Annotated in this window: 58 protein-coding genes (2 of these 58 running past the window's edge); 31 read left to right on the top strand and 27 right to left on the bottom strand. The window is 68.3% G+C overall.

Annotation, left to right across the window (positions count from 1 at the left end; genetic code table 11):
• Positions 1-370, bottom strand: the 5' portion of a protein-coding gene (locus EL337_RS27990) for a TetR/AcrR family transcriptional regulator (RefSeq protein ID WP_048631422.1). It extends 212 nt beyond the left edge of the window; the window shows 370 of its 582 coding nt (coding positions 1-370); its start codon is at positions 368-370; its stop codon lies off the left edge, out of view.
• 82 nt (positions 371-452) lie between these two features.
• Here EL337_RS27990 and EL337_RS27985 point away from each other — a divergent pair, with 82 nt between their 5' ends.
• The 3 genes from EL337_RS27985 to EL337_RS27975 all read left to right on the top strand — a co-directional run bounded on the left by EL337_RS27985 (position 453) and on the right by EL337_RS27975 (position 3,594).
• Entirely contained in the window at positions 453-1,349 is an 897-nt protein-coding gene (locus EL337_RS27985) for an SDR family oxidoreductase (protein WP_048631421.1), read from the top strand.
• An 11-nt stretch (positions 1,350-1,360) separates the two neighbouring features.
• A complete protein-coding gene (locus EL337_RS27980; RefSeq protein WP_048631420.1) occupies positions 1,361-2,227 on the top strand; it encodes a class I SAM-dependent methyltransferase in 867 nt (288 codons plus the stop codon).
• Between the two features lie 86 nt (positions 2,228-2,313).
• On the top strand, positions 2,314-3,594 hold the full coding sequence (locus tag EL337_RS27975; RefSeq protein WP_126316714.1) for an ammonium transporter: 1,281 nt from the start codon (positions 2,314-2,316) through the stop codon (positions 3,592-3,594).
• On the opposite strand, the gene EL337_RS27970 is transcribed toward EL337_RS27975, so the two are convergent.
• Together EL337_RS27970 and malQ are read right to left on the bottom strand one after the other, a co-directional pair.
• Positions 3,591-4,886, bottom strand: coding sequence for an HNH endonuclease signature motif containing protein (locus tag EL337_RS27970; protein WP_126316712.1), 1,296 nt, complete (start codon positions 4,884-4,886; stop codon positions 3,591-3,593). The genes EL337_RS27975 and EL337_RS27970 overlap by 4 nt on opposite strands.
• A gap of 53 nt (positions 4,887-4,939) precedes the next feature.
• A complete protein-coding gene (gene malQ / locus EL337_RS27965; RefSeq protein WP_232786749.1) occupies positions 4,940-6,925 on the bottom strand; it encodes a 4-alpha-glucanotransferase in 1,986 nt (661 codons plus the stop codon).
• A 161-nt stretch (positions 6,926-7,086) separates the two neighbouring features.
• Between malQ and EL337_RS27960 the strand changes: the two genes are divergently transcribed.
• Positions 7,087-8,217: a ferredoxin reductase gene (locus EL337_RS27960; RefSeq protein ID WP_053086824.1), complete on the top strand. Its 1,131-nt coding sequence runs from the start codon at positions 7,087-7,089 to the stop codon at positions 8,215-8,217.
• Between the two features lie 10 nt (positions 8,218-8,227).
• A complete protein-coding gene (locus tag EL337_RS27955; protein ID WP_048631417.1) occupies positions 8,228-9,451 on the top strand; it encodes a fatty acid desaturase family protein in 1,224 nt (407 codons plus the stop codon).
• A 15-nt stretch (positions 9,452-9,466) separates the two neighbouring features.
• Here the strand turns inward: EL337_RS27955 and EL337_RS27950 are convergent, their stop codons facing one another.
• Both EL337_RS27950 and EL337_RS27945 read right to left on the bottom strand, forming a co-directional pair.
• On the bottom strand, positions 9,467-9,889 hold the full coding sequence (locus EL337_RS27950) for a pyridoxamine 5'-phosphate oxidase family protein (RefSeq protein WP_048631569.1): 423 nt from the start codon (positions 9,887-9,889) through the stop codon (positions 9,467-9,469).
• Positions 9,886-10,722, bottom strand: a complete 837-nt coding sequence (locus EL337_RS27945) for an NmrA family NAD(P)-binding protein (RefSeq protein WP_048631416.1) — start codon at positions 10,720-10,722, stop codon at positions 9,886-9,888. The genes EL337_RS27950 and EL337_RS27945 overlap by 4 nt, the downstream gene beginning before the upstream one ends.
• Before the next feature lie 82 nt (positions 10,723-10,804).
• On the opposite strand from EL337_RS27945, the gene EL337_RS27940 reads away from it, so the two are divergent.
• Positions 10,805-11,734, top strand: a complete 930-nt coding sequence (locus EL337_RS27940; protein WP_048631415.1) for an AraC family transcriptional regulator — start codon at positions 10,805-10,807, stop codon at positions 11,732-11,734.
• Here EL337_RS27940 and EL337_RS27935 read toward each other — a convergent pair.
• Together EL337_RS27935 and EL337_RS27930 are read right to left on the bottom strand one after the other, a co-directional pair.
• Positions 11,731-12,969: a sensor domain-containing phosphodiesterase gene (locus EL337_RS27935; RefSeq protein ID WP_048631414.1), complete on the bottom strand. Its 1,239-nt coding sequence runs from the start codon at positions 12,967-12,969 to the stop codon at positions 11,731-11,733. The genes EL337_RS27940 and EL337_RS27935 overlap by 4 nt on opposite strands.
• Positions 12,970-13,022: 53 nt before the next feature.
• Entirely contained in the window at positions 13,023-13,523 is a 501-nt protein-coding gene (locus EL337_RS27930; protein WP_048631413.1) for an STAS domain-containing protein, read from the bottom strand.
• 326 nt (positions 13,524-13,849) lie between these two features.
• Here EL337_RS27930 and EL337_RS27925 point away from each other — a divergent pair, with 326 nt between their 5' ends.
• Entirely contained in the window at positions 13,850-16,087 is a 2,238-nt protein-coding gene (locus EL337_RS27925) for a glycoside hydrolase family 3 C-terminal domain-containing protein (RefSeq protein ID WP_048631412.1), read from the top strand.
• On the opposite strand, the gene EL337_RS27920 is transcribed toward EL337_RS27925, so the two are convergent.
• The gene (locus EL337_RS27920) at positions 16,053-16,658 is read right to left on the bottom strand and encodes a TetR/AcrR family transcriptional regulator (RefSeq protein ID WP_048631411.1); all 606 of its coding nucleotides are present in this window, start codon (positions 16,656-16,658) and stop codon (positions 16,053-16,055) included. The two genes, EL337_RS27925 and EL337_RS27920, sit on opposite strands and share 35 nt — an antisense overlap.
• Positions 16,655-17,455 carry an alpha/beta hydrolase gene (locus tag EL337_RS27915; protein WP_048631410.1) on the bottom strand — a complete coding sequence of 267 codons (801 nt, stop codon included), beginning with the start codon at positions 17,453-17,455 and terminating at the stop codon, positions 16,655-16,657. The genes EL337_RS27920 and EL337_RS27915 overlap by 4 nt, the downstream gene beginning before the upstream one ends.
• Positions 17,456-17,997: 542 nt before the next feature.
• Between EL337_RS27915 and EL337_RS27910 the strand changes: the two genes are divergently transcribed.
• Together EL337_RS27910 and EL337_RS27905 are read left to right on the top strand one after the other, a co-directional pair.
• Positions 17,998-19,392, top strand: coding sequence for a uracil-xanthine permease family protein (locus EL337_RS27910; protein WP_048631409.1), 1,395 nt, complete (start codon positions 17,998-18,000; stop codon positions 19,390-19,392).
• The gene (locus EL337_RS27905; protein ID WP_048631408.1) at positions 19,389-20,090 is read left to right on the top strand and encodes a cysteine hydrolase family protein; all 702 of its coding nucleotides are present in this window, start codon (positions 19,389-19,391) and stop codon (positions 20,088-20,090) included. Before EL337_RS27910 ends, EL337_RS27905 begins: the two co-directional genes overlap by 4 nt.
• 4 nt (positions 20,091-20,094) lie before the next feature.
• Here EL337_RS27905 and EL337_RS27900 read toward each other — a convergent pair whose 3' ends face one another.
• Positions 20,095-21,282 carry an ROK family protein gene (locus tag EL337_RS27900; RefSeq protein ID WP_083443002.1) on the bottom strand — a complete coding sequence of 396 codons (1,188 nt, stop codon included), beginning with the start codon at positions 21,280-21,282 and terminating at the stop codon, positions 20,095-20,097.
• Between the two features lie 105 nt (positions 21,283-21,387).
• Between EL337_RS27900 and EL337_RS27895 the strand changes: the two genes are divergently transcribed.
• On the top strand, positions 21,388-22,518 hold the full coding sequence (locus tag EL337_RS27895; protein ID WP_048631567.1) for an MFS transporter: 1,131 nt from the start codon (positions 21,388-21,390) through the stop codon (positions 22,516-22,518).
• Between the two features lie 59 nt (positions 22,519-22,577).
• Positions 22,578-23,606 (top strand): GlxA family transcriptional regulator, encoded by a 1,029-nt coding sequence (locus tag EL337_RS27890; RefSeq protein ID WP_048631407.1) that lies wholly within the window; start codon positions 22,578-22,580, stop codon positions 23,604-23,606.
• 7 nt (positions 23,607-23,613) lie between these two features.
• Here the strand turns inward: EL337_RS27890 and EL337_RS27885 are convergent, their stop codons facing one another.
• Positions 23,614-24,561 (bottom strand): GlxA family transcriptional regulator, encoded by a 948-nt coding sequence (locus EL337_RS27885; protein WP_048631406.1) that lies wholly within the window; start codon positions 24,559-24,561, stop codon positions 23,614-23,616.
• A 210-nt stretch (positions 24,562-24,771) separates the two neighbouring features.
• Here EL337_RS27885 and EL337_RS27880 point away from each other — a divergent pair, with 210 nt between their 5' ends.
• From EL337_RS27880 to EL337_RS27860, 5 genes are read left to right on the top strand one after another with little or no spacing between them, the layout of a single operon-like run.
• Positions 24,772-25,296 (top strand): DUF1097 domain-containing protein, encoded by a 525-nt coding sequence (locus EL337_RS27880; RefSeq protein ID WP_048631405.1) that lies wholly within the window; start codon positions 24,772-24,774, stop codon positions 25,294-25,296.
• Positions 25,293-26,030, top strand: a complete 738-nt coding sequence (nthB, locus tag EL337_RS27875; protein ID WP_048631404.1) for a nitrile hydratase subunit beta — start codon at positions 25,293-25,295, stop codon at positions 26,028-26,030. Before EL337_RS27880 ends, nthB begins: the two co-directional genes overlap by 4 nt.
• A complete protein-coding gene (gene nthA / locus EL337_RS27870) occupies positions 26,027-26,647 on the top strand; it encodes a nitrile hydratase subunit alpha (RefSeq protein WP_048631403.1) in 621 nt (206 codons plus the stop codon). Before nthB ends, nthA begins: the two co-directional genes overlap by 4 nt.
• Entirely contained in the window at positions 26,644-26,952 is a 309-nt protein-coding gene (locus EL337_RS27865; protein ID WP_048631402.1) for a nitrile hydratase accessory protein, read from the top strand. Before nthA ends, EL337_RS27865 begins: the two co-directional genes overlap by 4 nt.
• 24 nt (positions 26,953-26,976) lie before the next feature.
• Positions 26,977-27,654: an energy-coupling factor ABC transporter permease gene (locus EL337_RS27860; RefSeq protein ID WP_048631401.1), complete on the top strand. Its 678-nt coding sequence runs from the start codon at positions 26,977-26,979 to the stop codon at positions 27,652-27,654.
• Between the two features lie 9 nt (positions 27,655-27,663).
• Here EL337_RS27860 and EL337_RS27855 read toward each other — a convergent pair whose 3' ends face one another.
• Complete coding sequence (locus tag EL337_RS27855) at positions 27,664-28,131, bottom strand: hypothetical protein (protein ID WP_048631400.1); 468 nt, start codon at positions 28,129-28,131, stop codon at positions 27,664-27,666.
• Between the two features lie 223 nt (positions 28,132-28,354).
• Here EL337_RS27855 and EL337_RS27850 point away from each other — a divergent pair, with 223 nt between their 5' ends.
• The 3 genes from EL337_RS27850 to hadA are packed head-to-tail and all read left to right on the top strand — an operon-like array spanning position 28,355 to position 30,431.
• Positions 28,355-28,762: a YciI family protein gene (locus tag EL337_RS27850; RefSeq protein WP_048631399.1), complete on the top strand. Its 408-nt coding sequence runs from the start codon at positions 28,355-28,357 to the stop codon at positions 28,760-28,762.
• Positions 28,763-28,776: 14 nt separating this feature from the next.
• Positions 28,777-29,925, top strand: a complete 1,149-nt coding sequence (locus EL337_RS27845) for an RNA polymerase sigma factor (RefSeq protein ID WP_048631566.1) — start codon at positions 28,777-28,779, stop codon at positions 29,923-29,925.
• 56 nt (positions 29,926-29,981) lie between these two features.
• The gene (gene hadA, locus EL337_RS27840; RefSeq protein ID WP_048631565.1) at positions 29,982-30,431 is read left to right on the top strand and encodes a (3R)-hydroxyacyl-ACP dehydratase subunit HadA; all 450 of its coding nucleotides are present in this window, start codon (positions 29,982-29,984) and stop codon (positions 30,429-30,431) included.
• 13 nt (positions 30,432-30,444) lie between these two features.
• On the opposite strand, the gene EL337_RS27835 is transcribed toward hadA, so the two are convergent.
• The 4 genes from EL337_RS27835 to EL337_RS27820 are packed head-to-tail and all read right to left on the bottom strand — an operon-like array spanning position 30,445 to position 32,966.
• The gene (locus EL337_RS27835; protein WP_053086823.1) at positions 30,445-31,419 is read right to left on the bottom strand and encodes a helix-turn-helix transcriptional regulator; all 975 of its coding nucleotides are present in this window, start codon (positions 31,417-31,419) and stop codon (positions 30,445-30,447) included.
• Between the two features lie 59 nt (positions 31,420-31,478).
• Complete coding sequence (locus EL337_RS27830; RefSeq protein WP_048631398.1) at positions 31,479-32,252, bottom strand: enoyl-CoA hydratase/isomerase family protein; 774 nt, start codon at positions 32,250-32,252, stop codon at positions 31,479-31,481.
• 17 nt (positions 32,253-32,269) lie between these two features.
• A complete protein-coding gene (locus tag EL337_RS27825) occupies positions 32,270-32,593 on the bottom strand; it encodes a DUF202 domain-containing protein (protein ID WP_048631397.1) in 324 nt (107 codons plus the stop codon).
• Position 32,594: 1 nt separating this feature from the next.
• A complete protein-coding gene (locus EL337_RS27820; protein WP_048631563.1) occupies positions 32,595-32,966 on the bottom strand; it encodes a YidH family protein in 372 nt (123 codons plus the stop codon).
• A 134-nt stretch (positions 32,967-33,100) separates the two neighbouring features.
• Here EL337_RS27820 and EL337_RS27815 point away from each other — a divergent pair, with 134 nt between their 5' ends.
• Complete coding sequence (locus EL337_RS27815) at positions 33,101-33,829, top strand: SDR family NAD(P)-dependent oxidoreductase (RefSeq protein ID WP_197724155.1); 729 nt, start codon at positions 33,101-33,103, stop codon at positions 33,827-33,829.
• Between the two features lie 206 nt (positions 33,830-34,035).
• Here EL337_RS27815 and EL337_RS27810 read toward each other — a convergent pair whose 3' ends face one another.
• A complete protein-coding gene (locus EL337_RS27810; protein ID WP_048631396.1) occupies positions 34,036-34,581 on the bottom strand; it encodes a TetR/AcrR family transcriptional regulator in 546 nt (181 codons plus the stop codon).
• Positions 34,582-34,763: 182 nt separating this feature from the next.
• Between EL337_RS27810 and EL337_RS27805 the strand changes: the two genes are divergently transcribed.
• The 3 genes from EL337_RS27805 to EL337_RS27795 all read left to right on the top strand — a co-directional run bounded on the left by EL337_RS27805 (position 34,764) and on the right by EL337_RS27795 (position 38,003).
• Complete coding sequence (locus tag EL337_RS27805) at positions 34,764-35,624, top strand: SDR family NAD(P)-dependent oxidoreductase (RefSeq protein WP_048631395.1); 861 nt, start codon at positions 34,764-34,766, stop codon at positions 35,622-35,624.
• 17 nt (positions 35,625-35,641) lie between these two features.
• Positions 35,642-37,111: an amidase gene (locus EL337_RS27800; protein ID WP_048631394.1), complete on the top strand. Its 1,470-nt coding sequence runs from the start codon at positions 35,642-35,644 to the stop codon at positions 37,109-37,111.
• 61 nt (positions 37,112-37,172) lie between these two features.
• Positions 37,173-38,003 carry an LLM class F420-dependent oxidoreductase gene (locus EL337_RS27795; protein ID WP_048631393.1) on the top strand — a complete coding sequence of 277 codons (831 nt, stop codon included), beginning with the start codon at positions 37,173-37,175 and terminating at the stop codon, positions 38,001-38,003.
• 16 nt (positions 38,004-38,019) lie between these two features.
• On the opposite strand, the gene EL337_RS29135 is transcribed toward EL337_RS27795, so the two are convergent.
• The 4 genes from EL337_RS29135 to EL337_RS27775 all read right to left on the bottom strand — a co-directional run bounded on the left by EL337_RS29135 (position 38,020) and on the right by EL337_RS27775 (position 43,586).
• The gene (locus tag EL337_RS29135; RefSeq protein WP_235666605.1) at positions 38,020-39,783 is read right to left on the bottom strand and encodes an HNH endonuclease signature motif containing protein; all 1,764 of its coding nucleotides are present in this window, start codon (positions 39,781-39,783) and stop codon (positions 38,020-38,022) included.
• 168 nt (positions 39,784-39,951) lie between these two features.
• Positions 39,952-40,095, bottom strand: a complete 144-nt coding sequence (locus EL337_RS28855) for a hypothetical protein (protein WP_170216943.1) — start codon at positions 40,093-40,095, stop codon at positions 39,952-39,954.
• A gap of 173 nt (positions 40,096-40,268) precedes the next feature.
• Complete coding sequence (locus EL337_RS27780; RefSeq protein ID WP_048635463.1) at positions 40,269-41,027, bottom strand: SHOCT domain-containing protein; 759 nt, start codon at positions 41,025-41,027, stop codon at positions 40,269-40,271.
• Positions 41,028-41,051: 24 nt separating this feature from the next.
• Entirely contained in the window at positions 41,052-43,586 is a 2,535-nt protein-coding gene (locus EL337_RS27775) for a DEAD/DEAH box helicase (RefSeq protein WP_048635462.1), read from the bottom strand.
• 53 nt (positions 43,587-43,639) lie between these two features.
• Here EL337_RS27775 and EL337_RS27770 point away from each other — a divergent pair, with 53 nt between their 5' ends.
• Entirely contained in the window at positions 43,640-44,515 is an 876-nt protein-coding gene (locus tag EL337_RS27770; RefSeq protein WP_048635461.1) for a lysophospholipid acyltransferase family protein, read from the top strand.
• A gap of 9 nt (positions 44,516-44,524) precedes the next feature.
• Entirely contained in the window at positions 44,525-44,959 is a 435-nt protein-coding gene (locus EL337_RS27765; RefSeq protein ID WP_048635460.1) for an SRPBCC family protein, read from the top strand.
• 3 nt (positions 44,960-44,962) lie between these two features.
• Here the strand turns inward: EL337_RS27765 and EL337_RS27760 are convergent, their stop codons facing one another.
• Together EL337_RS27760 and EL337_RS27755 are read right to left on the bottom strand one after the other, a co-directional pair.
• A complete protein-coding gene (locus tag EL337_RS27760; protein ID WP_048635466.1) occupies positions 44,963-45,790 on the bottom strand; it encodes an acyl-CoA thioesterase in 828 nt (275 codons plus the stop codon).
• Between the two features lie 14 nt (positions 45,791-45,804).
• Positions 45,805-46,998 (bottom strand): metallophosphoesterase, encoded by a 1,194-nt coding sequence (locus EL337_RS27755; protein WP_048635459.1) that lies wholly within the window; start codon positions 46,996-46,998, stop codon positions 45,805-45,807.
• 73 nt (positions 46,999-47,071) lie between these two features.
• Here EL337_RS27755 and EL337_RS27750 point away from each other — a divergent pair, with 73 nt between their 5' ends.
• The 6 genes from EL337_RS27750 to EL337_RS27725 are packed head-to-tail and all read left to right on the top strand — an operon-like array spanning position 47,072 to position 51,707.
• Complete coding sequence (locus EL337_RS27750) at positions 47,072-47,911, top strand: SDR family oxidoreductase (RefSeq protein WP_048635458.1); 840 nt, start codon at positions 47,072-47,074, stop codon at positions 47,909-47,911.
• 19 nt (positions 47,912-47,930) lie between these two features.
• Positions 47,931-48,797, top strand: a complete 867-nt coding sequence (locus EL337_RS27745; protein ID WP_306316170.1) for an EamA family transporter — start codon at positions 47,931-47,933, stop codon at positions 48,795-48,797.
• Positions 48,798-48,804: 7 nt separating this feature from the next.
• Positions 48,805-49,458 (top strand): TetR/AcrR family transcriptional regulator, encoded by a 654-nt coding sequence (locus tag EL337_RS27740; protein WP_048635457.1) that lies wholly within the window; start codon positions 48,805-48,807, stop codon positions 49,456-49,458.
• 19 nt (positions 49,459-49,477) lie between these two features.
• Positions 49,478-50,782 carry a hydroxyacid-oxoacid transhydrogenase gene (locus EL337_RS27735; protein ID WP_048635456.1) on the top strand — a complete coding sequence of 435 codons (1,305 nt, stop codon included), beginning with the start codon at positions 49,478-49,480 and terminating at the stop codon, positions 50,780-50,782.
• Positions 50,779-51,207, top strand: a complete 429-nt coding sequence (locus tag EL337_RS27730) for an acyl-CoA thioesterase (protein WP_048635455.1) — start codon at positions 50,779-50,781, stop codon at positions 51,205-51,207. The genes EL337_RS27735 and EL337_RS27730 overlap by 4 nt, the downstream gene beginning before the upstream one ends.
• Positions 51,204-51,707 (top strand): MarR family winged helix-turn-helix transcriptional regulator, encoded by a 504-nt coding sequence (locus EL337_RS27725; RefSeq protein WP_048635454.1) that lies wholly within the window; start codon positions 51,204-51,206, stop codon positions 51,705-51,707. The genes EL337_RS27730 and EL337_RS27725 overlap by 4 nt, the downstream gene beginning before the upstream one ends.
• A gap of 7 nt (positions 51,708-51,714) precedes the next feature.
• Here EL337_RS27725 and EL337_RS27720 read toward each other — a convergent pair whose 3' ends face one another.
• The 4 genes from EL337_RS27720 to EL337_RS27705 all read right to left on the bottom strand — a co-directional run.
• Complete coding sequence (locus tag EL337_RS27720; protein ID WP_048635453.1) at positions 51,715-52,461, bottom strand: SDR family oxidoreductase; 747 nt, start codon at positions 52,459-52,461, stop codon at positions 51,715-51,717.
• Between the two features lie 263 nt (positions 52,462-52,724).
• The gene (locus tag EL337_RS27715; protein ID WP_053086876.1) at positions 52,725-53,708 is read right to left on the bottom strand and encodes a glycerophosphodiester phosphodiesterase; all 984 of its coding nucleotides are present in this window, start codon (positions 53,706-53,708) and stop codon (positions 52,725-52,727) included.
• A 42-nt stretch (positions 53,709-53,750) separates the two neighbouring features.
• Entirely contained in the window at positions 53,751-54,863 is a 1,113-nt protein-coding gene (locus tag EL337_RS27710; RefSeq protein ID WP_048635452.1) for an MBL fold metallo-hydrolase, read from the bottom strand.
• Positions 54,864-54,884: 21 nt separating this feature from the next.
• Positions 54,885-55,554, bottom strand: partial view of a cutinase family protein gene (locus tag EL337_RS27705; RefSeq protein WP_048635451.1) — the 3' portion only. 56 nt of this gene lie beyond the right edge of the window; the window shows 670 of its 726 coding nt (coding positions 57-726); the start codon falls outside the window, past its right edge — the gene reads right to left on this strand; the stop codon is at positions 54,885-54,887.

Here is a 55,554-nt window from a genome sequence, read left to right as displayed (position 1 = left end):
CAAGCTTGTGCTCCTCGCGTTCCTGCAGTGCTGGGTTCTTGTCGATGACGGACTGGCGGACGCGCGAATGCGGCCGCCGGTCATCGGGAAAGAACGTCGACGCCGACCGCAGGGCCTGGACGCCGACCTCCATCGGCGACGCGGTCGGCGGCGCACCGTCGACGCCGGCGAGGAAGGCGTCCGCCAGCACCTGTTGACCGTGGAACAGGACCTCGCGCTTGTCGGTGAAGTGGCGATAGAAGGTGCGTTCGGTGAGGCCGACTGCTGCGGCGATTTCGGTGGCCGTGGTCTGTTCGTAGCCGTGGGCAGCGAACAGCTCGAGCGCGGCCTCCTGCAACCGCTCGGGAGTGCCCGGAGCCCACCGCACCATGCCGCGAAGTCTAGTGATGACAGCAACTGACTTCAGGTGTACGGTCATGTCAGTACCTGACATCACTAAGGGGAGAGACCTCATGCACGTTTTCGTCACCGGGGCATCCGGCTGGATCGGCACCGCCGTGGTCGAGGAACTCCTGGCCTCGGGGCACGACGTCACCGGCCTGGCACGCTCGGACACGTCCGCACAATCTCTGGAGCGCAAAGGCATTCGTGTGCGCCGCGGTGATCTTGACGACCTGGCAGGGCTTCGCGCCGGGGCGGAGGACGCCGATGCGACCATTCATCTGGCGAACAAGCACGACTGGGCGAACATGGCGGCGTCGAATGCCGCGGAGCGGGCCGCGACGCAGACGATCGGCGACACCCTCGCCGGGACCGGCCGCCCCTTCCTGATCGCGTCGGGCGTCGCCGGACTCGCCGAGGGCAGAGCGGCCACCGAAGACGACCCCTCGCCGTTCCACGGGCCCGAATCTCCGCGGGGCGGCAGCGAGAACCTGGCCCTGGACTTCGTGACACGCGGCGTGCACTCGGTGAGCCTGCGCTTCGCCCCGACTGTCCACGGCGCCGGCGACCACGGGTTCGTCTCCAGGCTGTGCCGAATCGCCCGAGACACAGGGGTTTCAGGCTATCCGGGCGACGGATACAACCGCTGGCCGGCGGTGCATGTGGCCGACGCGGCCCGCATGGTGGTGCTCGGCCTCGCCAAGGCTGCCGCCGGCGCCCGGCTGCACGCAGTTGCCGAAGAGGGTATTCCGACACGAACCATCGCCGAGGCGATCGGGCGGGCGTTGGACCTCCCCGTCGCCCCTGTGCCGGCCGACCGCGTGCCGGAGCATTTCGGTTGGATCGGAGGCTTTTTCGCTCTCGATGCACCGACGAGCAGTGCCGCAACGCGGGAACTTCTCGGCTGGACACCGACCGGCCCACGCTTGATCGACGATATCGACGCCGGGGCCTATCGGGAGAACTAGGCTCGGAGCCCATGGGTACCGAGGGGCAGGACGGATCACCGACGACACCCGTGTCGAACGTCTCCGACACCGCCCGCTGGGTGGCGGTGTATCGCGCCGTCGAGTCGGCGCGGCCGGACGCCGTGTTCACCGACCCCTATGCCGACAGGTTGGCCGGCGAACGGGGCCGGGAAATCGTCGCGACAGTACCCCGGCTGATGCGTTCCGGCTGGTGGATGGTGGCGCGCACCAAGACGATCGACGACCTCATCATCGAGTCGGTCCGTGCCGGCTGCGACCGGATCCTCAACCTTGCCGCCGGTCTCGACACCCGGCCCTACCGCTTGGACCTACCTGCCGAATTCGGCTGGGTGGAAGCCGATTTGCCTGGATTGATCGCCGAGAAGGAACAACTGCTCGCGGGCGACACACCGCGTTGCCGGGTGACGCGATTCCCGGTGGACCTGGCCGACCCTGTCGCCCGAGACCGATTCCTCTCCGAGGCGCTGGCGGGTGCGACCAAGGCTCTGGTCCTCACCGAAGGGCTGTTGATGTATCTCGAACCCGCCGACGTCGATGAGCTGTCGCGCGCGCTGGTCCGTCCCGAGGTGACCTGGTGGATGCTGGACCTGGCAGGCCCCGGCCTGCGGAAGTGGATGAACGACAAGAGCGGAGGCCTGCTACGCAACGCACCGTTCAAGTTCGCTCCGCCCGACGGCGTCAGCTACTTCGAGGACCGTGGCTGGCGCGTAGGCGAAGTGGAGTCCGTGGTCGTCGTCGCGCGTCGGCTGCGCCGGCTGCCATTACTCATGCGGCTGCTCGCCCTACTGCCCCAGCCGGACCCGCGCCGGCCACCGCAGGACAGACCATGGAGCGCGGTGGTCCGTCTCAGCCGGTGAGTTCCGAAACATGCCGGAAACACGATCGTCGCGCGGCTGAAACCTGAGCCCTACATTCTCGTCCGGACCGTCGAAGGAGCCGGATTTTGGACCAGATCGATCCCGCCGCCACCGCCTGGCTGTTGGCCAGTACCGCCCTCGTGTTGCTGATGACCCCGGGCCTGGCCATCTTCTACGGCGGCATGGTCCGCACCACGGGCGTGCTCAACATGATCATGATGAGCTTCATCGCGATTCCGCTGGTCACGGTGTCGTGGCTGCTGTTCGGCTACACCCTGGCGTTCTCCGGAAACAGTCCGGGAGGAGTGATCGGTGGCCTCTCGCACGTCGGCCTGAGCGGCATCGGGCCGGACGCCGTGCACGGGCAAGTCCCCGAGCTGTTGTTCGTCACCTTCCAGCTCAGCTTCGCCATCATCACCGCGGCGCTGGTCAGCGGGGCAATCGCCGACCGAGCCAAGTTCGCCGCGTGGGTGGTGTTCGTGCCGGTCTGGGCGATTGTGGTGTACGCCGTTGTGGCGCATTGGGTCTGGGCGCCGGGCGGCTGGTTGATGGAACTCGGGGTGTTGGACTACGCGGGCGGGCTGGTCGTCGAGATCGTCTCGGGCGCTTCGGCGCTGGCGCTCGCACTGGTGCTCGGCCCGCGCATCGGGTTCAAGCAGGACGCCATGCGGCCGCACAACCTGCCCTTCGTCCTTCTCGGGGTCGGCCTGCTGTGGTTCGGGTGGTTCGGATTCAATGCCGGCTCAGCTTTGGCGGCCGACGGTACCGCCGCGGCGATCTTCCTCAACACGTTGGTCGCCGGTTGCTTGGGCATGCTGGGCTGGCTGACGGTGGAACAGGTGCGCGACGGCAGGCCGACGACGTTCGGCGCGGCGTCCGGGGTCGTTGCCGGTCTGGTGGCGATCACGCCGGCCTGCGGCACGGTCAGCACGGTGGGTGCGGCCGTGGTCGGCGTGGCCGCAGGCGTCGTGTGCTCGTTCGCGATCGGCCTCAAATTCCGCCTCGGATATGACGATTCGCTCGATGTCGTCGGCGTGCACTTTGTGGGCGGCGTGGTCGGCGTGCTGCTGATCGGGTTGCTGGCCACCGACGTGATGACCGGCGGCCCGCGTGGGCTGCTCTACGGCGGCGGACTCACGCAGCTGGGCAAGCAGGCGCTCGCTGTCGTCGTCGTGGCCGCATACGCGTTCGTCGCGTCCTACCTGCTGGCGAAGCTCATCGACCGCGTGATGGGTTTCCGGATCAGCGCCGAGGACGAAACCTCCGGCGTCGATCTGTCTCAGCACGCCGAAACCGCCTATGCCGAAGGCGTTCACGGTCACGCTGCGCCTCGCCGGCCGGGACCGGAGCCGCACCGGCCACACTAGTTGTTCGTCGGTGGTGGTCTGCGGTAGGGGTGGTACCACTTCCATTGGGCGCGTTCGCCGGTCGGTCCGCGGTACGGCGGAACGTGAGGTGGGGCGGTGGTGGGTGGCCGGGCCAGTGAGGCCCCGCTGAGTGGACGACCTCGGGCGTCGGCAACGACGAGGGTATGCGCCGGGCCGGTGAGGGTGATGACCCCGCGGTGATGCGCCCGATGATGAAACGGGCAGACGAGCACGAGGTTGTCGAGTTCGGTCACGCCGCCGTCTTCCCGGTGGATCAGGTGGTGGGCGTGCAGGCCGCGGGTGGCGCCGCAGCCGGGGACCACACAACAGCGGTCGCGGTGCTCCAACGCCCGCCGTAGCCGCCGGTTGATGGTGCGGGTGGCCCGCCCGGCCCCGATGACCTGCCCGTGGCGTTGGAACCACACCTCGCAGGTGGCATCGCAGCTCAGGTAGCGGCGCTGCTCGTCGGTGAGCACCGGACCCAGATGCAGCGCCCCCACCTTGGTGTCCACATCGACGTGCACGACGACGGTGGTGTGCTGGCCGTGCGGTCTGCGGGTGGCTTCGGCATCCCAACTGGACTCGACCAGCCGGGTGAACGCCCCCAGCATGCTCGGAAACGGCGGCACCTGCGCCCCGTCGCGGCCCTCGATCCGGTGGTCGTCTTTCCACTCGGCGATCAACGCATCACGGTGGGCGGATAAGGCGGCGTCGAACGCGGCAGCCTCGGGATTCGCCAGCCGGATCCGCCAGGTCGTGAACCCCGCCTCGCTGATCTTGGTGATCGACGGCCCGGACGCACCGGGATCCGGACCAGGCCCGTCGTCGGTGCCGCCGTCGTCCTCTTCGTCGTCGTTGTCGGGGGTGGGGTCGGGTTCGGGAGGCAGTTCTTGTGTGACCGCGGTGCGTAGCTGGGTGACCGTCGCATACCGCGCCAACCCCACATAGTGGTCATCGGAGCCGTCACCGGCGCGCTCAGCGATCACCCCCACCTGATCCAGCGACAACCAGCCCTGCCGCAGGCCGGTGGTGCAGCGCGGAAACTGCTCGGCCCGATCAGCCACCGCGACGATGGTCTCGGCGTTGCGCGGGGAAACCCCCAGCTTCCACGCCATCAGCGAGGCAATCGATTTCGCCCCCGTCATGCCCCACAGCCGGTCACCATCGAGTTCGGCCACGATATCGACGATGCGCCCATCGATCGCGTTACGCTGACCCGCCAACTCCGACAACTCCTCGAACAACACCTCAAGACGCTCCTTAGGTCCCAAAGATGTTGCCGCCAAGGCCATAACACCATCACACCACAAGCCACCGACAAACTTCGGGCTGCAATCCCTCGATGTCAGTCGCGGAAGGCGGCCGTGATCTCGGCGACCCTGGGGTCGGTGCGCAGCTCCTCCAGAGTCACCGGCAGCGGGAGCCGCCAGTTCGGATATTCGTCAACTGTCCCAGGCAGATTCGGCTGCCGGGGTTCGTGGACGACGTCATACGGCGAGACCAGTTTGAGTTGGCCCGGAGTCGCCGCCAGAAACCGGTGCATCGCGACGATGATGGCCGACTCGTCGGGTTCGGTCGAGGAGTCCAGCAGTCCCTCGGCCTTCAGCATCGACACCCACTCGGCCCGCTCCTTGTCGGCGTTGGCCTGCTCGGCGGCCGGGTCGTCGAGCAGACCCAGGTCGGCGCGCGCCCGCACATGTTCACCGCGCAGGAAGCCTGCCGCGGTCGGCAGATCGTGGGTGGAGATGCTGGCGGCTGCTCTGGGCGGCCAGTTCGCAGGTGCCAGAAGCGGTTCGTCCGGCGCGGACTGGTCACGGGTGAACCAGGACACCGCGCATCCCAGCATCCCGTTGTCGGCAAGTGCGGCCGTGACTTCCGGCTCCACGGTGCCGAGATCCTCGCCGACGACGGTGGCGTTCGCGCGATGCGCTTCCAGCGCCAGCACCGCGAGCATGGTGTCGGCGTCGTAGTGCACGTAGGTACCCCGATCCGGACCGTCGCCCGGCGGAATCCACCACAGTCGCCACAGCCCGGCGACGTGGTCGATGCGCAGACCGTCGGCGTGCACCAGCACCGCGCGCAGCATGTCGCGCAACGCCGCATAGCCGGTGGCGGCCAACCGATCCGGGCGCCAGGGCGGCAGACCCCAATCCTGGCCGCGAGGTGTGAAGTTGTCAGGCGGCGCGCCGACGCTCACCCCGGAGGCAAGAACGTCGGCCAGCGCCCATGCGTCGGCGCCGTCGGCGTCCACGCCGACCGCCAGGTCGTGCAGCACCCCGAGGCCCATTCCCGCGTCGCGCGCGGTCGTGCGGACAGCGGTCAGCTGCGCGGCGCACTGCTGCTGAATCCACGCGTGGAACGCCACCCGCGGCGCCAGCTCGTCGCGGGCTGCGGCCACCGCGGCACCAGCGACGTCGCGTAGCCGCTCGGGCCACCTGCTCCACCGTCCGCCGTGGCGCTCCGCCAACGCGCAGTAGGTGGCCCAGTCCCGCAACCCCTCCGTCGCGGACGGCTCGCCGAGAGGGTCAGGCCGCCCCTCGGCTCTCCACAGCAGTTCCAGCGCACCACGTTTGGCGACCCACACCAGATCGTGGTCGATGCGCGGGGTGGTCGCCGAGACGCGCAGCGTGTCCACCTCCGCCCGGGTGACCGGGTCGGCGCGACGGTAGGCGTCGATGTCTTCGATGCGCAACGCCAGTGGGTTGGCGAACCGTCGACTCGATGGGGTGTACGGCGAGGGCTGCACCGGATGCGTCGGTCCCGGCGCGTGGAGCGGGTTGAGAAGCACAGAGCCCGCGCCGTGCTCGGTTGCGGTCCAATCGACGAACTCGCGTAGGTCGCCCAAGTCGCCGATGCCCCAGGACCGCGCCGAGCGCAGTGCGTAGAGCTGCAGCATCCAGCCCCACGTCGCCGGTGCCTGCGGGACCCGCCGCGGGGCCGCGACCAGGGTGGCCTGCCCGCCGTCGCGGGTGTGCACCCGGTAGTAGCCCGTGGACAGGTCACCGGGCAGCTCGTCGCGCACCCCGATCTCGGTGCCGTCCTCGGCCTCCAGGGACACGGCGCCCGGCAGCGACAGCGGACGGCCGTCGACACGCACCGACATCGTCGGTGGCAACGCGCCGGCGCGGCTGCGGTCGTCGAGTCGCGCCAGTTCGCGCTGACGATCAGCCTCCGTCCCGGCATCGACCTCGAGCAGACCGAGCACCCGGATGACGACGTCGGCGTCCACGTGCACCGGCTCACGGCGCTCGTTGCGGTAGGAGGTGGCCACCCCGTGTGCCTCCGCCAACCGGCGCAGGTCCTCGGGCACGGGTGTGGAGGTAGCGGTCACGGACCGGCTATACCCCGGGCGCCGATCCCTACACCGGCGGGACCGAGTGATGACTCACAGTCAGCGCCAAGGTTTAGCGCGTCGCGATCCTGGTGAATAACCCTCCCACGCGCAGTGTGACGCCCGTCACGAGCAAGCCTGAAAACGGATGGGAGCCACAGGTGGCATCGACGATTCGAAAGCTGAAGCGATGGAGCGTCGAACCTGCGAAGGAGGTCGACACCGCCACGACACCCACGGTGAACGTGATACGCGGGCTGGCGGCCAGGGCGACGACGCCGTTGCTGCCGGACGACTACCTGAAACTGCTCAACCCGCTGTGGTCGGCCCGCGAGCTCCGCGGCCAGATCGTCGACGTGAAGCAGGAGACCGAGGACTCGGCCACCGTGACGATCAAACCCGGTTGGGGCTTCTCCGGCGACTACCGACCCGGGCAGTACGTCGGGATCGGCCTGCGCATCGACGGGCATTGGCACTGGCGGTCCTATTCGCTCACGTCGATCCCGCGCCGCGACAAGAAGCTGATCTCGATCACGGTCAAGGCGACGCCGGAAGGGTTCCTGTCCACGCACCTGGTGAGCGGCGTCGAGCCCGGCACCATCGTCCGGTTGGCTTCGCCGAAGGGCGATTTCGCGCTCCCCGACCCGCCGCCGCCAAAGCTGCTCCTGGTCAGCGCGGGTAGCGGTATCACCCCGATCATGGCCATGCTGCGCGCTCTCAACGCCCGCGACCAGCATCCCGACATCGTGCACATCCACTCGGCCCCCTCGGCCGAGTCGGTGATCTTCCACGACGAGCTCACGGCATTGGACGCCGAACTCGCGGGTTACCGACTGCATCTGCAGTTCACCGAAACCGACGGCCACGTCGATTTCGACGCGTTGGACGACATCGTCGAGGATTGGACGGACCGCCCCACCTGGGCGTGTGGCCCCCCGGCGATGCTCGACTCCATCGATGCGGCCTGGAGCAACGCCGGCGTCGAGGACAACCTCCACACGGAACGCTTCGTCATCGCCCGGACCGACAAGGGCGGCGAGGGCGGCACGGTCACGTTCGCGCTGTCCGACAAGACCGTCGACGCAGACGGTGCCACGTCCCTGCTGGAGGCGGGCGAACAACTCGGTATCCAGATGCCCTTCGGCTGCCGGATGGGAATCTGCCAGTCCTGCGTGCTCTCGCTGGAGGCGGGGCATGTCCGCGACATGCGCTCCGGCGAGGAGCACGGCGAAGGCGACCGGATTCAGACCTGCGTCTCCGCGGCATCCGGCGACTGCACCCTCAAGATCTAGAAGGAGCGACATGGCGATCACCGATCTCAAGGAGTACGCCCACCTCAGTGCCGAGGACGTCGAGGCACTCGGGCGGGAGCTGGACGCGATCCGCGCCGACATCGAGGAGTCCCGCGGCGAACGCGACGCCCGCTACATCCGCCGCGCCATCGGCCTGCAGCGCGCGCTGGTGGTCGGCAGCCGGGTGGTGTTGATGGCGAGCCGCAACAAGTACGCATGGGTCGCCGGCACGGCGATGCTGGGCGCGGGCAAGATCATCGAGAACATGGAGTTGGGCCACAACATCATTCACGGTCAGTGGGACTGGATGAACGACCCGGAGATCCACTCCACCGAATGGGAGTGGGACACCACCTCACCGAGCGAGCACTGGAAGAAGTCGCACAACTACATCCACCACAAGTTCACCAACGTCGTCGGCATGGATGACGATGTGGGCTACGGCATCATGCGGGTCACCCGCGATCAGCCGTGGGCGCCCTGGATGCTGGGCAACCCGATCTACAACCTGTTGCTGGGCACCCTGTTCGAGTGGGGGGTGGCGGCGCACGGGTTGGAGCTGTCGCAGGTTCGGCGCCACGAGAAGTCGTGGGCGGAAGTGCGCAAGGACCTGAGGATCATCACCAGAAAGGTCGGCAAGCAGGTCGGCAAGGACTACATCGTCTTTCCTGCGCTGGCCGGACCCGGCTGGAAGCGCACCCTTCAGGCCAACGCGGTGGCGAACCTGATCCGCAACTACTGGTCCTACGCCGTCATCTTCTGCGGGCACTTTCCCGACGGTGCCGAGAAGTTCACGAAGGAGGAGTTCGAGGCCGAGACGCAGGCCGAGTGGTATCTGCGACAGATGTTGGGATCGGCGAACTTTCACGCAGGCAAGACGATGGCGTTCATGAGTGGCAATCTCTGCTATCAGATCGAGCACCACATGTTTCCCGATCTTCCGAGCAATCGATATGCCGAGATCTCGGTACGCGTCAAGGAGTTGTGCGACAAGTACGACCTGCCGTACACCACGGGCTCGTTGCCGCGTCAGTACTGGCAGTCGTTCTGGACCATCGCGAAGCTCGCGGTGCCGGACAAGTATCTGAAGGGCACGCCCGACGATGCGCCGGAGACCAATTCGGAAGTGAAGTTCCGGAATCTCCGCAACAGATTCGGTACCGACCCGGTGACCGGGAAGCGGCGCGGACTCCGCACGGCCATGCGTGAACACGCCCGGGGCGCGGCGGCCTAGACACCGGCCCGCCGGCTACGCCGTGACGCGCGCGACCGTGTCGGGATGGATGACGACGCGCACCCAGTCCTGTCCGAGCATCTCGGCCAGAGCGTCGGCCCGCGGCGCGTCGTCGAGGTCCCAGTAGCGCGCCGCGAGGCGCTTCACCAGTTCGTGCGCTCCGTCTGCCTCCACGGTCACGGGACCTGCGACCGACACCCAGCGTTCGGCCTCACCGACCGGTGCCGCGACGACGATCGACGCACGCGGGTCTCGGGCCAGGCGACGAACCTTGACAGTGTCTGGGCCGGTGAACAATTGGATCGTGCCCTCCGCGGTGACCTCGAACCAGACCGGGCGGGGCTGGGCTGGGGCCGGCCCGGCGGCCGTGGACAGGAACCCGTGCAGCGGGCGCCGCAGAAGCTCGAGGTCCTCGGCAGTCAATGCGCCGCCGCTCATCGCTGCCACACTCCCTTCACCGCGGTCCGCACGGCGTAGTCTTCGAAGCTCCGGGGTGCCCGTCCCAGCACGCCGGCCACGCCGTCGGTGGTGTCGGCGATGAGCCCCCGTTCCATCAGCACGAACATCGCGGCGATGTCCTGTGCGACCTCGTCGGGCAGCCCCTGCTCAACCATCGCGGCGGTGTACTCGTCGGGCGAGATCTGCTTGTAGGTGATCGGCAAACCGGTCGCCCGGGCGATCACCTCGACGGCCTCGGCGAAGGTGATCGCACGTGGCCCGGTCAGTTCGTAGGTGCGTCCGCTGTGGCGACCGGGCTCCGTCAGGACGGTAACGGCGACGTCGGCGACGTCCTCGATGTCGATCAACGGTTCGGGGATCTGCCCGGCCGGAAGGGCGAGTTCACCCGCCACGATGGGCGCGTACCAGAGTTCCTCGTCGAAGTTCTGCGCGAAGTTGTTGGGCCGCAGGATGGTCCATTCCAGTGCCGATCCGCGGACGGCGTCCTCGGCGTCACGCATGTTGCGGCCGAATGTGGAGTCGCCCCAGGTGTCGGCGCCGCGCCCGGACAGCAGCACCAGATGCCGAACCCCGGCCGCCTCTGCTCGGGCGACGAACTCATGTGTCGGGCCCACCACCTCGGGGGCGACGATGTACACGGCGGCGACGCCGTCCAGGACAGCGTCCCAGCCCTCGGGCTCGGACCAGTCGAACGGTGTCTCACTGGATCGGGACGCGGCGCGCACCGGGGTGCCGTGCACCCGCAAGCGGGCGGAGATCCGGCGCCCGGTCTTACCGGTGGCGCCGAGGACGAGAATGGTGTCGGTGCTCATGACGTCAATTGAACGCGCCAATTTCGGAGTATTCCATGGGTGACAGCCCGAAATGCATGTCTATTCGTCTAACGTCTCGTGGGTGGATGTCTTCGGGGACCTGTTCCGCGGTGTTCGTGCGCACGGCTCGTTGTTCGGCAGTTCGACGTTGTCGCCACCATGGGCCCTGCACTTCGTCGACGGCGCGCCGCTGACGTTGTGCACGGTTCTCCACGGGTCGGGCTGGATCGTGCCGGAGCACGGTGCACCCGAGCAGCTGAACGCCTACGAGACGGTCGTGGTGCGAGGCCCGGGAACGTTCACCTTCGTCGACGCACTGGACACGCGGGCGGAGCCGATCGCGTGCGGTGAGGATTGCGCGACGCCTGAGCAGGGCGGCACCCGGCACCGACTGGGCTGGCACGATCCCGGTGACAACACCGGCGCCGCAACGACTCTGATCGTCGGCGCCTATCCGGTGCGCGGAGAGATCAGCCGCCGCTTGCTCGACGTTCTTCCCGTGGTGCTGCGGGTCGAGGCCGGGGGCACCGGTGACGCGGTGCTCGACCACCTCGCCGCCGAGGTCGCCATCGACGCCCCTGGCCAGCAGGTGGTGCTGGACCGGCTGCTGGACTGGATGCTGGTCTGCACGTTGCGGGAGTGGCTCGATCGACCGGGCGGCGAGCCGCCGGCCTGGTGGGCTGCCCAGCGTGATCCAGTCGCCGGAGATGCGCTGCGCCTGATCCACGCCGAGCCTGCGGCGGCCTGGACGGTGTCCGCGCTGGCCGACCGCATCGGGGTGTCGCGGTCGACGCTGGCCAAGCGGTTCGCCGACCTGGTGGGCGAACCGCCGCTGACCTACCTGACCCGCTGGCGCATGACACTCGCGGCGGACCTGCTGGTCGAGCAGCAGGCGGCGACTGTCGCCGAAATCGCCCGCGCCGTGGGCTACAACGACCCGTTCGGCTTCAGTGCCGCGTTCAAACGCGTCCGGGGTGTCAACCCCAGCGACTTCCGCCGGGCCGCGAGCTAACCGTGCGGTGCCAGGCGCGTCATCAACATGCGCGCCGCCCGCGTCACCCGGGTGCGGTCGAAGGTGATGGCCGCCTCGAAGCGGCGCTCGCCGTCCGAGAGTGACAGCGGGCAGTCCGGCGGAAACTGTTCCTGGGCAATCAACGCCGCCGCAGTGTGCGGTCCGAGGACGACGATGGTCCACTCCGTGGAGAGCGGGTCGTCCGCCGCGATGTCCACCCACCGGACGTCGGGGTCCAGCTCGTCGGGAACGCCCACTCCGAAAACGAGCACCAGCGGTGAGCGTTCCGCGAGAGTGGTGTAGCGCCGACGCGTCAGCAGGCTGAAATTGCTGTGCTTCTGCACCGTCGTCAACACGATCGGGGCGCTTTCGGCGGCCTCGGCAAGACGCTCGATGTGCCGCGACAACTCAAGCAGTGTGCGTTTGCGCACCACCCTGGTCGTCAGGCCGGGTGCCATCAGATCGAAGATCGACGGGCCGGTGGCCTCGGGTGTCGAGCGCTGCCAGTGCGGCACGCTGGAGATGTCCGGGGCGGTGTCGAGTTCGCCTGGATGCCCGAAGCGGTAACCCTGCCCCAGGGTGGCACCGTACGCGAGGGCTTGCTCCAGATGCTCGTCGGTTTCGATCCCCTCGGCCAGGATCAACGCCCCGGTGCGTTCGTGATGCGCCATCACCGCTGCCACCGTGCGCGCCTGGATACGGTCCGGCTGGTGCTGCACGAGTCCCATGTCCAGCTTCACGATGTCGGGCGCCACGATGTCGAGCAGCGCCAGTGAATCGCGATGCGCCCCAACATCGTCGAGCGCGATCAGGAAACCGCGAGAGCGTAGGTACGCGACCTTGCGCAGGAGCGCGCCGGGGTCGGTCAGCAGTCCGCGCTCGGTCAACTCGAATACGACGTGGAAGGACCTGGCCGCATCGGCCAGCGCGGAGTCGACGGTCATGTCGAGATCGGCGGCTGTGGGTTCGCAGTTGACCAGGAGCAACATTCCGTCCGACGAGTTACCCGCGAGCGCGCCGCGGGCCGCCGCCGTGATGCACGCATGGTCGAGTTCGTCGAGGTTGCCCTCCGCCACGGCATGCGCGAACACGTGCAGGGGGGTGAGTCCGTCGAGGTCCGGCCACCGTGCCAGCGCCTCATAGCCCACAACGGTTTCGCTGGGCAGTGACACCACCCGCTGGAAAGCCGACACGACGCCATGACCCGCTGCTGCCGTGTCGAGCAGGTCTGTCATCGATTCCTTCGTGCTCCGTGGTCTGTCAGCCCACCCTAACCGGCACGAACGGATCAGACGGAGTGGTGGTCGGCCTCACGGCGGCGAGGCCCGGCGTGCCATCCGGCGCGTCCCGACCAGATGATCTGCGGACGGACCTGGGCACAGCGGTCGAGTCGGTCCAGCGCCGAGGAAAGGTCGGCGACCAAAGGGAGTTCGCCCTCGGGATCGCAGATCGACAGCAGGCGACATACCGCGTGGCTGCCGACGATCACCCAGTCCACATCGCTGCGGGTGCAGTGCACGCTGATGAAGTACAGAGCGGTGAATCCCTGGGAGCCGAAGTAGTCGACGGCGCGAAGGTCGAGTACGAGCTGTTTGGAAATCCTGGTGTGGCGCTCCACGTAGCGGCCGAGGGCGCGGCCGTTGACGGCGTCGATCTCGCCGACGACACCGACGGCGGCGCGCGTCGGCGAGCACTGGCGGACGGCGAACGTGGCCCGGCCACATCGGAGTGTGTCTTCGGTTGAGGCTTCTGCGGTGCGGTACATCGAATCGCTACCAGCGGCGAACATATCTGTCACCCAAGTTCCGTTGAAGATGGCGGTGGAGACGCGCCGCACGGCTGGGCGGGCCGGGCATCCGAGCTCTGCCGCGCCGCGCCGCCATGGCGTGTCCGTGGGCTGCAAGCTCAACCATCGACCAGGTTAGTACGAAATCCGAAGCAAGTGGGGATTCTTTACTCTTTCTCACAGTTGGCTTTTGCCAGTGCTTTTGGAAAGCCGACCGGCCGTTGAAATCTACGCGAACGTCAATCCCGGGTATGTGCGCTACGGAATCCGTCGCCGGACCGCGCGCCGACTACTGGAACAGTGGAGGTAGTCAACCCGGAGGAGGTCCCGTGCCGACGACAAGCCCGCTCAGCCTGGAAGACAAGGCCGCACTGGTGTGTGGCCGGGACTTCTGGTCCACGGTGCCGGTCGATCACGCCGGCATACCGTCGATCGTGCTCACCGACGGCCCGCACGGTATCCGCCGCCAGAGTGGGGCATCGGACCACCTGGGACTCCACGACAGCACACCAGCGACCTGCTTTCCCCCGGCCGTCGCGGTGGGAAGCAGCTGGAACCCGCGGGTCGCCGAACGGCTCGGCGCAGCAGTGGGGCGGGAGGCCCGAGCGCTGGGCGTACACGTGGCGCTCGGACCGGGGATCAACATCAAGAGGTCGCCGTTGTGCGGGCGCAACTTCGAGTACTACTCGGAGGATCCGCTGCTGGCAGGCGTGCTGGGTGCGGCGCACGTCCGCGGCCAGCAAGGCCAGGGCGTGGGTGCCTCGGTGAAGCATTTCGCGGCCAACAACCAGGAAACCGAGCGGATGCGGATCAGCGCGGACGTCGATGAGCGCACGCTGCGGGAGATCTACCTGCCGGCCTTCGAGCGGGTGGTCGTCGACGCGGATCCCGCCACCGTGATGTGCTCGTACAACCGGATCAACGGGGTGTACGCCGCGCAGAGCCGCTGGCTGCTCACGGACGTGCTGCGCGACCAGTGGGGATTCGCCGGGTCGGTGGTCTCCGACTGGGGAGCCGTCCACGACCCCGTCGCCTCGGTGCGCGCCGGGCTGGACCTGCAGATGCCCGGAACCGGGGGCAGGAGCGCGCAACGGATCGTCGACGCCGTCCGTGCCGGAGAGCTCGACGAGAAGGACCTCGACGCGGCGGTCAGCCGAGTGGTCACACTGGCCAGGCTCGCCGAGGCCCCCGCCGTCGATTTCGACGCCGATGAGCATCACGCGCTGGCCCGCGAACTGGCGACCGAGTGTGCCGTCCTGCTCAAGAACGACGGCGCGGCGCTGCCGCTGAGCGACGGGACCCGGATCGCCGTCATCGGTGAGTTCGCCCGGAACCCTCGGTTCCAGGGAGGCGGGAGCTCACATGTCAACGCCACCCGGGTCGATGCCCCGCTCGATGCCCTCCGGGTGTCGGCCGACGCGGCGCACTGCGTCATCGACTTCGCGCCGGGGTTCTCCCTCGACGGGACCGCAGACACGGAGGCACTGCTGGACGCGGCGGTCGTGGCCCTTGACTCCGACGTCGCTGTGGTCTTCGCCGGGCTTGCCGATGCCGACGAGTCCGAGGGATTCGACCGGACGGCACTGGAGCTCCCCGAGACGCAGCGCCGGCTGATCCGTGCCGTCGCCGCGGCCGCTGCACGCACGGTGGTCGTGCTCGCCAACGGCGGGGTGGTGTCCCTGGAGGGCTGGCATGACGACGTCGACGCGATCCTCGAGGGTTTCCTGCTCGGCCAGGCCTGTGGCAGCGCGCTGGCGGACCTGCTCTTCGGCGTCGCCAATCCCTCGGGCCGGCTCGCGGAGACGATCCCGGTCCGCCTGGCCGACACGTGCTGCTATGTCAACTTTCCGGGGGAGCAGGGCCACGTGCGTTACGGCGAGGGGGTGATGGTGGGCTACCGGTGGCATGAGACGGTCGCTGTGCCCGCGCGGTACCCGTTCGGACATGGGTTGTCCTACACCACGTTTGCCACCACCGACCTGACCGTCGAAGTGACCGGTGACGACACCGCCCGGGTGACGGTCACCGTGACCAACACCGGTGAACGTGCCGGCAGCGAGGTGGTCCAGGTGTACGTGGCCGCAGCGCACGGACCGGTGCGCAGGCCGGCACGCGAACTGCGCGCCTTCGCCAAGGTCGAGCTCGATGCGGCCGAGTCACGCACAGTGTCACTGGAATTGGGTCGACGTGCGTTCGCCTACTGGGATGTCGAGCATGCGGACTGGGTGGTCACCCCGGGCACTTACGTCGTCCAGATCTGCCGCGATTCGGCGACCGTGACGCTCGAGGAGTCCGTCGCGCTCACCGGTGACCACCTGGCCATCGAACTCACGATGGAGTCGACGGTGCAGGAGTGGTGCACGCACCCGGTGGTGGGTGCCGAGTTCCTCGCGCAGGTGGCGGCCGCGTCCTCCGCCGGGGAGGGCGGACCCAGCGCCACGCCCGATCTGCTGCAGATGGTGGGGTCCATGCCGATGCAGACCATCGTGAACATGCTCGGTGCCGCCGCGCCCGTGGCCGAGTTGGAGCGGCTCATGGCCCGGACGCACCGCGGGAGAGACCAGTGATGAGCAGGTCGAGAAGATTCTCGAACGATGCTGCGGCGTCCTCGGTTTGGCCGATTCCGACCTGCTCGATGCTGACGGCTCCGTGTATCGCGCTCCACACGGATTGCGCGGACTCCCAAGGATCGTGAGGGGCCCCGCCGCCTGGCAGCCCGCTGATCAGATCGGCCAGGACGGTGAAAACCGCCCGCCCTCGCCCGGCGACGGCGCTGGTCTGATCGCTGAGCGGGGTTCCGCTGGCGAAGATGAGCGAGTAGCGCGCGGGGTGGGCGAGGGCGAAGTCGCGGTAAGCCCGGCAGGCCTGGCGGAAGCGTTCGGCGCCGTCCTCGTCCTCGGGGCTCTGAATGGCCTCGGCCAATTCGTCGAGGGCGCGCATCGCCAGCGCGGTGAGCAGGCCGTCCTTGTGGTCGAACCTGTTGTACACGCTCATCGGGGCCACCGCGGCCTCTCGCGCGACGGCCCGGATGGTGATGCCGCCGGAGCCGTCCCGGTCCAGCACGGCCTCGGCCGCGTTCAGCAACGCGGCCGAGACCTCGGCGCTGGCGGTGCGACGGCGCGCCGGAGTGTCCGTCATACGTCGGCGGCCACCTGGCGGTGCGCCAGCCAGGCCAGCGATGTGTCGGCGACGTCCCGCCACCCGTGGTCGACGGTCAGCGAATGTCCGCGTCCGTCGAATTCGTGGAAGTCGGTGACAGCGCCCGACTTTCCGTACAGCTTGTGCGCCGCCTTCGCGGTGACCAGGGGGACGGTGTGGTCGGCCGTGCCGGCAGTGATCAACAGTGGCCCGCGGGTCTGGTTGGCGGTGTCGACTCGTGCGGGCGAGTTCGGCGCGAAGTTGGCGACGGCAGCCTGGAACAGCGGCCGGCCCGGTGACGGGATGGACCATTGCTCCCACAGGGCGTCGGATTCCTTGTCCGACAGGGCATTACCGAACGCGTAACGCCACTGCTGCGCGGTCAGCGCCTTGGCTCGACCCCGGTTGCCCGGGTTACCCAGCACGGGTGACGCCGAACGCAGCTGTGCGATCGGCAGCGGCTTGACGCCCTTGACGGGCGCGGGATCGATGGCGATCGCGGCGGCTGCCTTGTTGTCGCCGAGCAGCTTCTGCGCGATGAGGCCGCCGAACGAGTGTCCGATCACCACCGGCGGTGTGTCGAACTGCGCCGCGATCTCGGCGAAGTAGTCGGTCAGCTCGTCGATGCCGACACCCGCTTGCCCGGCGGGATCTTCGCGGGTGGCGGTCACCGTGGCGTGCTCACCGGGCCATGCCGGAGCGATGGCGTGGTGTCCCTGGGCGGCGAAGTGCTCGATCCAAGGTTGCCACGCGGTGTGGGAGACCCAGAGTCCGTGGATGAAGACGACGTTGGTCATGGGGTGTTCCTGTCGAGACCTGTCGTTCGAGTGGGTGCGGGCGTTGCCCGGCGATGCCTTATAGAACGACGTTATATAAGCATTGCAAGGTCGTCAACCGCACCGGGCACCCTTTCATTCCCGCCGGCTCTGCGCCACCTATTCGCCGGAACTGTCCTCCTCGTCGGTCGGAAGTGCCTGTGCGCCCGGGGTGGCGGGCGTGCTCAACACGTCGTCGGTCTCGTCGGTGGGTTCAGGAGTCGTCATGGTCGGCCCTTCTCTCGCGCTTCCGTGATGGTCCACCGTGACAATCAGCGTGTGATTCGTAACGGTGCCCGGGTGTCATACCCGAAGGGTGGGGACATCAATCCACCGATGGTGGTGCGGAAGCGGAGGGATACACGCCCGAAAAGTTCAGCTGGATCGAACCTGTGTGTCTGAGCGACCGCGAGGGGCCGTTTCCCATTACCGGTCGTAACACGCTGGTAAATAAGCCAAAGGTCGATGATCGCCGCGGTGCGCCATGGTTGACGGCGGTTCAGTGATGCAGTACACATTCTTGTGTGTCTGAAGTCAGGCCTGACGCTGACAATGTCCTGGATGTAGGTATTCAGGATCGGCTGTCACTGCCCAGGACCGGCTTGTTCGGTCTGCAGCACCTGCTCGCGCTGACCGGCATCTGGATCTTCCCGGTGCTGATCGGGTCAACCCTGGAGCTGGGCGCCCAAGACGTGAGCCGCATCGTGCAGGCCTGCTTTCTGCTGACCGGCATCGTGACCATCCTGCAGTCGAGCCGGATCGTGCGGCTGCCCATCGTGCAGGGACCGACCGCCGCATTCTTCGTGGCCATCCTGGCCGGCGCCGCCTCCTACGACCTCGGCACCGCCTTCGGCTCGATGGTGGTGGCGGGCCTGTTCTTCATGGCCCTGTCGATCCCGTTCGGTCGCCTCGGTCTCTTCGGCCACATCCGCAGGTTTGCCGCCGACCCGATCGTGTTCGGCACGCTGTTCATCATCATCGGTGCCCAGTTGGCCAGCATCGGCCTACCGGGCTGGTTCGGTACGCCGGGAACCGACACCTACGGGTGGTCCAGCTTCTGGATCGGCCTGGTGGTCGTCGTGGCGATCCTCGCGTGCATGATCTTCGGGGGCAACACGCTGTTCAAACGAGCGGCCATCGTCATCGGCATCGCGATCGGCTCGGTGCTGGCGCTGGTGACCGGGCTGTGGTTCCCGCCGGATCTCAGCCAAGCCGCCGTCATCGGTGCTTCCACCTTATTCCCGTTCGGATTCTCGGTCGCCTGGCCGGTCGTGATCCTGATGCTGCTGGCCTACTTCCAGGCCGGTGCCGAGGCCATCGGCATGTACACCCTGGTCGCGGGCTGGGGCGGTGAGAAACTGACCGTCAACCGCATCAATCGCGGTCTGTTCACCGAGTTCCTCGGGTCGACAGTCGGAGCCGCATTCGGGGGCATCGGGACCACGTCCTATCCGGAGAACGTCGGGATCATCCGCATCACCCGAATCGGGAGCCGGTTCGGCACGATGGCGGCCGGAATCTTCGCGCTGGCACTGGCCTTCCTGCCGCAGATCAGCCTGTTCATCGCCGGCCTGTCCGGAACGGTGCTGGCCGCGGCCTCGACCATCCTGTTCGGCATCATCGCCATCAGCGGCGTGCAGATGCTGCAGAAGGTGCAGTGGGACGATCTCAACGTCGCGGTGGCAGCCACCTCCTTCATCGTGTCCCTTGGCGCCCAGTGGATTCCGGACGACATCATCGCCGGTCTGCCTCCGCAGATCGCCGGTCTGATCGACACCCCGATGATGCTCGGCATCATCCTGCTGCTCACGCTGCACATCCTGATCGACATCTGTGCCCGGCCGCTGCTGGAACGACGCGGGGCGAAGGCGGCCGCTACCGTGCAGGCCCACGAGCCCGCCGGATCCGGTGAATCATGAACAGTCACTTCGTCTACGGGGCAGCGCACGAACTCGATCCGGCGGGTGAGTTCGCCGACTGGCTGAATCCGCGGCGCACCGCCGTCGTCTCGATCGACATGCACGAAGGGCACCTGTCAACCGATCCGGCATGCCCGTGCCCGGCACCTCGGGGTCGGGACATCGTCACGGCCATCGACGAATTCCACCGCACGGCCCGTGACCGCGGTGTGCCCGTCATCCATGCCCGATCGGAACTACGGGCCTCCGGTGCCGATGACGTCAACGGGATCAGCAGCAGCGCGTGGCGCGTGACCTTCCCGAAGTATGTCGGTGCAATCCCCGGCGCCGACCAGCATGCGCTGCAGGGCAGCCGATGGACCGAGTTCGTCACCGAGGTGGCACCGAACGACGAGGTGGTCACTGGCAAGAAACGCCTATCGGCGTTCTACCCCACCGATTTGGACTTCCTGCTGCGGCAGATGGGGGTGACCGCGGTGGTGCTGAACGGCATCATGGCCGACTGCTGCGTACTGAACACCGCGTTCGACGCCTCCAACCTCGGCTACCGGGTGACGGTCCTGCAGGACCTGGTGCGGGGAACGGACACCACACTGGAGGCGGCTGCGCTGTCCATGGTCTCGCTGCATCTGGGCCTTGTCACCGCCTCGGGTGCACTCGTCGACAGCTGGGACGGGGTTCTGCGCGACCAGGGCTGAGGCGTCACCCCCGCCGCGCAGCCCAATCGGCAAGGGCTGCTTCGGTGGTGATCCGGTCCAGCGCGATGGCAACCGCGCCGTGCAACGGCGCATCCTCACCGAGCAGTCCGTCGCGCACCGGGGGAGCCCCGGACTTCCGGAACGTCATCAGCCCGCCTCGGTAGGCGTCGTCGAAGGGCCCGGGCGCCGCATCGCGCAACGGGGGAGCCAGTCCGCCAAGGGTGACGATGTCGGGGTCGTGCAGGTTGACCAGCCCCGCGATGCCCCGCCCCAGCGAGGATGCCACGGTATCGAATGCCGCCTGTATCGCGGGTGTCCTTGGCGCCGAGAGCAATCGCCGGGCATAGGCCACCGGGTCGGACGGCGGCGCGATCCCGAGATGGCGGGCCAGCGCACGACCGTCCACGGTCAGATCCCAGCAGCCCCTGGCCCCGCACGGGCATTCCAGGTCCGGTTCTCCGAAGGGAATGTGCCCGTATTCGCCTGCGGCGCCGTGTGAGCCGGTGACGGGCTCTCCGCCCACGACCAGCGTTCCACCGAGCCCGACGAGGACGATCAGGTGCAGCGCCGTGCGGGCGTCGCGGGCCGAGCCCGCTCGGGTCTCGGCGAGACCGGACAACGTGGCGTCGTTGCCGAGGACCAGTGGCAGTGCCGCGGACCGCGGCAGGCGCGCCGTCAGCGCCGTCAGGTCGACGTCGCGCCACCCTCGCGTGGTGAACTGGACCAGACGTGAATCGCTGAGGGTGCCCGCGACCGACACCGACACCGCACGCACCCGGCCGGCCATGTGCCGGTAAGCGGCGGCGATCTCGTCCGCGACGTCGTCGAGGACACGTGCCTGTCCGGTCCGGCCCTGCCTGCCCTGGGCGAGTACGTGCGGCACACCGTCGAGGCCTGCCTGCGCCAGCCGCCAGTCGCGCGACCGCAGTTCCACCGCCAGCACCACCGGCCCCTCCGGATGCGGTCCGAGAATTGTGGTCGGTCGGCCTCGGCCCTGTGCGGGAGCGGGAGTTTCGTCGAGCAGACGCTCCCTGCGCAGTCGCGCTATCAGGTCGGCCGCGCCCCCGCTGCTCATGCGCAGTCGTCGGGCGGCGGCCGCGCGGGTGACGCCGGGCTCCGAGCGCACGAGACCGATCACCTTGGCGGCGCCGTACCAGCGCACCTGTGAAGCGGATCCGGGCCCGTCAGGCATGACACCACTATCTCCGTTGATTTAACTCGATGCCTGAGTATATTACCGATAGTGGGGAGTTCGACCCGGATCGAGGGCAGCGGCGCGGCGGCGGGTCTGCGGCCGATGCTGCCGGCGCTGCTGTCGCTGGCCGCCGGGTCCTGCCTGGCCGTCACCACCGAAGTGCTGCCCGTCGGGCTGCTGACCCCGATCGGTGACAGCTTCGGAGTGGAGGCGTCACTCACGGGTCTGCTTGTGACCCTCTATGCGGTCATGGTCGCCGCTCTCGCGGTGCCCCTCACCATCGTGACGACCCGGTTCGCCCGCAAGCCCCTGCTGTTGCTCACCCTGGTGGGCTATGCGGTGTCGAATGCGATGGTCGCCGCCGCGCCGGCTTTCGCGGTCGTCGCCGCCGGCCGGGTGGTCGGCGGCATCACCCACGCCCTGTTCTTCTCACTGTGCATCGGGTACGTGCCGCGGCTGGTCTCCGGCGCCTATGTGGGCAGGGCGCTGGCGATCGCGACCGGGGGAGCGTCAGCGGGATTTGTTCTCGGCGTGCCACTTTCGACCTCACTCGGCACTGCCCTCGGATGGCGGCTCTCGTTCGCGGCGCTGGCATGCGCGGCGGTGACGATCCTGCTGCTGGTCGCGCGCTTCCTCCCGGGTGTTCCCGGCGATCGTCCCGGCGGAACCGGCTCGGGACGGCGCCGGGAGCTGGCGGCGGTGGTCGCCGCGAATGTGCTGACCTATCTCGGACAGTTCACCGTCTACACGTTCATCAGCCTGCTGTTCCTGACCTCCGGGCTGAGTCCGGCTCTCGTCGGCCCGCTGCTGCTGGTCTGTGGCGCATGCGGGTTCGTCGGACTGTGGTGTACTGCCAGGACATTGGACCGAAACCCACGGCTGACGGCGGTGGTGGTGTTGTCCATCGTGATCCTCGGGCTGCTGATTCTCGGGGCGGCCCCGCCGTCGCTGGGATGGGTGGTGTTCGCGGCGGCGGTGTGGAATGCGGCCTTCGGTGGCGTCCCGTCGATCTATCAGGCATGCGCCGTCCGCGCCCGGGCGGTGTCACCGGAGTTGGCGGGCGCCTGGGTGAACGCGAGCGCCAATCTGGGCATCGGCGGGGGCGCCGCGATCGGCGCGGCGCTGCTGGACGTCGCCGACCTCGGAGTCCTCCCGTGGATCGCGCTGGCCCTGATCGCGACCGGACTCGGTGTCGTGCTGGTGTGCCGCCGCGCGTTCCCGTCGCGGCCGTGACAGCGCCGCGGCGAAGTGCAACCTGGCGGTAACAGAGCCGGGCTACATTGATCGCCACAATGAGTGCGTCGTCGGTGGTCAGCGACAGAATCGTGGTGTTCGCGCTCTATGACAAGGTCACCCTGCAGGACGTGGCCGCACCTCTGGAGATCTTCGCTCGCGCCAACGACTTCGGTGCGCGCTACACGGTGCTGTTGGCCTCTCCGGCGGGCGAGCCCGTCGGCACAACGGCTTTCGCGACGCTGAACGTCGACGTCGCCCTCGCCGACGTGCCCGAGTCGATCGACACGCTGCTCGTGCCCGGCGGTGTCCCGGCGGACTTCGCGTTCACCCCCGGCCTGCACGACATCCCGGAGGAGCCCACGCCCGACTCGGTCCCGGATGCGCTGGAGATGGTGCGCCGTCTCGCGCCGCGGGCGCGCAGGGTCGCCTCGGTGTGTACGGGATCCTTCGTGCTCGCCGCCCTCGGCCTGCTGGACGGTCGCCGGGCAACCACGCATTGGGCGCACTGCCAGGAACTGGCCCGCACCTATCCCAAGGTGATCGTGGACCCGGATTCCCTGTTCGTTCAGGACGGTCCGTTCATCACCGGCGCGGGGATCACCGCCGGGATCGACCTCGCCCTGGCCATGGTGGAAAGCGATTACGGACCGGCCGTGGCGCGGCGGGTGGCGCGCTGGATGGTGGTGTTCCTCCAGCGTCCCGGGGGCCAGGCGCAATTCAGCGTGTGGGCCGAATCGGCACTTCCGGTGACCGGCGGTCTGCGCGCGATCGTGGACTCCGTGATCACCGACCCCGGCGCCGACCATTCGATCGCGTCGATGGCGACTCGTGCCGCGGTCAGCGAGCGGCACCTGGTCCGGGTGTTCCGGGACCAGGTCGGGATGACGCCGGCACGGTTCGTCGAACAGGCACGGCTGGAGGCGGCGAAGGTCCTGCTCGCAACGGGGGACCAGAGTCAGGAATCGGTGGCGCGACGCGCCGGCTTCGGTACCCCCGACACCATGCGGCGCACGTTCCGTCGGAATCTCGGGATATCGCCCGGAACCTACCGAACCCGGTTCCGCACCACGGGAATCGGTCAGTGACGGGCCGCTAGGCGCTGGTGGCCTCCAGCCGGTGCGCGGACAGATAGTCCCGGACCATCGCGCCGTCGCGCAGGCCGCTGCGCCGGGCCGCGGCGTGGAACGACTCGCCGCCGAGCACCAGGCCGACCGCGGTCTCCAGGCGGACCTCGTGGACGTACTGGCGCAACGTCACCCCCACCTGGCCTTTGAACAGCCTGGACAGGTGTCGCGGACTGATGCCGAGTTTCGCGGCCACGGTGTCGAGGTCGTAATGCGCGGCCGGATCCGCGTTGACCGTGGCCAGCAGGCGTTCGAGTTCCGGGTGTTTGGGGCGCGGCGTCCTGGCGGCGACCGAGATCTGCGGATGACCTTCCATCCGTCTACTGAGCACCACCATGTCCTTCGAGATCTCCTGGGTGACCGCAGCGCCATGGTCGTCGCTGACCAGAGCCAGCGCCAGATCGATACCCGCTGCGACACCGGCGGAGGTCCACACCGCACCGTCGCGGGTGTAGATCGAGTCGTGCTCGATCCGCGACGAGGGATGCCTGGCTGCCAGGGTGTCCAGATGGCGCCAGTGCGTGGTGGCGCGCCGCCCGTCGAGCAGGCCGGCCGCGCCGAGGGCGAACGACCCGGCGCAGACCGAGGCGACGCGCCGGGCGCCGCCCGCATGCGCACGGAGCACGTCCTCAAGATGGCGCGGAACGCCGTCGGTGACCAGGCAGTCACCCCCGGGCACCATCAGGGTGTCGATGTCCGCCGGCATCGTCGAGGCCGGCCTGGCATCGAACGTCAGACCCGAAGAGCACTGCACGGACGTGGAATTCGCGCTCGAGTAGAGCGTCACCGTGTAGGCGCAACCCAGGGACCGCGCCACGTCGAACACTTCAAGGGGCCCGGCGACGTCGAGTGTGCGCACGCCGTCGAACACCAGCACCGCGATGTGCCGCGGCCGGCGGTCCTGCTCGTGACACATAGGGTAAGCGTGCCGCCACCTGCGGCCAATGTGCGCGCCGATGTCCGGATTTTCTCAAGTCCTGTCCGTCTCGGTCGGCCGCACCTGGCGATGTCCGGTTCTGCGTGAAAGATGTCCACGCCGGCGATCAGCCGCAAAGCATCGGTTACTTGCCGGAAACACCTTGCGCTCAACGTTGTTCGCATACCCGACAAAGCAAGGTGGAACTGTATGGATTCGCGATCTGCGCTGACACTGAGCATAGGCGTGCTCGGTGGGGTTGCGGTGGCATTCACCGCGACGTTGGTGACCGTCCCGATCTGGGTGGTCTTCCTGGCATGGGCGTCGTTCTTCTTCGTCGGCGGTGGCCCGGCCGGCTGGGTGCGCTCGGTGGCATCCAATCTCGTGGGTGTCGTGATCGCGTCCGCGAGTCTCTACGCCGCGCACCTGCTCGGTGGCGGCCTCACCCTCACCGCGATAGCCGTAGGGGTCGGCAGCGCCCTCATGGTCCAGGCGTCCTGGGTCGGACTGCTCTCCACCACACCGGCTGTGGTGGTCGGATTCGCGTCGACGGTGTCGACGGTCGCGGGAACGGGCCAGTTGGTCACCGCGACAACCATTTCGCATCCGGGGTTGGTGGCCGCGTGCGCCTGCGTACTGGGCGCGACCTTCGGAATCGCGTCAGAGTATCTGGCCAAAGTGATGACAAGTTCGGCTCCTGCGAGCCAACCCGGCACGGAAGGAGCACCGGCATGAGACTGCAGCACTACCTCGGCGGACTGGAGGGCCTGCCCCAGCCGTTGACTCTGGAGAAGCGCGTCTTCGTCGAAGAGTGGGAGAAGCGGATCTTCGGCATCCACGTCGCGATGATGGGCCTGAGCAACCACCTCGGATCTGCACTACCGGAATACCCGATCGCCGACGTGCCGACGGAGTTCCGCGACGAATGGACGTGGGCATCGCTGCGCACGGGCGCCGAGGGCATGAACCCGTTCGACTACTTCAAGTTTCGCTATTACGAGAAGTGGTTGGGTGGCATCAGCGCGTTCTTCGTCGAGAACGGCTATGTGTCGGAGGACGAGATCAGCGCGCTGCTGAACGCATCCGAGCCGGCGACGGGCGAGTCCGGTGATCCCGCGATCGACGACCAGGTCATCGACTACCTGCGCCGCGGCGACAGCCCGCGCCGCGACGTCGCGCACCCGAAGTTCACCGTCGGCCAGACGGTGCGTATCGCCGATCTGCCCGCCGGGGACCACACCCGCCTGCCGGGCTACCTGCGGGCCCGGCTCGGTACCGTGACGCGCATCTTCGAGGGCGACTACGGCTATTTCGTCCACACCGGTGACGGGATCGGCGACCCGATGCCGATCTACATCGTCGAGTTCACCCCGGACGAACTGTGGGGCCCCCGCGCCGAACCCGGCGCCAACACCGTCTACGCCGAGCTATTCGAGGCCTATCTCCAACCCGTCGAGGAGGATCAGTGACCGATCAGTTTGCCTACCCGTCCGACCGCGAGCAGTCCAGTGCCGCCCGTGTGCACGCGCTGGAGCGTCTGCTGATCGAGAAGGGGGTCATCACAGGTCAGACCGTGGACAAGGTGCTGGCCTACTTCGAGTCGGAGATGACGCCGCTGAACGGCCAGAAGATCGTGGTCAAAGCGTGGACCGATCCGGACTTCGCCGCCCGGGTGGTGGTCGACACCCCGGCGGCGTTGGAGGAGCTGGATCTGCCCGAAGGGATGGCCGGTGCCGAGGGCGAGCACCTGCAGGCTGTCGCCAACGTCCCCGGTGTGCACAACCTGGTGATCTGCACCCTGTGCTCGTGCTTTCCGTGGCCGGTGCTCGGGCTGCCGCCGTATTGGTACAAGGATCCGGTGTTCCGCGCCCGCGCGGCGCGCGAACCGCGTGCGGTGCTGGCCGAGGTCGGTGTGCCGCTGCCGGACGAGACCGAGATCAAGGTCTGGGATTCCAGTGGCCACTCGCGATGGTTCGTCATTCCCGAACGCCCCTCGGGCACCGAGGGTTTCACCGACGAGCAGCTGATGGACCTGGTCACCACCGAATCGATGATGGGCGTCGCCCTGGCAGGAAAGAGCGCATGAAACTGCACAACACCTGCACCACCGACCAGGCCGCGCCCTCCTTCGATCACGAATGGCAGCGCCGGGCGTTCGGACTGGCGTTGGCGCTCTCGGAGTTCGGCCACTATCCCTGGAGCGAGTTCCAGCAGAACCTGATCGACACCATCGGTGCCTGGGAAACGGCTCCGGAACCGGTGCGGGGTGAGTGGGAGTACTACGACCACTGGGTCGCCGCCCTGGAGGACGTGGTCGACCAACGCCAGATCCTCACCGCCCCACTGATCACCGACGATGGCGATCACGCAGTCCACGACGACCACCACTGACCCAGCGACAGAACGGAATTCGGCATGCACATCGAACCAGGACTCGTCGACGGCGCGAAGATCGCGCTGAGCTATGCAACCGCGGGTGGCGCAGGCGCTTACGCGCTGACCGCGGCGTGGAAGCACCTCAGGGAGCGCGGCGCCGGGTCGCTGATCGTCGGCACCGGGGTCACCACGGCGTTGGTCTTCGCCTTCTTCGAGATCTTCCCGCACTTCCCGGTGGGCGTCTCCGAGGTTCACCTCATCCTCGGGTCGACGCTGTTCCTGCTGTTCGGGGTGGCGCCGACCGCATTCGGTCTGGCCCTCGGTCTGTTGATCCAGGGCCTGCTCGTCGCGCCGTTCGATCTGCCCCAGTACGGCATGAACGTCACGACGCTCTTGGTACCGCTGTTCGCATTGCAGTACGTGGCACACAAGACCATTGCCCCGCAGACCGCCTACGTGAACCTGAAGTACCGCCAGGCCCTGACTCTCTCCGTCACCTATCAGGCCGGGATCGTGTCGTGGGTGGCGTTCTGGGCGATCTACGGGCAGGGTCTCACCGTCGAAACCTTCACCAGCGTGGCCACATTCGGTGCTGCGTACATGCTGGTGGTCGTGCTGGAACCGCTGGCGGACCTGGCGGTGCTGGCGGCCGCGAAGGCGGGTCAGCGGTTCAGGGACGGAGCCTGGCTGGAGCCTCGGCTGTTCAGTCCCGCCTGAGCCCGACGGTCAGCGGTGCGCGGCCACTCGCGGTCGCGCGCAGCTGACCGGCGCGGGGGCCACCGGCGCGGCGGCGGCCTTGCGGGCGTGGTCCTCGCGCAGGATGCGGCGGTTGAGCACCCGGTCGTCGCGCTTGGACAGCGAGCGACTGTGCCGGACCAGTTCGTCCAGCTGCTGCCAGCTCAGTCCATCGAGGTCGCCGTCGGAATCGTGGGTCGCGATGACGACGGCGCCGCGCAGCAGAGGCACCGACTTCGCATTCAATTGTGTTGTTGCCAGGAGAAGCTCGGTCGCGGCTCGATTGACGCGGCGCTGGCAGTTGCGTGCCGAGGGGCTGAACCAGAAATCGAACTGCCGGTCGTCGCTGGTCAGGCAGTACAGACCCTGGTCCTGGATCAGGCGGTCGATGTCGGCCTTGGTGTAGGCCCGAGTTTCATAGATGGTGCCGCTGGCGCTGAAGTAAAGGACGGTATTCATTCAAATGATCCATTCGACTCTTTCTTCGGATGTGGAGTGCGCCGGCGTCCCGTCGCTGTGACTAGAGTTACCCAAGTGGCAAATGGGACAAACCTCGATAACGAATTCGCCACGGCGGGTTTGGCCCGTCAGCTGCCCGGTACGCCGGATGTCGAGAATGGAGTCGCGGCTCCGTCCCAGGGGTAAGTGACCAACACGGGTCACGTACCGAAGGGAGAACCTGATGGCGAAGTACCTGTTCCTCAAGCACTACCGCGGCGCGCCGGAAGCTGTGAACAGCGTCCCGATGGACAGATGGACGACCGCCGAGATCGAGGCGCACATCCAGTACATGGAGGACTTCGCGGACCGCCTGCGAGCCAGCGGCGAATACGTCGACAGCCAGGCACTGGCCGCCGACGGCGCCTGGGTCCGGTACGACGGTGACGGGAAGCCCCCGGTGACCGACGGCCCGTTCGCCGAGACCAAAGATCTGATTGCCGGCTTCATGATCGTGGACGTGGATTCCTACACGCGCGCCGTCGAGTTGGCCGGAGAATTGTCGGCAGCGCCGGGCGCCGGTGGCCGGCCGATCCACGAATGGCTGGAGGTGCGGCCGTTCATGGGTGCGCCGACGACCGTTACCGAGTGACGACGGGTGCCGGGATGGGCAGAGTGGACGACCACGAGCTGCGGGCGCTGATCCCGGGGGTGCTCGCGGCCCTCGTCCACAGGGGAGCGGATTTCGCGACCGCCGAGGACGCCGTGCAGGACGCCCTGATCCGCGCTGTCGAGACGTGGCCGGACCGCCGCCCGGACGACCCGAGGGCGTGGCTGGTCACGGCGGCGTGGCGCCGCTTCATCGACCTCACGCGATCGGACACCGCACGGCGGCGTCGTGAGCAGGAGTTCAGCCGGGAGCCGCCGCCGGGGCTGACCGAGTCCGCCGACGACACGCTGGCGCTCTACTTCCTGTGCGCGCATCCCCGGCTGAGCCCGTCCTCGGCGGTGGCGCTCACCCTGAGGGCGGTGGGCGGGCTCACGACCCGGCAGATCGCCCAGGCCTACCTGGTGCCCGAGACGACGATGGCCCAGCGGATCAGCCGTGCCAAGCGAGTCGTCGGCGAGGTTCGACCGGGTCGGCCGGGTGACCTGCGCACGGTGCTGAAGGTGCTGTACCTGGTGTTCAACGAGGGATACGGCGGCGATGTCGACCTGGCCTCGGAGGCGATCCGGCTGGCCCGTCAGCTCGCGGCGGCGACCGACGCCCCTGAGGTCGCCGGACTGCTCGCACTGTTTCTGCTGCACCACGCCCGGCAGCCGGCCCGGACGCGTGCCGACGGCAGCCTGGTCCCGCTCGCCGAGCAGGATCGCGACCTGTGGCGGCGCGAGCTGATCACCGAGGGCGTGGCCGTGCTGCAGGCCGCGTTGGCCCGTGACCGACTCGGCGAGTACCAGGCGCAGGCGGCCATCGCGGCGCTGCACGCCGACGCCCAGTCCGTGGAAGAGACGGACTGGGTGCAGATCGTCGAGTGGTACGACGAGCTGGTCCGGCTGACGAACAGCCCGGTGGTACGGCTCAACCGTGCCGTCGCCGTGGGCGAGGCCGACGGACCGCATGCCGGGCTCGCGGCCCTGGCCGAACTCGATCCCGACCTGCCTCGCCATACGGCGTCGTCTGCCTACCTGCACGAGCGTGCCGGTGACATCGACACCGCCGTCACGCTCTACGTCGACGCCGCCGCACGGGCGTCCACGGTCGCCGAGCGCAACCATCTGACGCTGCGGGCGGCGGCTCTGCGCGACCGCCGCTGACGGGAGTTCCTCCGCGCGTGCCGTTTGGACGGGTGATTGCCGGGCACATGCTCCTGGTGGCCCTATCGCCGGACATTGTTGGCATGACCTACACCTATCCCGATTGTTTTGTCGTCGGTCGAGAACAGATCCGCCAGTACGCGGCGGCGGTCAAGAACGAGGACGACGCCTACTTCGACGAGGAGGCAGCCGCCGCCCTCGGGCACGACGCCATCGTGGCGCCGCTCACCTTCATCGCGATCTTCGGGCTGAAGGCCCAGATGGCGTTCTTCGCGCATGCGGGCATTCCGATCACCGAGGAGAAGGTGGTGCAGTCAGAACAGGGGCTGAGGTTCCTTCGCCCGATCAGGGCCGGAGACACGCTGTACTGCCACATCCGCCTCGACTCGCTCCGCCAGGCCTTCGGTGCGGATGTCCTGACGATCAGAAGCCGCATCACCAACCAGCATGGTGACACCGTGCAGGAGGACTACACCACCATGGCGGGCCGCAGCGCGTCGGACTGACGCCGCTCGCAACTCATCGCCGCAACGTCTCGTGAGGGCTTTCCCCGTAGGTGTCTCGGTACAGCACGGCGAACCGCCCGGTGTGCGCGAATTTCCAGCGCGCGGCGACCGCGGCCACCGTGGTCATCCGCCGGTCGCCGGCGAGCAGTTCCTCACGCGCGTGCGCGAGCCGGACCTCGCGAAGATAGGTCGTCGGCGTGGTGCCGAGATGGTTGCGGAACATGTACTGCACGGTGCGCGGCGTGAGGTAGACGGCGGCGGCGACGTCGCCGACGCCGATGTCGTGCGCCGCATTGCGCTCGATGAAGTCCATCGCCTGCAGGAGCAGGGCCGGATGCTCATCTCGCGGATCGACGGCCGCGGCCGGCAGATCGTTCGGGAAGGTCGCCAGCACCGCACTCGCGACCATCCGGCCTGCTGCACCCAGGACCAGAGCGGCTTGTGACATCGGCGCTGTGGTCAGCAGCCGGTGCAGGAATCGTTCGGTGGCATCGAGCGTGTCGGCCATGGCGGCATCGATCGGCATGCGGCCCGTGAACCGGATGACCGGGACCGACGTTGTGGCGCGGTCAGCCGCCGCCTCGGCCACCAGCGAACGGTCCAGCACGATGGAGCGCACCACGGCATCGAGAAGGCGGATGCGCACTCCGTCGGCGCCGGTGGACGCAAGCACCCATTCCCCGGGTCCCGCCACCCCGGAGATCCCGCCGTACTCGCATTCGACCCGGCCCGTGACGGTTCTCAGCGCGACCACCGACGGCACGTGGTCGGACCGGAGGAGCACCTCGCCGCTGTGTCGCATCTCCTCGATCGCGTAGCCGCCGGCATCTGTGCGCGAGTGCTCCCACGAGCATGCCCCGTGCGACGCGGGGGCTTCGACCGCGAAGTGGGCGGAGTAGGTGTGGTCAAGGTATTTCTGGAGGAGTTCAGGATCGTCGGTCTGGACTCCCGAGCCCTCCGAATGAAGAGCAACGCGGTGGAAAGTCATGTGTTCTCCGCAGGACGTGCTTGCCGGGCATCGACCTGAACCCACGGTGTGCGTCCATCCTAGCGGCCCCGCCACTGTGGCCGGCGTTTGTCCCGCCACGCCTGAATGCCTTCCGCGACATCTTCGGTGGCTGCCGCGACCTTTCGCATCGTCTCCCCGAACCTGACCGACTCGATCCACCCCATGTTCGCCGTGCGCATCGCGACCTCTTTGGTGGCCCGCTGGGCCAGCGGTGCGGCCTCGGTCAGGGTGCGCGCCCACGCGTGCGCTTCCGCCTGCAGCGAGTCGGCGTCGACCAGCCGCCAGACCAGGCCGATCTCCTTGGCGCGCTCAGCGGTCATCGGCTTGCCGGTCAGCAAGATCTCCATGGCGTCGGCCCACCGAACCCGTTCCGGAAGCCGGATCGCGCCGACGATGGTCGCAAGCCCCAGCCGCACTTCCGGGAACGAGAACGTCGCCTGGTGGGAGGCGATGACGAAGTCGCAGAACAGGATTCCGGTGAGCCCGTAACCGATGCACGGCCCGTGCACGGCGGCGATGGTCGGCTTGAACAGCTCCATACCGCTTTCGAACGAGTTGATGGTCGGCTTCTCCCAGAACGTGCCTGCGAAGGTGCCGACCGAACCCTCTCCGTCTTTGAGGTCGCCGCCGGCGCAGAAGACGTCACCGGTGGCGGTCAGGATGCCGACCCACGCGTCCTCCTCGTCGCGGAAACGTTCCCACGCGGCGTTGAGCTCCTGACGGACCGCGCCGTTGATGGCGTTGCGCGCCTCGGGGCGGTTGAGCGTGATGGTCGCGATGTGATCGTCGCACTCATAGGTGACGAGGCTCATCGCGCAACCATAACCAGTCAGCGGGAGAACACCAGCACAACGATGATCGACAGAGCGAAAAGTGCCGTGCCGTAACCCAATAGGCTCACCTCGACGCCGGCTGGTGGTGTGCCGCGCGCGCCGCCGAGGAGCCGGCGCGATCTGAGGTAACCGAGGGCGAGGACGAGCAGCGCGAGCGCTCCGGCGAGAGAGGCGAGCGCGGTCCGGCCCAATTCCAGGGCACCATGGGGGCGGAGCAGGATGAGGGCGCCACCGACGAGGAACCCGAACGCACTGCGTTCCCAGGACAGCGACGTACGCTCCGCCTGCAGGCCAGGCTTGCTCTGATTGTCATCCCGCACGTCACGGGCCTCCCGGCGGCCAGACGAACAGCACGACCAGTACCGCGACGGTGATGACGAAGATGCCCACACCCAGCACGGCAGGCACGTGTGTCGGAGGCAGATCCTCTCCGTGCCGCATCGCGGTCTGCACTCGTCGCCAGCGGTTGACGGCGAGTACCGCCAGGACACCGCCACCGGCGGTGAGGACGACGCTCAGCGCGTGTCGTACGCCGGCAATGCCGAAGGCGGGAAGAAACTGCACCACTGCCACGCCGCCGGCGATCAGCGCCAGTGATGTCCGGATCCAGGCGAGAAACGTTCTCTCGTTGGCCAGCGTGAACCGGTAATCCGGCTCTTCTGGGTTTCCGCGTGGGTGATCGGACGGCTGCACGACATGACCGTATCGGGCCGTGGACTCCGTAGCCGGTGAACCGCGGCCGCAGACCACGGGTTTCACGGGGTCACGGGCCGCGTCGTCGATGCGATCGTCGAAGACGGCACGACGGACTGTGAGAGGGATGACGCATGGGTGACCTGGAACTGACGGGCCGGACCGCGCTGGTGACGGGTGGCACCGCCGGCATCGGACTGGCATCGGCGCGAGCGCTCGCCGAGGCGGGCGCCTCGGTCATCATCACGGGCCGCGACCCGGAGAAGGGCGCCGACGCGGCTGCCGAACTCGGCGCGCGAGTCCGGTTCGTGGCGGCCGACATGGCTGATCGCCACTCCGTGGACCAGCTGGCACACCAGGGCGTGATCGACATTCTGGTCAACAACGCGGCGAGTTTTCCCGGCGCGATGACCGTCGACCAGGACGTCGAATCCTTCGAGCGGACCTTCGCCACCAACGTGCGCGGCGTCTACTTCCTGGTGGCCGCGCTGGCACCGGGCATGATCGCACGGAGACGCGGCGCGATCGTCAACGTGACCTCCATGGTTGCGGGCAAGGGGGTGGCAGGCGCCTCCACCTACAGCTCCTCCAAGGCCGCGGTGGAATCGCTCACCCGCACCTGGGCGGCAGAGTTCGGCCCGCACGGAGTGCGGGTCAACAACGTCGCGCCCGGTCCGACGGCCACCGAGGGCGTCGCGGCCGAATGGGGCGAGGTGAACGAGGAACTCGGCCGGGCACTGCCCCTGGGGCGCACCGCGGATCCTCGCGAGATCGCCGACGCGGTGCTCTTCCTGGCCTCGCCGCGAGCGAGCTTCATCACGGGCACCACCCTGCATGTCGACGGCGGCGGCGCCGCCGTCTGAGGAAGAGATACGACATGACACGGGCAAGTCAGTTCGAAGAGATCGTGCACCGCCGGCATTCGTCACGAAAGTTCCTGCCGGACAGGCCGGTACTCCGCGCCCGTCGCCGGGATCGTGTGCATGCACCGGGATCTGGCGATGTTAGACGCCGCGCAATGACCTCTCACGGGATGTCAGCTTCGTGACGCGGTGACGGTGAGGCCGCTTCACCCGGCTCGCAAGCCTCGCAGAATGATGTCCAGGTGCCGCCGCCACAGTTGCTGACCGCGGCGGGCCGGATCGATGCGCTCAGATTGGATGACGCCGCGCAGCGCCCAGACCGCGGCAGCGATGTCATCGGGGGTCACGTCCTGACGCACGGCACCGGCACGCTGTGCGCGCGTGAGCAGTTCGGTGGAGAGGTCGCGCAGCTCGGTCACCAGTGACACCGGTGCCAGCTCGCCCCACACCGGAGCCGAAAGTCCGCTCTTTTCGGCCAGTTCCACGCCCACGGTGCTCAGAAATGCCTCAAGTCCGTCCGCAGCCGGTGCGTCGGCCGCGCGGCCCGCGACGTCGATGAGGCGTTGGAAGAAGCTACGGAGCACCTCCTGCACCAGCTCCTCTTTGTTCGCGAAATGTCGATACAGGGTGGCGGGGCCCACCTCTGCGGCGGCGGCGACATCGTCGAGGGTGGCTGCAGGCCCGCGCTCGGCGAACACCGCTTCGGCGGCGGTCAGGAGCCGTCGACGGTTGACGGCGGCGTCGCGGCGCATCGGACACTCCCTCGAAGTTCGGGGCCGGGCGTGGAAGAAAACCTCGACCCGACGCGTTCAGCTTAAATGATAGTCAAACTCTCAGATAGTAAAGGTGGCCACCACGGAGGCACCCGGACAGATCCGGGGCGATCGATACACGGCTGCGCACGCGCGCACCGTCGCGAGCTGAGGAGGAGATCATGAGCATGGTGTGGTTCGTCACCGGGTCGTCGCGCGGCTTCGGTCGCGCTCTGGTGCGCGCTGCGCTGGCGGCGGGAGACCGCGTCGCCGCCACCGCCCGGCGCCCCGAGCAGCTGGCCGATCTGGTGACCGAGTACGGCGATCGGGTGCTGCCGCTGGCGCTCGATGTCACCGACGCCGGCGCGGCAGTCACGTCGATCGCCACGGCCCGGGAACACTTCGGGCGCGTCGACGTGGTCGTGAACAACGCCGGGTATGCCAACGTCGCGCCGATCGAGACCGGTGACGACACCGACTTCCGCGCCCAGTTCGAGACGAACTTCTGGGGCGTGTACCACGTCTCGAAGGCCGCCATCCCCGTGCTGCGCGAGCAGGGCGGGGGCCTGATCATCCAGTTCTCGTCCATGGGTGGCCGGGTCGGCGGGTCTGCGGGCATCGCCTCGTATCAGGCGGCGAAATTCGCCATCGACGGCTTCTCGCGAGTGCTACAGACGGAGACGGCGCCGTTCGGCATCACCGTTCTGGTCGTCGAACCGAGCGGGTTCGCCACGGACTGGGCGGGGGCGTCGATGGAGATCGGCGACGTCCCGGACCGCTACGCGGGCACCGTCGGAGCGATGACGACCATCCGCACCAGCCCCGCGGTCTCTGCGGGAGATCCGTCCCGCGCCGCCGAGATCCTCGTGCGCCTGTCGCGGCGTCCCGAGGTGCCCTACCACCTACCGATCGGGGTCAACGCCGTGGAGGGGTCGATACGTCAGGACGAGCAGCTGCTGGCCGAGGACCGCAAGTGGGCTGCCGTCGGCAGGTCGGCCGACTTCGCGGAGCCCTATCCGGTTGCGTTCCCACCGAAGGGCTGAGGCCGTACGGTCGGGCCATGGACTTCGAGGAGTACCGCGCACACGACGCCACCGCGCTGGCGAAGCTGGTGGCCGACGGAGAGGTGTCCGCGGCGGAGTTGCTGACGCTGGCCCGTGCGCGGGCCGCCGCGGTCAATCCGCGGATCAACGCGATCGTGCGCGACGTTCCCGCGGCCCCGACAGACCAGCTGCGGGGCCCCTTCGCCGGGGTGCCGTTCCTGATCAAGGACCTTGCGCAGGACTACGCGGGGCTGCCCACGTCGGCCGGCTCGCGGTCCTTGATGTCGACCCCGGCGGCCGAGCACGCCACGGTGGTGCAGCGCTGGATCGACGCAGGGCTCGTCATCTTCGGAAAGACCAACACCCCTGAGTTCGGCGCGAAAGGGGTGACCGAGTCCCTCGCGTGGGGCCCGGCACGAAACCCGTGGGACGTCAACCGGACCCCAGGCGGCTCGTCGGGAGGGTCGGCCGCGGCCGTCGCGGCCGGGATCGTCCCGTGCGCGGGCGCCAACGACGGTGGCGGGTCCATCCGGATCCCCGCGGCGTGCTGCGGGCTGGTGGGCCTGAAACCCGGCCGCGGTCTGACGCCTTCGGGTCCATTGGCCGGCGAGGCCATGCACGGCTCCGCCGTGCAGGGTGTGGTGTCGCGGACCGTGCGTGACACCGCGGCAATGCTGGACGCGATCAGCGGTGGGGAACCGTTCGGGCCCTACCTGCCCGCCATGCCGCCGGCGTCGCTGGCGTCGTGCGTCGGGCAGAACCCGGGCGCGCTGCGCATCGGCGTGCGGGTGCCGTCGGCGATCACGCCGAAGCCCCACCGCGAGGCCTACGCCGCGGTGGGGGCGACCGTGCGCGCGTTGACCGACCTGGGCCACCACGTCGAGGAACTGCCTGCGGCGCCGTACGACGACGCCGAACTCGCGCGCGACTTCCTGCTGACCTGGTTCGTCGTCGCGGCATGGGAGGTGGCCGAAGCCAAACGGGTGAGCGGTGCGGGGGACGAGTCGTTCGAGCGGGACACGTTGATCATGGCGGCGCTCGGTCGCGCCACGAGCAGCGTCGACTATGTGGATGCCGTGGAACGCCGGCACGCGCACACCCGGCGTCTCAGCACGTTCTTCGAGTCCTACGACCTGCTGTTGACCCCCACGCTGGCCACTCCGCCGCCGACCATCGGCGAATTCGACCTACCGGTGGCGCTGGCCCGCGCGGCCGACGCACTGCTGAAGACCCGCACGGCCCGGTTCCTGAAGTACACGAAGATCGTCGACGACATGGTGGACAAGAACCTGAACTGGGTGCCCTACACCCAGTTGGCGAATCTCACTGGGCGCCCGGCAATCTCGTTGCCACTGCACTGGACGCCGGAGGGCTTGCCCCTGGGGGTCCAGTTCGTCGCACCGCTCGGCGGTGAGTCACTGCTCGTCAAGCTGGCTGCGCAACTGGAGCAGGCGATGCCGTGGTCGGGGCGGGTGGCGCCGGTCTAGGGGAATAGCCTTGTCTCGGCGCGTGTTGCCGGCGCCTGAGCACTGAGACGAAGGGCCGCACATGAAATTCGGTATCTCCACGTTCGTCAACGACGAGACCATCGACACGGTGTCGTTGGCTCGTGCCATCGAGGAGCGGGGATTCGATGCGCTCGCGGTCGCCGAGCACACCCACATCCCGGCCAGCCGGGAGTCGGCGTACCCGCTCGGAGGGAAGCTGCCGTCGATCTACTACCGCACGCTCGACCCGTTCGTCACGCTGGCTGCGGCGGCCGCCGTGACCTCCACCATCCAACTGGTCACCGGTATCGCGCTGCTCATTCAGCGCGATCCGATCATCACGGCCAAAGAGGCGGCCAGCATCGACCTGATCTCCAACGGCCGCTTCGTGTTCGGTGTGGGGGCCGGCTGGAACATCGAAGAGCTGCGCCATCACGGCACCGACCCCAAGACGCGCGGGGCACTACTGGACGAGCGCATCGAGGCCATCAAGGCGCTGTGGACCAGCGAACCCGCGGAATACCACGGCAAGTACGTCGATTTCGACGCGTCCTACTCGCGCCCGAAGCCGGTCCAGAAACCGCACCCGCCGATCCTCATCGGCGGTGACTCGGACGCCACCGTCAAGCGCGTCATCCGCCACGGGGCGGGCTGGATCTCCAACCCGCTTCCCGTGGACAGGCTGCAGCGGCGGATCGACCAGATCCGCGACGGCGCGAGCCATCAGGTGCCGCTGTCCATGTTCGGTGCGCCGGTCGACGCCGATTACTGGAGTGCCGCTGAGGATCTCGGTTTCGGCCAGCTGAATCTGCTGTTGCCGACCAAGCCGTTGGACCACTCGCTGCGCCTGCTCGATCAGTACGCCGAGCAGGTCGCGCTGTACCGCGGCTAGCGCCAGGTGCAATGCCCTAAGCGGCATTGAGTCGTCGTTCGTCGTCGATGCGCTGTCTGCGTGCGTCTGCGCGGGTGATGGTCCGCTTCGGCATGGTGAGGCCTGCGGTGTGTTTGGGCGGTGGGCGCCGTGGATTCACGACGGCGGCGGTGGGTGCGCAGAGTTCGGGGAACAGCAGGCGGCTGCCGGGATAGGTGGTGCAGCGCTGGCCCTCGGGGTCGGTCCAGACGAGGGTTCCGTCGGGGAACTGCTGGGTGGACCAGCCGGGCCAGAATGTTTTGAGCAGGTGGTGTTCTCGGCACAGGCAGACCAGATTCGATGCACAGGTGGGCCCGTACGGGTATGGAATCGTGTGGTCGATGTCGGTGATCGTGGCTGGTCGTGTGCAGCCGGGAAAGCGGCATGTCTGATCGCGGCAGCGGATGAACTCTGCGAGCGTGCGCGACGGCCGGTATCGCGGTTCGGGTGGGGCCTGTCCGGGGTGGATGAGCGGCCGGATGGTGGCGTGCATCGCGAGTTGCGCTGCCACTGGAGCCGGGATGACCGCGCCGCCGAGGATGGCGGCGGGGCCGGCGGTGCTGAACTGCCCTGGTCCGTCCGTGAGCGCGGCCAGCAGCCCCCGCAAGGTGTAGGAGTACCAGGGTTTGGGCAGCAGCGGCGGGTTGTCACCGACGAGGGCGCGGCGTTGGGCTGTCAGGCTGGCGGCGGCCGGGCAAGGCTGCTGATCGGCGGTCGGTTCGGTTGTGGTGGAGGTGGTTTCGGGCTCCAGACGGTGAGCGCCTGCCGGATCAGGAGTACCGTCGGCATGGCCGTCGACGTTGTCAGCGGTCTCCGGGCGGCCCTGGGAATCCTCTGCGCCCTCCGGACCGCCACCGGGAACGCCGGTGTGTTGTGGATCAGAAGGGTTCTGCGGAATGCCGTCGGGGTCGCTTGGGCCGCCAGGATTGCTTGGCCCGTCGGGTTCGCCCGCGTCGAGGGTGTCCTGGCGCACGACAACGTGGACAACCACGCCACCTACCGGAGGTTTGGCGGCGGCGTCGCAGTCGTCGTTCTCGCACATGCACGGCAGCCGGTCCCAGCCGAATCCCATGGCCCCCAACGCAGCGCCGCGGCGCTGGTCGAGGGTGCGGGGATCGCGTGCACATACCGTGCGCGCCAGCGCATCAGCGCGGCGGTCGAACGCCTCACCGTCGGTCAGCGACACCGTCGCTGACACATATGCGGTTCCGGTGGCGTGCGCGGCGTTCACCTCGACGTAGGCGCCGCGGTTGCTGGACTCGGTGCGGCGTACCGCATCGGGGTCGTGGCACAGCACCAGGGTGTCGATGTCACGCTCGGCCTGGTCCATCGACTTCGCACCCCACTGGCGCAGCTGGTCCGCCAGTTCGTTATCCACGGCCCGCAAGGCCTCTGGGTCCGTGACCAACATCGTGCGCGCGCAGATCAGATGGACAAGCCGATACGCGATCAAGCCCTCGGCGAAGACCGCGCCCACCCTGGGTAGCCGTTCACGCAGCGTGACCGCATCCATCAGCAGCCCGTTGACCACCCCGCTGGTCACCGCGTGGGCAGCGCCGATCTGGGCGCACACCGCGCTCCAATTGTCGACGCGCCACTGCTCACGATGGGCCGATCCCGATACCGCGTAGGCGGCGGCGAGCATGTCGGCCATATGCGTTAACCGCGCAGAGCAGGCCGCATTCTCCAGCCGGGCACACGCACGGACTCCCGATCCCGGGGTACGCGCCCCCGCAACAGCGGCCAGAAGTTCGTCGAACACACTTTCGAATCTAGGCGCGCATCCAACGCCCTGCCACGTCGCCGCGTCGATCTGTGGATGAACTCCGCATTGGGGATAACCCAACGCGAGCGCGCGAACTTGTCAGAGACGAATGCTATTGGCGTGCAGCATCTAACAGATAGATGCGCCGACAGGTGGTGCCTGGGGCTAGTGCTCGCCGTGCTCGTACCGCTGCGCCACGGCGATCAGCTCTTCGCGGACCGTCGAGTGGGGCATCGTCGCGATCCGCGCGTAGAGGCGTCGCCGATCTCGAGCGATCTGGCGAGCAGCGCGGTTCTTCGCGAAAGACATGGTCGGGCACTCCTTGTTGATTCCCCGGATCCCGGGGGTGTTTCTGTGGTTTGGGGTCCGGCGCGAGTGAGGATCGCCCATCGGCCGGACTACTCCATGGTCCGTGTTACATCCAGGTAAATCAAACCGCTGACGTGTGATTTTGCGGACAGAGAGCGCCGTCACACCGTCGCTCAGAGCCGGCCGAGCAGCTCTGTCTTCTTGGCCGTGAACTCCTCGTCGGACAGGATTCCGCGCGCGTGGAGGCCGGCCAGCGACTCGATGGCCGCGATGATGTCGGCCGTGTTGCCGGAAGCGGGCGCGGAAGCAGGCGCAGGGGCAGCGGGAGGCGGGGGCGCGGGTGCCGCTGCTGGGGGAGCGGTGGCCGGCGCCTCGTCGCCGATCTCGCGCAGGCTCGAGACGCCGAAGGTGCCCAGTTGGCTGGTGAAGGTGACCGAGCCGGAAGGGCCGCCCTGTTGCTGTTGCACGCCGCCAATCCGGTGCTCGCCCGTATCGAAAACCCTTGTGACCCCGTTCATGTGGAGGGCCAGCCGTCGGGCGCCCGGGAAGACGGCGTAGCGGGTGTCGTTCTGCCCGCCGGTTGAGCTCGGCACGCCGAGGTCCGACGGCCACCAGGTACCGCCCGCGCCGGACCCGCCGCCGGCGGACGCGGTGGGAAACACCGTCGTCGTCGCGCACAGCTGCGCCAGCTCGTTGCACACGGCGTCGACGCGGGCCTTGAGCGCATTGTCGAACATGTTCCCCACCATCGTCATCCCGCCGCGCATCCACTGACCGGACCCGCCGAGCTCAGGAATGTCGAACTGGGCCATGGTGCCGCCGCCGGCCCGGAGCGCGAACAACATCGCCAGCACGGCCTCCCGCGACAGCCCGTGGCGCTGGGCGATGTCGGCGACCGCATGCTCGGCTTCGGGGGTGACCGGTGCATTCATGATCAACGTTGTACCCCCTCGGCGTCAGTCCATGCGACCGGCGTCCACCACGTGCAGCACCGCCGCCCCCTCCTCGTCGGAGGCGGCGAGATCCACCTCCACCTCGAATCCCCAGTCGTGGTCGCCCGCAGGGTCGTCGAGAATCTGCCGGACCCGCCACACCTCGGGTTGCCGGTCGATGATCAGCAGGGCGGGTCCCCGTGCGTCGGCGCCAGTCCCCACGTCGTCGTGCTCGGCGAAGTACGCGTCCCCGACCTCCTGCCAGCGCTGCGCGGTCCAGCCGGACCGGCCGTCCAGCGCCGCGAGCTCGTCCCAACGGTCGCGGGCGAACAACTCCACCCGCCGGAACAGGGCGTTGCGCACCATCGCCGTGAACGCCCGTTCGTTGCCGGTCAGCGGACGCGGCCGGGCCGGAACCGACACGGGTGCGTCGAGCGGCTGATCAGGGCTGGTCAGCTGTTCCCACTCGTCGAGCAGGCTCGAATCCACTTGCCGGACAAGCTCGCCGAGCCATTCGACGATGTCTGTCAGTTCCTCTGTCCTGGCTGCGGCGGGCACCCCAGATCGCAACGCCTTGAACGCGTCGGACAGATACCGCAGCACCGCGCCCTCCGAGCGGACGAGCCCGTAGACGCTGACGTACTCCCGAAACGTGAACGCCCGCTCCCACATCTCCCGCACGACGGACTTCGGCGACAACCTGGCGTCGGCCGCCCACGGATTGCTTTGCGCGTACACCTCGAACGCGTGTCCCAGCAGCTCCTCCAGCGGCTTGGGATAGCTGACGTCGTCGAGCAGCTCCATGCGCTCGTCGTACTCGATCCCGTCGGCCTTCATCTGCGCCACGGCCTCGCCCCTGGCTTTGTTCAGCTGTGCCGCCAGGATCTGCCGGGTGTCCTCCAGAGTCGACTCGATGACCGAGACGATGTCCAGCGCATAGGTCTCAGCGGACGCATCGAGCAGACCGATCGCCGCAAGCGCGAACGTCGACAGGGGTTGGTTCAGCGCGAAATCGTGCGGCAGGTCCACGGTCAATCGGTATCGCCGCCCGTCGGGTTCGGGCTCGGCGAGCCGTTCCACCACCCCGGCCTGCAGCAGCGACCGGGCGATGCCGACGGCCTCGCGGATCAGTCGGAGCTGGCGCTTGCGGGGCTCGTGGTTGTCGGTGAGCAGCCGGCGCATCGCCGCGAACGGATCGCCGGGGCGGTCGACGACGTCGAGAACCATCGCCGTCGACACCCGCATGTTGCTCGTCAGCGGCTCCGGGACCGCGTCGACCAATCTGGTCATCGTCGACTCGCTCCACGGCACCATCCCCTCGGGCACCTTGCGGCGCACCAGCTTCCGGCGCTTCTTCGGATCGTCGGCAACCTTCGCGAACTGTTTGAGGTTCTCCACCTCGTGATCGGGTGCCTGCACGACGACGGTGCCCGCAGTGTCGTAGCCGGCCCGCCCGGCCCGCCCGGCGATCTGATGGAACTCCCGCGCCTGTAGCAGCCGGGTGCGCACGCCGTCGTACTTGGACAGCGCCGAGAACACCACGGTCCGGATGGGGACATTGATCCCCACGCCCAGGGTGTCGGTGCCGCAGATCACCTTGAGCAGCCCCGCCTGGGCCAGCTGTTCGACCAGGCGCCGGTACTTGGGCAGCATGCCTGCGTGGTGCACCCCGATGCCGTGGCGGACGAGTCGGGACAGCGTCGAACCGAATGCCGTGGAGAACCGGAACGCGCCGATCATGTCCGCGATCGCCGCCTTCTCCTCCTTGGAGCTGACGTTGACGCTCATGAGCGCCTGCGCCCGCTCGAGCGCCGAGGCCTGGGTGAAGTGCACGACGTAGATCGGGGACTGCTTGGTGTCGACGAGGTCCTGGATGGTTTCGTGCATGGGGGTGGACGCGTACGAGTAGTACAGCGGGACGGGCCGCTCGGCGTTGGCCACCAGCGCCGTGGGTCTGCCGGTGCGCCGGGACAGGTCGTCGCGAAGAAAGGTGACGTCGCCCAGCGTCGCCGACATCAACAGGAACTGCGCGTGGGGCAGCTCGAGCAGCGGCACCTGCCACGCCCAGCCGCGGTCGGGGTCGCCGTAGAAGTGGAACTCGTCCAGCACACACAAACCGATGTCTGCCGACTCGCCCTCCCTCAGCGCGATGTTCGCCAGGATCTCCGCGGTGCACGCGATGATCGGTGCGCCCGCGTTGACTGCGGCGTCCCCGGTGAGCATGCCGACATTGGCGGCGCCGAACACGTCGCACAGGGCGAAGAACTTCTCACTGACCAGGGCCTTGATGGGTGCGGTGTAGTAGCTGCGCCGGCCCGCCGCCAGCGCCGCGAACTGGGCGCCCGTCGCCACCAGCGATTTACCCGACCCCGTCGGGGTGGCCAGGATGACGTTCGCCCCGCTGACCAGCTCGATCAGCGCCTCTTCCTGCGCGGGATACAGCGGCGTGCCGGCCGCCTCGGCCCAGGCCGCGAACGCGGTGAACAGCTCGTCGGCATCGGCGCCCATGGCGCGCAGTGCGGACAGGTCGCGCGGGTCGTCGATCAGGGGAACGGTCATCAACCGACAGCCTGCCAGGTTTGCCGAGGGCAGCCGCTGTCAATAGCCCTCCCATGGCGGGGATCAGACCACTACCCTTCGCGCAAGCGCTCATCGACGATGCTCGCGAGCGGGTCAAGCACGAGGTGGCCGCGCGCGTCCCGAAGGCCGACCTCGACCAACGCGATGCGGACTACATCCGGGAACAGCTCCCCGGGCTGTGGCTGCTGGCGTCGCTGTACTTCCGGGCCGACGTCCGGGGCCTCGACCGGATCCCGGCCACGGGCCCGGTACTGCTGGTCGGCAACCACAGCGGAGGCAACCTCCCGCCCGACACCTTCGTGTTCACGCTGGCGTTCTGCTCGTACTTCGGCATCGAGCGGCCGTTCTACCAGCTGGCCCACAACCTGGTGGTGTCCATGCCGGGTCTGGGCTCGCTGCGCAAGTTCGGCACCGTCGCCGCCAACCACGACAACGCCACCCTGGCGCTCAAATCCGGTGCCGCACTGCTGGTCTATCCCGGTGGCGACTACGAAGTGTTCCGGCCGTCCTGGAAGCGGCACGAGGTGGACTTCGGCGGTCGCAAGGGATACGTGAAGCTTGCGCGAGAGGCCGGCGTCCCGATCGTGCCCATTGCCAGCGTCGGCGGCCAGGAGGCGGCCCTGTTCCTGGACCGCGGGCAGTGGCTGGCCCGGCTGCTGAGAGTCGACAAGATCGCGCGACTGAAGAGCGTGCCGATCCTGCTTGCGCCGCCGTGGGGAGTCGCCGTCAGCGACATGGTGCCGCGACTACCGCTGCCGACCAAGATCGCGATCGAGGTGCAGGATCCGATCTCGGTGGACGAGATCGCGGCAGGGGACGACGACACCATCCACAACAGGGTCGAGGGCGCACTGCAGGCGGGCGTGGACCGCCTGGCCGCCGAGCGGCGCTTCCCGGTGATCGGCTAGGAGGAACCTATGCGGATGCAGCGCAGCGTTCGGATCGACGTCGACCCGCATCAGGTGTGGAAGCACGTCAGCGATCCGGGCTGCTACCCGGAGTTCATGGCCAACCTCGAACGCTGGGAGACCGTCACCGAAGGCCCCGTGGAAGTCGGCTCGCGCTACACGGTGCACTGGAAGGTGGGCTCGGTACCGATCGGAGGTGTCATCGAGGTCTCCGAGTTCGACGAAGCGCGCGATCTGGCGTGGATCGGCATCACCGGCGTGACCCTGCGTGGCCGGTTCCGGCTGCGCGAGGACGGCGACGGACGGACCAAGGTGAGCTTCCGGATGTCCTACGAGGCGCCGGGCGGTGTGCTGGGGCTGGTCGCCGACTGGGTTGCCGCACGGCAGGTGGGGCGCATCATGGACCGAACCCTTCATCAACTGAAAGAGCTTGTCGAAGGCTGACTTTCACCGCCGCGGCGGCGGGAAGTACATCTCCTGGCGCACCGTGCAGACCAGCTCGCCCGTCCGGTTGAACATCGTCCCGCTGGCCAGCGCGAGGGTGTCTGCGCTGCTGGGTGAGGACTGCTCGTAGAGAAGCCAATCCGACAGATCCGCGGCGGCGTGGAACCACACCGAATGATCGCGCTGGGCCGAGACGGACACGCCGCCGCGTGCGGCGTATGCCGGTTCGGTCAGCGTCACCGCCGACAGGTACGCCACCAGCGACGCCGTCAGCACCGGATCGGCGGGAACGGGCCCGCCCGGACGCCACCAGATCCGCGACCGTGCGGGCGGCGCTGTCTCGGCGTCGACGATCCGTCGTTCGAACCAGCGCAGGCTGGCCCACTGGCCCTTCGTCACGGTGTCGGATTCGGCGAAGTGCGGCGCCACCTCGGGCAGTGACTCCGGGGGTGCCACGTCGGGACACGGCGGCTGATAGGTGACGGGCTCGGGACTGGTGGTGTCGGTTTTGAACGACGACATCGCCTCAAGCAGGATCTCGTCGCCCTGACGCGCGGTGACCCGCCGCGCGGAGAAGGTGCGGCCCTCCTGCAGGTCGGTGACCTCGAACGTCACCACATGCCGCGAGTCGCCGGGCCGCAGGAAGTAGGTGTGCACGCTGTGGGGGGTGCGGCCGGGCGCGGTCAGGCTGGCGGCCAGCAGTGCCTGCGCGGAGATGTGACCGCCGAGGATGTGGTTGGCCGGTGCGGGCAGCTGCTTGCCTTCGAACGATGCCGCGCCGACACGGTCGAGCTGCATGGAGGCGAGCACGTCGCCGAGCGAGGAGGACACCCCCGACATCCTGCCTACTGACCCCTGCGCAGCGTCAGCAGGGTGATCTCGCTCGGGGCGAAGACGCGGAACGGCGGGCCCCAGAACCCGGTGCCGCGGCTGGTGTACAGCTGGGTCCGCTCGCCGTGTGTGCTCAGCCCGTGGACGACGGGTTGTTCCAGGCGGACGAGGAAGTTGAACGGCCAGATCTGCCCGCCGTGAGTGTGCCCCGACAGCTGCAGGTCCACCCCGGCGCGTTCGGCGTGCCGGACCTGCTTGGGCTGATGCGCCAGCAGCAGCACCGGTGAGTCCGGATCGGCGCCTGCCAGCGCGGCGTCCAGATCGGCGCCGTGACCGCGGAGTCCCGATCCGCGCGCGGTGGCGTCGTCGATGCCCGCGACGACGAGGCGGTCGCCGCCGCGCTCGACGGTGATGTGCCGGTTGTGCAGCGCGTCCCACCCGATGCGGGTCATGTAGTCGAGCCAGCCCTGCGCCTCGCTGAAGTACTCGTGATTGCCGGTGACGTACACCCGGGCCGACGTGGCCTGCACCGACGCCAGGGGCGCCGCCTGCCGATCCCGGACCTCCGGCGTGCCGTCGGCGATGTCGCCGACGTGGCACACGATGTCCGCGCCGAGGGTGTTGACCCGCTCGACCACCCCGGCCGACCACCGGGCCCGGTTGATCGGGCCGTAGTGGGTGTCGGTGATGACGGCGACGCGCAACCCGTCCAGTCCGCGGCCGAGCCGAGGGACGGTGACGTCGACGTTCTTGATCCGCGGCACCCGCATCGCCTCGTAGTGGCCCCACGCGAGCAGGACGACGGCGACCACCAGCACCGCCGCCGCCACGATCCGCGAGCGCGCGGGGTCGGCCACTCCGGCCAGCAGCAACCCGAGCCCGAGCAGCTGACCCAACACCGACCACACGAACAGCACCCACACGGCACCCAGCAGTCCGTCGCCCAGGGCGGCAGGTCCGTCGGCACGCGTGCGCCCGTGTCCCAGCATCATCGTGGCGGGCAGGGCGGCGAACGCCGCGACGAACGCGGCGCCGCCGATGACGAGCACGGCCGGTGGCCATGCGGTGCCGCCGCCCAGCAGTGTCCACGCCGGGACACCGAACAGCAGCGCCATGATCGTCAGCACGACGAGGATGCGGCGCCACGGGCGCCGCGGCCGTGGCGGACTCGCCGCTTCCTGCACGACGTCGGCGGGGTTCTCGCTCATCTCTCGAAGGTACCGACGGTCTCTCGGAGGTACCGACGGTCGCTCCTGTTGAATGTCCGCAGGAGGTTTACACATGGCGACAGTGTCGTTAATCACCGGCGGTGCCGGCGGTATGGGTCTGGAGACGGCCAAACTGGTGGGCGCCGACCACGCGGTCGTGCTCTGCGACGTCAGGCAGGACAAGCTGGACGCTGCCGAGGCCGCGCTCGCGGAACTCGGCATCGCCGCCACCGCCGTCCACTGCGACGTGACCGACCGGGCGGCAGTCGACGACCTGTTCCAGACCGTGTCCGCCGTGGGGACGCTGGTCTCGGTGATCCATGCCGCTGGTGTCAGCCCCAGCATGGGCGACGCGGACTACATCGTGCGGACCAATGCGGTGGGCACCCTGAACGTCGACGAGGCGTTCTTCGCATCCGCCGGCGACGGGGCGGCGATCGTCAACGTGGCGTCCATGGCGGCTCACCTGCTGCCGGCCGAGATCATCCCGAGCGCCAAATTCCCACTGGCCCTCCGGGATCAGGGTGAATTCATGGCGGAGATGATGGCGGCCTGCGCCATCGCGCCCGAGGAATCCCGCCCCGGGTTGGCCTACGCGGTGAGCAAGAGTTTCGTGCGGTGGTACAGCATCTCGCAGGCCGAACGGTTCAACGGCCGGGGACTGCGCATCGTCTCGGTCTCGCCGGGATCCGTCGACACCGAGATGGGCAGGCTGGAGGAACGGGCCGGCGCCGGTGCGATGGTCACCAACGCCGCGGTGCCCCGCTGGGGCAGGGCAGAGGAGATGGCTGCGCTGTTCGCCTTCTGCGCGAGCGAGAAGGCCGGCTACCTCACCGGCACCGACATCCTCAACGACGGCGGTGTGGTCGCCTCGATGACCGAACGCGCCCGGGTCGCTGCCGAAACCGCCTGAGCGGCAAGTCCTCGCCCACGTGATACCGCTGTTCTTCATTGCGGGAGCGCTGTCGCAGTATGTCGGCGCGGCGGTCGGCGTCTATCTGTTCGACAGCACCGAGCCGGCGACGGTCGCCTGGTTCCGTGCCGCCGGCGCCGCGGTGGTGTTGCTCGCCTGGCGCACGCCGTGGCGCAACCGATGGACTAAGCGCGCGACGGTGGCCGCCGCCGCGTTCGGTCTGGTGACCGTCGCGATGAATGTGGCGTTCTACGAAGCGATCGCCCGCATTCCCCTCGGCACCGCCGTGGCCATCGAATTCGCGGGCCCGGTGGCCGTGGCGACGCTCGGAGCCCGTCGCGCCCGTGACTTTCTCGGCGTCGTCACCGTCGCCGCCGGTGTCTATCTGCTGACCGGGGCAGAGACCGCTGCCGACGCCGTCGGTGTCGGGTTCGCGCTGCTGGCCGCCGCACTCTGGGCGGGATACATCCTGCTCGGTAAACGGGTGGCCGACGCCGGCAGCGGGCTGGATTCCCTGGCGGTCGGCATGGCGCTGGCCGCCACCGTGACGGCACCGGTGCTGCTCGGTCTGCAGTACACGACGGACGCGTCGGTGTTCACCGACTGGCGTACCTGGCTCTACGGCGCCGGGGTGGGCGTGCTCTCCAGCGCGATTCCCTACGCGCTGGACCAGCGTGTCCTCACCCTCGTCGGCCGGGAACGGTTCGCACTGCTGCTGGCGTTGCTCCCCGCCACCGCAGCGATCGTCGGCGCGGTCATGCTGGCCCAGCATCCCGCCGCCCGGGAGATCGCAGGCATCGCGTTGGTGATGCTCGCCCTGCTGGCCACCGCCACCACCGGGGTGCGACCCGGCGCTTCGCCGCCGCAGCCGCCGGGGCCGATATGATGCCCGCGTGCGTAGCCACGGTTGGGGCGGGAACACTCCGGCCTCCGACGAGGAGGCCATCGACCGGATCCTGAACGCCGCCGACAAGATCATCGCCGACCGTGGCGCCGCGATGCGGATCGCCGACGTCGCGCGTGAGCTCGCGGTCACCCGCCAGACGGTGTACCGGTATTTTCCGAGCACCGACGCACTGCTGGTCGCGTGCGCGATGCGCTCGGCCGATGGGTTCCTCGATCAACTCGCGGCCCACCTGCGGGGCTACACCGAACCCGCCGCCGCGATGGTGGAAGGCGTCGCGTTCGCCATCGAGGCACTCGCCGACGACGACACCATCGAATTCCTGTTCCATCAGCGTGAGCGCGGCGACGTCATTCCCTCGATCACCTCGGACACGGCGCGGGCCTTCGGCCGGGCGTTGATGCATCGCCTGGACGTCGACTGGGAAGCGCACGGATACGACGAGGTCGCGCTGGACCGACTCAACGAGTTCGGCCTGCGCTCAATACATTCACTGCTGCTCGACCCGGGAAGCCCGCCGCATACGGGGGCGGAACTGCGGAACTTCCTCAGCGGCTGGCTCGGCCCAGCAGCCGCCCGGCCGGACCTCGACCGGCCGTCCCCCGCCAAGGCGGGGCGGCGCCGCAGGTCCGCCGCATCGTGACGGTCAGGAGGATGGTGGGATGAGCTGTTGTCATCACGACGACATCGACGGGGGTGACCGCGCCTTCACCGTCGATGCATCCCGGATCACCTTCGGGCGCGGCTGCCTGAGCGAGGTCGGTGACCGCGCCAAGACGCTGGGGATCGCCCGGGTGGCGTTGTTCTCCGACACCGCCGTCGCCGCGCTGCCCGTCTTCGAGACGGTGCATCGGTCGCTGCGCGCCGCGGGCATCGACGTCGTGCCCTACACCGATGTCCGCGTCGAACCGACCGACGAATCCTTCCGGCAGGCAACCGGTTTCGCCGTCGACGCGGACGCCGACGGCTATATCTCGCTCGGTGGCGGATCGGTCATCGACACCGCGAAGGCGGCCAATCTCTACGCGAGCCATCCTGCCGACTTCCTGGAGTACGTCAACGCTCCGGTCGGGGCCGGGACGCCGGTGCCCGGCCCGCTCAAACCGCACATCGCCTGCCCGACCACGTCGGGCACGGGCAGCGAGGTGACGGGCATCGCGATCTTCGATCTGCTGTCGATGTCGGCCAAGACCGGTATCGCCTCCCCGGCGCTGCGCCCGACCGAAGCGCTGGTGGATCCCGATTGCACCGATACGCTGCCCGCCAATGTGGTGGCCTGCAGCGGGCTCGATGTGCTGTCGCACGCGCTGGAGTCCTACACCGCCCGCCCGTTCCTGCGCCGTCCCGCCGCGACACCCCCCAGTAAGCGCCCGATGAGCCAGGGCGCGAATCCGTGGAGCGACCTGGGTAGCCGGGAAGCGCTGAGAATTCTCGGCACCTACCTGGCACGGGCGGTCGCCGACCAGTCCGACCGGGAAGCCCGCGAGCAGGTGATGTGGGCGGCCACCCTGGCCGGTATCGCGTTCGGCAACGCGGGAGTGCACATCCCCCATGCCATGGCCTACGCCGTCGCCGGCCTGGTGCGTGACTTCCACCCAGCGGGGTATCCCGGCGCCGAGGCCATCGTGCCGCACGGCATGTCGGTGATCCTCAACGCGCCCGCGGCATTTCGGATGACCGCACACACCGACCCGGTGCGCCACCTCGACGCGGCCACACACCTGGGTGCCGATACCGCCGCTGCGTCGCCCGACGATGCCGGCACGGTGCTGGCCGACCATCTGATCCAGATCATGCGTGCTGTCGGCATGCCGAACGGCCTCGGCGGCGTGGGCTACACCGGCGCCGACACCTCGGCCCTGACGGACGGGGCCTGGCCGCAACAGCGGCTGCTGAGCAACGCCCCGGTCGAGGTCGACAGAGCTTTGTTGACAGGCACATTCGAGCAGGCGCTGCGGTACTGGTGACGGGCTACCGGTACTTCCTGCCGATCACCACCCGGTGGATGGACAACGACGTGTACGGCCACGTCAACAACGTCACGTACTACAGCTACTTCGACAGCATCGCCAACCACTTCCTGATCTCCGAGGGCGGGCTCGACATCCACACGTCGCCGGTGATAGCCCTTGTGGTGGAATCGAAATGCGCGTACCGCGCGCCGGTGGCCTACCCCGACGAGCTGCGGGCCGGACTGCGGGTGGACAAGCTGTCGAATCGGTCCGTGACCTACGGCGTGGCCGTCTTCGCCGCCGACGACGACGAGCCGGTGGCGCACGGCTACTTCGTCCACGTCTTCGTCGACCGCGAGCGCCGCAACGCGGTCCCGATACCGGAGCGGATCCGCGAGGCACTCGCGACACTCGTCGTCGGGCCGCAGGACACGCAGTGAGCCAGCCCGACGGCCGGCTCGATCCGGCCCAGCGCCGGGCGTGGTTGAGCTACATGCGGGTCTACCATCGACTCGAGTACGAGATGAACCGCCAGTTGCAGAGTGACAGCAATCTGTCGCTGAGCGACTACACCGTGATGAATGCCCTCACCCTGGCGCCGAATTCCCGCGCGCAACTGACTGTTCTGGCCACCACCATCGGTTGGGAGCGCAGTCGGCTGTCGCACCATGTGCAGAGGATGAGCCGGCGCGGCCTTGTCGACCGGGTTCGGTCGGACACCGACCGGCGGGCGACCGAGCTGATCCTGACCCCGGCAGGCCGGGAGGCCCTCGATTCCGCCCGCCCGGGGCACGCGGCCTGGGTCAAGCTGCTGTTCTTCTCCGACATGAGTACGCAGCGGCAGAAGGATCTGGCCGAGATCCTGGAATCGGCCTACGAGTCGATCCTGCGCCACGGGACACTGCCGCGACCGGACCTCGACGAGGACCGGCCGCGGTAGCGCGGTCTCAGATCTGCTCGGTGCCGCCGTCGACGAACAGCTCGGTTCCGGTGATGAAGCTGCTCAGATCGGACGCCAGAAACAGTACGGCGGAGGCGATTTCATCGGGCCGGCCGAGACGCCCGAGCGGTACGTCGGCCTTGAGCTGATCCAGCAACTCCTGGTGCTGTCCTTCCGGCGCCAGCCCCGTCAGCCCGGGGGTCTCGGTGGCACCGGGCGTGACGGTGTTGACGCGGATTCCGCGTTCGGCCAGTTCGGCCGCCCAGGTGCGGCCCAGCGACCGGATGGCGGCCTTGGACGCGGCGTAGGCGCTGAAGGCCGGTGTCCCGTTGTGGGCGGCGGTGGATCCGGTCACGATGACGGAGGCGCCGGGATTCAGCAGCGGCAGCGTTTTCTGCACGGTGTAGACGGTGCCGTAGACGTTGGTGCCGAACGTCGCCGCCAGGTGTTCCGAGGTGATGTCGGGCAGCGTGGCGAACTCGCCGCCGCCGGCGTTGGCGAACACCACGTCGAGGCCCCGGCCGTGGGACCGGATGACCTCGACCACGGCATCGAGGTCCTCGGGCCGGGAGACGTCGCCGCGCACGCCGGTGGCCGCGGCGCCGATGGAGTCGACCGCCGCATCGACCGTGGCCTGGTTGCGGCCCGTCACGAAGACGTGCGCGCCTTCGGCGGCCAGGCGTTGGGCGGTGGCCAGCCCGATACCGGATGTACCGCCGGTGACCAGTGCTGTCTTGTCGTCGAGTAGTCCCATGGTTTCGGTCTCCTTGAGTCGTGGTTGGCGAGCTTCCTGCCCCTCACAACTTCGGTGACATGTCACCTATTCCATCGGGCCGAATCCCAGGCCGGCCGCGAGCGGACTGCAGACCGCACACAGTGCCGCGTTGACGGTGGGGTAACCGCAGGCCGGGCACGTCGCCGTATGCCGATATGGCGGGGGAGAACAGGGGACCATCAGCGACTCCTCTCGGGTGATGCGGCTATGTACCCGCTTCCGCCGCAGCCCAAGCGCCCGCGTCAATTTCGGTGATACCCGGGCGGCAGGGCCATCCCCAACTCGGACATCACCTCGCGCAGCCGAGTCGGATAGTCGGTGATGAGGCCGTCGACACCCGCGGCGATCTGCGCGCGCATCGCACCGGCGTCGTTGACGGTCCACGGAATCACTCTGCGGCCCGCGGAGTGCGCCCGGTCCACGAACGCCGCGTCGACCAACGAATACTCCGGCGACAACACATCTGCTCCGACCATGGCGGCCGCCGCGATCGGATCCCGAACCGTGGCCGGGTCGATCCCGTTGAGCCAGGGCGAGCCGGGAACGAAGGTGGTGTCGTCCCACAGCGCGACCAGCGGGATCGAGGGCTCGGCCGCGCGCACCATCGGCAGCGTGCGCCAGTCGAAACTCTGGACCTCGACCTTGTCGGTCTTGCCCGCAGCGCGGACGGCCGTCAGGATGGCGTCCACGAATTGCTCTGGGGGCGCGGACTTCTCCGGCTCTGCCGCCTCGATCTTGGTCTCGATGTTGTAGCGCACCGGGGCCTGGTAGGGATCGGCCAGCGCGAACACCTCGGGCAGTTCCGCGATCGTGTTGTTCGCCACCACCTCCGCGTCCGGGTACGTGGCGAGCAGCTTGCCGCAGTCGAGTGTGCGCAATTGGTCGAACGTCAGCTCGTGCACCAGCCTGCCCACATAGGGAAACTGCGGATCACCCGGGAACGCCGGTGCGGTGTCCGTGCATTTGTCGGCCTGGATCACCGGGTCGTGCCACACCATGGGACGTCCGTCCCTGGAGATGACGATGTCCAATTCCAGTGTCGTGACGCCCAGTTCGATTGCCTTGGCGAAGGCGCGCAGCGATTCCTCGGTCGTCTCGCCGCGACCGCCGCGGTGGGCCTGCAGATCGAACTCGCCGGGCGCGGCACCGGCCTGCACGGGGGCGGACAGGCCGAGCAACAGTGCGACGGACGCGGTGAGGCCGGCTGCTTTACGCGCGATTCCCATAACCGGAACGCTAACAATCGAAGGTGAATTCGACGTGTCGCCTCACAGTGGGAACACCTGACCGTCCCTCGCGATGGTGGTACGGCCGGTGAAGTTCTTCCTGATCGCGTCGAACCACTGCGCATCGGGCAGATTCGGCGGATCGTAGTGGCTGACGATCAGGTGGCTGGGCGCCACGACGGCCGCGATCTCACCGACCTGCACGGCCGAGGTATGGGAGTTAGGCAGGTAGTTCGGCGGAAATCGGTTGTCGTAGAACGCGGTATCGAGGCTGAACATCGCCTCGTGCACCAGAATGTCGGTACCCCGGGCCAGTGTGATCAGGTTGTCCGACTTGACGGTGTCGCCCGAGAAGGTGATCGAGACGCCCGACCGCCTGAGGTCGAAGCGGAACGCGAACGACGGATACACGTCGTAGTGGGGTACCAGGATGGCGGTCACGTCGACGTTGTCGTCGGACACCACCGGGAACGGTGCCATGCGGGGTGACCGGTTCTCGAAGTTCGATCCCGGCGGCACCGCGATCTCGTTGACCTGGATCAGGTTGCGAACGTCATTGGTGCCGTTGTCCCGGATGAAGATGTTGCTGGTGTAGGCGAACGCCTGGATCAACGATTCCGTGGTGGCGGCGAGTCCGGGGGCAGGATTGCCCGGGTCGACGACGAGTGGGTCGGGATTGCCGACTTCACTCGGCGGCAGGCCCCCTGCCGGGCCGGGCCCGTAGACCTGCACCGCGCCGGCACCGGGCCGCATCGACGCACCGCCGGACAGGAAGAAGCTGTAGTAGTCGACGATGTGGTCGGCGTGCAGGTGGGTGATGAACATCTTCTTCAGATCGCCGAATCGAAGGCCGGCGTTGGCGAACGCGTTCAATGAGCCGAGGCCACAATCGATCACGTAGACGTCGCTGCCGATCTTCAGCGCCGACGAGATCCCGACCCGATGGGGAACCGGCGGCGGGCCCGCCTGCACCCCGAGCGTGATCAACGCGACGTCCGGGAGCGCCGCCGGCGGCGAACTCGGAGGTTGCGCCGCGCTGGTACCCGTTGCCGCGCCGATGATGCCCGCTCCGAGCACGGCCGACCCGGCGAGCGCCGCCCGCCTGGAGATCGCACCCGGCACCTGTTCGCCCCCGCACCCGCAACCGCCCCCCATGGGGCAAATCTATAGTGCGGTTCAGCCGCCCGCGGCCAGATCGACGGGTCCGCCCGAGCCGGCCGGTGGCAGTTTGCCCACCGCGAACTCGGCGGCCTGGTCCGTCATCCCGTTCCACATGTAGGCACCGTGCGCACCGTTGTCGCCACCGGTGGGCGAACAGACCGGGTCGGCATCGATGCAGAGGTCGAGCGTCTTCGATGTGTAGAGCGATCCCACGGTGATCGGTGGCGCGCCATTGTGGATCATCTGCAGAAACCCACTGGACGGTTTGCCGAACAGCGCGACCGCGGCCACCTTGTCGGCCACCGCCGGGGGCATCGGGCCGGTCATCCCCGGCGGGGGCGTGTATCCGTCGGGAATGGCGTCCTCGGTGATGTAGGCCGCAACGGCGGCTCCCTGCGAGTAGCCGCCGAGCACGATCTCGGTGTCGGGGCAGTTGCCCGACATGGTGACGATCCGGTTGCTGGCGTCGATCACGCCGTCGGCCGCTGTCGCAAAGTCAAGGCTGGCAGGGTAATTCACCGGATACACGTCGACGGTGCGTGCGCCGGCCTTCGCTCGGATCGAGTCGACGAACGCCTGCCCGGTGGCCCCGACGCCGGGCGGCTCGAACGTGCCCCGTGCGAAGACGACCTCCACATCGGGGCACGGCGCGGCGTAGGCCGGAGCGGCGACGAACGGTACACCC

Origin of the sequence: Mycolicibacterium aurum, assembly GCF_900637195.1 — a bacterium.
Classification (GTDB): Bacteria; Actinomycetota; Actinomycetes; order Mycobacteriales; family Mycobacteriaceae; genus Mycobacterium; species Mycobacterium aurum.
Note: the sequence above shows the minus strand (reverse complement) of the source record. Positions and strands in the feature narration are given on the sequence as shown.

Excerpts from the sequence above, each read along its gene's own strand:
- EL337_RS27985 (WP_048631421.1), top strand. The coding sequence starts at position 453 with ATGCACGTTTTCGTCACCGGGGCATCCGGCTGGATCGGCACCGCCGTG.
- EL337_RS27980 (WP_048631420.1), top strand. The coding sequence starts at position 1,361 with ATGGGTACCGAGGGGCAGGACGGATCACCGACGACACCCGTGTCGAAC.
- EL337_RS27970 (WP_126316712.1), bottom strand. The coding sequence starts at position 4,886 with ATGGCCTTGGCGGCAACATCTTTGGGACCTAAGGAGCGTCTTGAGGTG.
- EL337_RS27955 (WP_048631417.1), top strand. The coding sequence starts at position 8,228 with ATGGCGATCACCGATCTCAAGGAGTACGCCCACCTCAGTGCCGAGGAC.
- EL337_RS27950 (WP_048631569.1), bottom strand. The coding sequence starts at position 9,889 with ATGAGCGGCGGCGCATTGACTGCCGAGGACCTCGAGCTTCTGCGGCGC.
- EL337_RS27945 (WP_048631416.1), bottom strand. The coding sequence starts at position 10,722 with ATGAGCACCGACACCATTCTCGTCCTCGGCGCCACCGGTAAGACCGGG.
- EL337_RS27935 (WP_048631414.1), bottom strand. The coding sequence starts at position 12,969 with ATGACAGACCTGCTCGACACGGCAGCAGCGGGTCATGGCGTCGTGTCG.
- EL337_RS27930 (WP_048631413.1), bottom strand. The coding sequence starts at position 13,523 with ATGTTCGCCGCTGGTAGCGATTCGATGTACCGCACCGCAGAAGCCTCA.
- EL337_RS27920 (WP_048631411.1), bottom strand. The coding sequence starts at position 16,658 with ATGACGGACACTCCGGCGCGCCGTCGCACCGCCAGCGCCGAGGTCTCG.
- EL337_RS27915 (WP_048631410.1), bottom strand. The coding sequence starts at position 17,455 with ATGACCAACGTCGTCTTCATCCACGGACTCTGGGTCTCCCACACCGCG.
- EL337_RS27905 (WP_048631408.1), top strand. The coding sequence starts at position 19,389 with ATGAACAGTCACTTCGTCTACGGGGCAGCGCACGAACTCGATCCGGCG.
- EL337_RS27900 (WP_083443002.1), bottom strand. The coding sequence starts at position 21,282 with ATGCCTGACGGGCCCGGATCCGCTTCACAGGTGCGCTGGTACGGCGCC.
- EL337_RS27895 (WP_048631567.1), top strand. The coding sequence starts at position 21,388 with ATGCTGCCGGCGCTGCTGTCGCTGGCCGCCGGGTCCTGCCTGGCCGTC.
- EL337_RS27890 (WP_048631407.1), top strand. The coding sequence starts at position 22,578 with ATGAGTGCGTCGTCGGTGGTCAGCGACAGAATCGTGGTGTTCGCGCTC.
- EL337_RS27885 (WP_048631406.1), bottom strand. The coding sequence starts at position 24,561 with ATGTGTCACGAGCAGGACCGCCGGCCGCGGCACATCGCGGTGCTGGTG.
- EL337_RS27880 (WP_048631405.1), top strand. The coding sequence starts at position 24,772 with ATGGATTCGCGATCTGCGCTGACACTGAGCATAGGCGTGCTCGGTGGG.
- nthB (WP_048631404.1), top strand. The coding sequence starts at position 25,293 with ATGAGACTGCAGCACTACCTCGGCGGACTGGAGGGCCTGCCCCAGCCG.
- EL337_RS27865 (WP_048631402.1), top strand. The coding sequence starts at position 26,644 with ATGAAACTGCACAACACCTGCACCACCGACCAGGCCGCGCCCTCCTTC.
- EL337_RS27860 (WP_048631401.1), top strand. The coding sequence starts at position 26,977 with ATGCACATCGAACCAGGACTCGTCGACGGCGCGAAGATCGCGCTGAGC.
- EL337_RS27855 (WP_048631400.1), bottom strand. The coding sequence starts at position 28,131 with ATGAATACCGTCCTTTACTTCAGCGCCAGCGGCACCATCTATGAAACT.
- EL337_RS27850 (WP_048631399.1), top strand. The coding sequence starts at position 28,355 with ATGGCGAAGTACCTGTTCCTCAAGCACTACCGCGGCGCGCCGGAAGCT.
- EL337_RS27845 (WP_048631566.1), top strand. The coding sequence starts at position 28,777 with ATGGGCAGAGTGGACGACCACGAGCTGCGGGCGCTGATCCCGGGGGTG.
- EL337_RS27835 (WP_053086823.1), bottom strand. The coding sequence starts at position 31,419 with ATGACTTTCCACCGCGTTGCTCTTCATTCGGAGGGCTCGGGAGTCCAG.
- EL337_RS27830 (WP_048631398.1), bottom strand. The coding sequence starts at position 32,252 with ATGAGCCTCGTCACCTATGAGTGCGACGATCACATCGCGACCATCACG.
- EL337_RS27815 (WP_197724155.1), top strand. The coding sequence starts at position 33,101 with ATGGGTGACCTGGAACTGACGGGCCGGACCGCGCTGGTGACGGGTGGC.
- EL337_RS27810 (WP_048631396.1), bottom strand. The coding sequence starts at position 34,581 with ATGCGCCGCGACGCCGCCGTCAACCGTCGACGGCTCCTGACCGCCGCC.
- EL337_RS27805 (WP_048631395.1), top strand. The coding sequence starts at position 34,764 with ATGAGCATGGTGTGGTTCGTCACCGGGTCGTCGCGCGGCTTCGGTCGC.
- EL337_RS27800 (WP_048631394.1), top strand. The coding sequence starts at position 35,642 with ATGGACTTCGAGGAGTACCGCGCACACGACGCCACCGCGCTGGCGAAG.
- EL337_RS27795 (WP_048631393.1), top strand. The coding sequence starts at position 37,173 with ATGAAATTCGGTATCTCCACGTTCGTCAACGACGAGACCATCGACACG.
- EL337_RS28855 (WP_170216943.1), bottom strand. The coding sequence starts at position 40,095 with ATGTCTTTCGCGAAGAACCGCGCTGCTCGCCAGATCGCTCGAGATCGG.
- EL337_RS27780 (WP_048635463.1), bottom strand. The coding sequence starts at position 41,027 with ATGAATGCACCGGTCACCCCCGAAGCCGAGCATGCGGTCGCCGACATC.
- EL337_RS27775 (WP_048635462.1), bottom strand. The coding sequence starts at position 43,586 with ATGACCGTTCCCCTGATCGACGACCCGCGCGACCTGTCCGCACTGCGC.
- EL337_RS27770 (WP_048635461.1), top strand. The coding sequence starts at position 43,640 with ATGGCGGGGATCAGACCACTACCCTTCGCGCAAGCGCTCATCGACGAT.
- EL337_RS27765 (WP_048635460.1), top strand. The coding sequence starts at position 44,525 with ATGCGGATGCAGCGCAGCGTTCGGATCGACGTCGACCCGCATCAGGTG.
- EL337_RS27755 (WP_048635459.1), bottom strand. The coding sequence starts at position 46,998 with ATGAGCGAGAACCCCGCCGACGTCGTGCAGGAAGCGGCGAGTCCGCCA.
- EL337_RS27750 (WP_048635458.1), top strand. The coding sequence starts at position 47,072 with ATGGCGACAGTGTCGTTAATCACCGGCGGTGCCGGCGGTATGGGTCTG.
- EL337_RS27735 (WP_048635456.1), top strand. The coding sequence starts at position 49,478 with ATGAGCTGTTGTCATCACGACGACATCGACGGGGGTGACCGCGCCTTC.
- EL337_RS27720 (WP_048635453.1), bottom strand. The coding sequence starts at position 52,461 with ATGGGACTACTCGACGACAAGACAGCACTGGTCACCGGCGGTACATCC.
- EL337_RS27715 (WP_053086876.1), bottom strand. The coding sequence starts at position 53,708 with ATGGGAATCGCGCGTAAAGCAGCCGGCCTCACCGCGTCCGTCGCACTG.
- EL337_RS27710 (WP_048635452.1), bottom strand. The coding sequence starts at position 54,863 with ATGGGGGGCGGTTGCGGGTGCGGGGGCGAACAGGTGCCGGGTGCGATC.